This window comes from Pseudomonas sp. FP1740 (assembly GCF_030687165.1).
Lineage (GTDB): Bacteria > Pseudomonadota > Gammaproteobacteria > Pseudomonadales > Pseudomonadaceae > Aquipseudomonas.
Genome location: NZ_CP117461.1, coordinates 4,210,902 through 4,266,813, shown reverse-complemented (window position 1 = coordinate 4,266,813; position 55,912 = coordinate 4,210,902). Strand labels below are relative to the sequence as shown.

The following is a 55,912-nucleotide window of genomic DNA, read 5'->3' as shown; positions in this document are numbered from 1 at the left end:
TATCGGTTTTGGCCACGGGCGCCGATTGAACCGGGTGGTGATGGTGCCGACGGGTAATGCGCAAAACGCCCCACAACATGGCGGCGGCCACTGCCAGCCAACCGGAAATCAACATCACAATGGTCATTGTCAGGCTCATCAGTGCCTCCTCTTTGCCCTGCAGCGGGCGCACGCTCTTCCTTGGTAAGGGACAGTCTAGCCGTTGCTGTGTTTCAGGCTATTGACCAAAGGTCGCCTGTCATCAACCCGTTCGCTCTATCAAATGCAAACAACTGCCGGTTAAGGCTATACCGCTGTCGCGCGGCATCCTATGATCGACGGCCAAGCCGGCTGCGTGATCGCCTGGCGTCTGAACAAGAGAGTGATGATGGTGCGGGTATTTTCTCGAATTCGATCTTTGGCACTGATCGTTGCCTGCGTTGCGGGCCTGACTGGCTGCGCGGGGAGCGTAGCGCCTGAGATCAAGCGTCTGCCGGAGCGTGTCGAACTCAGCGGTACGTTCTACCGCGGGCAAAGTTATCAAAGCGGGCCTCAAGTGCTGGCCAGCCTGTTGTCCCAGCAAGGCATCGTGATGACACCGGGGCTGCTCGAAAAGCCCCTGAATTTACCGGGTGCCGAAGACCGGTTGCAGCAGAACATGCAAAACCTCGCCCGTGAATATGGAATGGTGGTCTATCCCCTCGACAGCCAATTGCCGGCGCTGCTGACCCAGGTCGCGGCCGGTTATCCGGTGATGGTGCGCATCACCGAAGGCTCGGCGTTCTGGGCCGGGCCGCGATACGCCATTCTTGCCGGTTACAACCGTCAGAAGCAGACCGTGTTGCTGCGCACCGGGATGGATCGTCGGTTGCTGATGGGGTTCAGCGCCTTTGAGTCGGCGCTCGAGAGTGCCGGCGGTTGGGCCGTTTTGATTCAGAAGCCGGACCAGATTCCGGCCAACGTCGATCAACAGCGCTGGCTGAAAGCGGCGAATGATCTTGCTCAGTCGGGTCAGGAGCAGGCGGCAGCCAGGGCGAAGAAGGCGCTGACCGCGCAGTAGGTTCCGCTCGTCATCTGCAAGGCACGACTCAGCGTTTTTGGTCTCTTATATAAAGGGCCCGGATTCTCGCCGGGTCGTGACCAGGAGGCGCCCATGGCTCATCCCAATACCCCCGACGGCCCGCACTCGTCCGAGCATTCGTCCGATAATGAGTTGGGGTTCGACCCCGATTCTCCGGACGTTGCTGATCCCCAGGTCGACCCCATCGGACCTGCCAGGGCGCCCAGGGACATAAAACCGGGTGAGGAGGGCAAGAAGAAGCCGGCCAAACCTTACGACCCGCTCGGTAATCTGAGACCCAAGTCTTAGTGAGAGGTGCATATGTCTACCGATTCGAGCTTTGACGACAAACATCCGGACCCTCCAGAAAGCGTTCCAACAACCCCCGAGTCGGACCTGGACCCGGTGATGGATCCGGACAGCCCGCTAAGGGATCCCTTGGCCAGGCCGACCGTGGTGCCGACGAAGCATCCACAGGGCTGGCGAGACCCGAGTACCGAGGATGGCATTCCGGATGACGATCAGATGCCGTTGCCCAATGATTGATCGCCGGACAAAAAAAAGCCCCGAATATTCGGGGCTTTTTATTTGCGGATGTTTCGACCTTATTTTGAGGCTTCAATCACACCGCTTTGGCGATGTTTGAGGTTCTTGTCGGACTTGTATTGCAGGGCGACGGACGGCACGTTGGTGCTCTTGCCGGTTTCAACCCAGCTGCGAATACGGGTCGCATCGGCAAAGTGCGTGTACTTGCCGAAGGCATCGAGAATCACCAGCGCAACCGGACGGTTGCCCATGCTGGTCACCAGCACCAGGCAGTGACCGGCCTGGTTGGTAAACCCGGTTTTCGTCAGCTTGATGTCCCAGTTCGGCTTGTTGACCAAATGGTCGGTGTTGCGGAAGCCAAGGCTGTAGTTGGGCTTACGGAACGAAACGGTTTTTTCCTTGGTGGTGCTCAGTTCGGTCAGCAGCGGGTACTTGTGCGCGGCGATCAGCAGTTTACTCAGGTCGCGGGCGGTGGACACGTTGCGTGGGGAGAGGCCCGTCGGTTCGACGAAGTGGGTGCTGGTCATGCCCAGCGCCTTGGCTTTGGCGTTCATGGCGGCAATGAACGCGACATAACCGCCCGGATAGTGATGCGCCAGCGTCGCAGCGGCACGGTTTTCCGATGACATCAGGGCAATCAGCAGCATCTCGCGGCGCGTCAATTCGCTTTTGAGTTTGACCCGGGAGAACACGCCTTTCATTTCCGGGGTGTCGCTGATGTTGACGGGAATGTATTCGTCCATGTTCTGTCGCGCTTCCACGACCACCAGGCCGGTCATCAGTTTGCTGACGGAGGCGATGGGTACGACGACATCAGGGTTGCTGGCATAAATGACTTTATTGGTTTGCAGATCCATCAGCAAAGCGCTGCCGGACGCGATCTTCAGTTGTGAATTGTCTCGTGGTGCCGCGGTGGTTTCAGCGGCGTTGACCGTTGGCGTGATGAAAGTCCCTGTAACTGCAAAAACTAGGCTCAGGATGGAAAGACGGATTTTCACGCTGGCAGACTCATAAAGGGTGGATATGCCGTTCTGTAACGGGCTGTTTCTTAAAAACGACGCATTTTAGGAGTATGTGCCAGGAAAGCCATAGGCGCCTGTAAGACAGGGGGTAAAAGTGAAGAATATTTAATGCTGTAACCCTTTCTTTACTATTTGGCTTTGCAGTTGTCCGACCTCTGCGATCGAGCTGTTTGCTACGGGCAAAAAGAACCCCGCGATGGGCGGGGTTCTTTTGGGTGCAGCATGGTGAGAGTGAACTCAGCTGTGCAGTGTTTCGGCGGCGTACAACGTGTTTTCCAGCAGGCAGGCGCGGGTCATCGGGCCGACGCCGCCCGGTACCGGAGTGATCCAGCCGGCACGGGCCAGGGCGGATTCGTAAGTCACGTCGCCGACCAGTTTGCCGTCCTCCTGACGGTTGATGCCGACGTCGATCACGATCGCGCCTTCCTTGATCCACTCACCTTTGACCAGGCCCGGCTTGCCGGCGGCAACCACTACCAGGTCGGCGCGACCGACGTGGCCGGCCAGATCCTTGGTGAAGCGGTGGGTGACAGTCACGGTGCAACCGGCCAGTAGCAGTTCCATCGCCATCGGACGACCAACAATGTTGGAAGCCCCGACAATGACCGCGTCCATCCCGTAAAGATTGACGCCAGTGCTTTCCAGTAGCGTCATGATGCCTTTGGGCGTGCACGGGCGCAGCAGCGGAATGCGCTGGGCCAGGCGACCGACGTTATAAGGGTGGAAACCGTCGACGTCCTTGTCGGGACGAATGCGCTCCAGCAATTTGGAGGCGTCCAGGTGTTCAGGTAGAGGCAGCTGAAGCAGAACGCCGTCGATTGCTGGGTCGTCGTTCAGGCGATCGATCAGATCGGTCAGCGCTGCTTGAGTGGTGTCGGCAGGCAGGTCATAGGCTTGGGATAGGAAGCCGACCTCTTCACAGTCTTTACGCTTGTGCGAGACATAAACCTGAGAGGCAGGATCGCTGCCGACCAGGATCACCGCGAGGCCTGGCGTGCGCAGGCCTTGCTGGCGACGCTCGGCAACTCGTTTGGCGATCTGCTGGCGCAGGCTGGCGGCGATCGATTTGCCGTCGATTAGTTGTGCAGTCATTGCGCGTGATTAACCATCGAGAGGGGAAAAAAAGAGAGTGCATTCTCGCATGTCACGAGGTGAGGGCAAAGGCGCTTGGTCTGCAAATTCCCCTAACTCCTTTAATTAAATGAATTTTTTTCAAAAAGGATTTGACGACCTTCAGGGGGCTCTATACTATTCGTCGCACTTGTCGGGCACAGCCTAGCACTGGTTAAGAAGGTCGAGCGGAGTTACGGTTTCGCAAGACTGAAAAGCATTTAGTTTGTAGTCCTTCAAGGGTACAGATTAACAAGGCGCCCGTAGCTCAGCTGGATAGAGCATCCGCCTTCTAAGCGGATGGTCGCAGGTTCGAGTCCTGCCGGGTGCGCCATTAGGCAGCATTGGCACAAGTAGCGCGATATGGTGGGCGTAGCTCAGTTGGTAGAGCACGGGATTGTGACTCCCGTTGTCGTGGGTTCGATCCCCATCGTCCACCCCATATTTCGAAAGGCGCCAGATTAATAGTCTGGCGCCTTTGCTTTAACAGCTTCAACCCGCGGATGTGGTGGAATTGGTAGACACACTGGATTTAGGTTCCAGCGCCGCGAGGCGTAAGAGTTCGAGTCTCTTCATCCGCACCAAATAAAGCTTCACTCATGCCGATTGGCATGATTGAGGTTCAACAAAGAAGTTGTTTGGCTTCTTTGTCACGCAATATGGTGGGCGTAGCTCAGTTGGTAGAGCACGGGATTGTGACTCCCGTTGTCGTGGGTTCGATCCCCATCGTCCACCCCATATTCCGAAAGGCGCCAGATTTAACAGTCTGGCGCCTTTTTTGTTTCAGTGGTTTGAGTGTCGGCGGCTGCAGGTTGTGGGCCGCAGGGGTAGGTCGCTTCGTCGTATTTATGTTTCTCGATGATGCCTGATTTGCCCGCCGATCCCCTCGCGGGGTTGGCTGTCAGGGACGGATTGCCGATTCCTTCTATATATAGGAAGGTGGGTGCAGAGCCCTGGCTTGATTGGCTGTATTTGCTAACAGGGCGAGGCACAACCGTTTGTCCCCGCCTATAAATTGCCTGCTGTTTTTTTACCCGTTTTCAGTAGGGTGACTTCTTGAGTTTGACCCACTAGAATGCATGCCCTTGATTCTGGGGTCGGAAACGGCCGGCTAACGTCTGTGCAACGAGGAATATCCATGCAAGTTTCTGTTGAAAATACTTCTGCTCTTGAGCGCCGCATGAGCATCACCGTGCCGGCTGAGCGCATCGAGACTCAGGTCAACAAGCGTCTGCAGCAGACTGCCCAAAAGGCCAAGATCGCTGGCTTCCGTCCAGGCAAAGTGCCAATGAGCGTGATCCGTCAGCGTTTCGGGGCTGATGCGCGTCAAGAAGCTGTGGGCGACGTGATCCAGTCTTCCTTCTACGAAGCTGTCGTCGAGCAGAAGCTGAATCCGGCTGGTTCGCCTTCGATCGAACCTAAAACCCTGGAAGCGGGCAAGGACCTGGAATACGTAGCCGTATTCGAAGTGTTCCCTGAGTTCACCGTTGCCGGTTTCGAAGGCATCACCGTCGAGCGCCTGAGCGCCGAAGTGGCTGACGCCGATCTGGACAAGATGCTGGAAGTCCTGCGCAAGCAGAACACCCGTTTTGAAGTGGCCGAACGCGCTGCCCAGAACGAAGACCAGCTGAACATCGATTTCGTCGGCAAGGTCGACGGTGAAGTGTTCGCAGGCGGTTCTGCCAAAGGTACTCAGCTGGTGCTGGGTTCCGGCCGCATGATCCCTGGTTTCGAAGACGGTCTGGTTGGCGCTAAAGCCGGCGAAGAGCGCGTTCTGAACCTGACCTTCCCAGAGGACTACCAGAACCTCGACCTGGCAGGCAAAACTGCTGAGTTCACCGTGACCGTGAACACCGTTTCCGAGCCTAAACTGCCAGAGCTGACCGAAGAGTTCTTCGCTCAATTCGGCATCAAGGAAACCGGTCTGGAAGGCTTCCGCACCGAAGTTCGCAAGAACATGGAGCGCGAACTGCGTCAGGCGATCAAATCCAAGGTCAAGAATCAGGTGATGGACGGTCTGCTGGCCACCAACCCGATCGAAGTGCCTAAGGCTCTGCTGTCCAACGAAGTCGACCGTCTGCGCGTGCAGGCTGTTCAGCAGTTCGGTGGCAACATCAAGCCTGACCAACTGCCGGCCGAGCTGTTCGAAGAGCAAGCCAAGCGCCGCGTCGTGCTGGGTCTGATCGTGGCTGAAGTAGTCAAGCAATTCGACCTCAAGCCTGACGAAGCCCGCGTTCGCGAGATGATTCAGGAAATGGCTTCGGCCTACCAAGAGCCTGAGCAGGTTGTGTCCTGGTACTACAAGAACGACCAGCAACTGAACGAAGTCCGTTCGGTTGTGCTGGAAGAGCAAGTTGTGGATACTGTTCTGCAGAAAGCTAGCGTGACCGACAAATCGGTCTCTTACGAAGAAGCGGTCAAGCCGGTAGAAGCTCCACAAGCCGACTGATTGGTTTTGCGGTAAGAAGTACACACCATAAGCCAGCCTTCGTGCTGGCTTATGCGTATTCAAGACATAACTATTTGGGAGTGACTGCGAGACATGTCCCGCAATTCTTATTATCAGAGCTCTGACATCCAGGCCGCAGGCGGTCTGGTCCCGATGGTTATCGAGCAGTCTGCCCGTGGCGAACGTGCCTATGACATCTACTCGCGCCTGTTGAAGGAGCGAGTGATCTTCCTGGTAGGTCCGGTAGAAGACTACATGGCCAACCTGGTTGCGGCGCAACTGCTGTTCCTTGAAGCGGAAAACCCGGACAAGGACATCCATCTTTACATCAACTCACCAGGCGGTTCGGTGACTGCGGGCATGTCGATCTACGACACCATGCAGTTCATCAAGCCAGACGTTTCCACCACCTGTATCGGTCAGGCCTGCAGCATGGGTGCCTTCCTGCTTGCCGGTGGTGCTGCCGGCAAGCGTTTCTGCCTGCCGAACTCGCGCATGATGATTCACCAGCCATTGGGCGGCTTCCAGGGTCAGGCGTCGGACATCGACATCCATGCCAAGGAAATCCTCCACATTCGTTCGCGTTTGAACCAGCTGTTGGCTCATCACACCGGTCAGAGCCTCGAAACCATCGAGCGCGATACCGAGCGCGACAACTTCATGAGCGCTGAGCGTGCGGCTGAATATGGCCTGATCGACTCCGTGATCGACAAGCGTAAAATGCCCGCCTAAGCAGCCCAAATGTAGGTGGTCGGGGTAACTGACCGCCTGCGGGCTTGAAAAAGCCTGCAATTGCCTTCATCTTGTGTTGCAAGCCTATCGGATTTGGATCGATCGAATGACTGACACCCGCAACGGCGAGGACAACGGCAAACTGCTCTATTGCTCCTTCTGTGGCAAAAGCCAGCATGAAGTACGCAAATTGATTGCCGGCCCCTCGGTCTTTATCTGCGACGAGTGCGTCGACCTGTGCAATGACATCATCCGTGAGGAGGTGCAGGAAGCCCAGGCCGAAAGCAGCGCGCATAAATTGCCTTCGCCTAAAGAAATCAGCGGCATCCTTGATCAGTACGTGATTGGTCAGGAACGTGCGAAAAAGGTTCTGGCCGTAGCGGTGTACAACCACTACAAGCGTCTGAACCAGCGCGACAAAAAGAATGACGACGTCGAACTCGGCAAAAGCAACATCTTGCTGATCGGCCCGACAGGCTCGGGTAAAACCCTGCTTGCCGAAACTCTGGCCCGCTTGCTGAACGTTCCGTTCACCATCGCCGACGCAACCACCCTCACCGAGGCGGGTTATGTGGGCGAAGATGTCGAGAACATCATTCAGAAGCTGCTGCAGAAGTGCGATTACGACGTAGAAAAGGCCCAGATGGGCATTGTCTACATCGATGAGATCGACAAGATCTCGCGCAAGTCTGACAACCCGTCGATCACTCGGGACGTTTCCGGTGAGGGCGTGCAGCAGGCCCTGCTCAAGTTGATCGAAGGCACGGTCGCTTCCGTTCCACCTCAAGGTGGTCGCAAGCATCCGCAGCAGGAATTCCTTCAGGTCGACACCCGTAACATCCTGTTCATCTGCGGTGGTGCGTTCTCCGGTCTGGAAAAGGTTATTCAAAACCGTTCCACCCGTGGCGGCATCGGCTTCAACGCAGAAGTGCGCAGCAAGGAAGAAGGCAAGAAAGTCGGTGAATCCCTGCGTGAAGTCGAGCCTGACGATCTGGTCAAGTTCGGTCTGATCCCGGAATTCGTCGGTCGTCTGCCGGTACTTGCCACGCTGGACGAGCTTGATGAGGCTGCGCTGATGCAGATTCTCACCGAGCCGAAAAATGCTCTGACCAAGCAGTATGCCAAGCTGTTCGAGATGGAAGGCGTGGACCTGGAATTCCGGGCCGACGCGCTGAAATCGGTCGCCAAACGTGCCCTGGAACGCAAAACCGGTGCCCGTGGCCTGCGCTCGATTCTCGAAGGTGTATTGCTCGACACTATGTATGAAATCCCCTCGCAGTCCGAGGTGAGTAAAGTAGTGATCGACGAAAGCGTTATAGAAGGCAAGTCCAAGCCTCTGTATCTCTATGAGAACAGTGAGCCGACTGCCAAGGCAGCGCCAGACGCTTAAGCGTCACACTGCTGGAATAAAGAAGGGGCCTTCGGGCCCCTTTGCTATTGTGGGAGAGGGGGCAGCTAACCTGATTTTCCGGATGCGCCGGGATAAATGCAGGCGCTACCGTAAGCTCTGATTTTTTAAGTGATTCTTTTATCCGCTTGTTTTTTTTGAAAACAGCCCCCATCTTGGTTTCAAGCTTACTTCCATCTGTTTACGGCCTTATGGCCGCCGTAGAGGCGAAATCATGAAGACGACCATCGAATTGCCTCTCCTGCCATTGCGTGATGTCGTGGTTTATCCGCACATGGTTATCCCGCTGTTCGTGGGGCGCGAGAAATCCATCGAAGCTCTCGAGGCAGCGATGACGGGCGACAAGCAGATCCTTCTGCTGGCTCAGCGGAATCCTGCTGACGACGATCCCGGTGAAGAAGCACTTTATCGCGTAGGCACCATTGCTACCGTTCTGCAGCTGCTCAAGCTGCCTGACGGCACCGTCAAGGTTCTTGTCGAAGGCGAGCAGCGGGGCGCCGTGGAGCGCTTCAGCGAAGTCGACGGCCACTGCCGTGCCGAAGTCTCGCTGATCGACGAAACCGAAGCGCCTGAGCGCGAATCGGAAGTGTTTGTCCGCAGCCTGCTGGCTCAGTTCGAACAATATGTGCAGCTGGGCAAGAAAGTCCCCGCTGAAGTCCTGTCGTCGCTCAACAGCATCGACGAGCCGGGTCGCCTGGTCGACACCATGGCCGCGCATATGGCCCTGAAGATCGAGCAGAAGCAGGAAATCCTCGAAATCATCGATTTGTCGGCCCGGGTCGAACACGTTCTGGCGTTGCTGGATGCCGAGATCGATCTGCTGCAAGTCGAAAAACGCATTCGCGGCCGCGTTAAGAAGCAAATGGAGCGCAGCCAGCGCGAGTACTACCTGAATGAGCAGATGAAGGCCATTCAGAAAGAGCTGGGCGACAGCGACGAAGGCCACAACGAAATCGAAGAGCTGAAAAAGCGCATCGATGCCGCCGGTCTGCCGAAAGATGCGTTGGCCAAGGCTCAGGCCGAACTGAACAAGCTGAAGCAAATGTCGCCAATGTCCGCGGAAGCGACCGTGGTGCGTTCGTACATCGACTGGCTGGTTCAAGTGCCATGGAAAGCCCAGAGCAAAGTGCGCCTGGACCTGGCCCGTGCCGAAGACATTCTCGACGCCGACCACTACGGTCTGGAAGAAGTCAAAGAGCGGATCCTCGAATACCTCGCCGTGCAGAAGCGCGTGAAGAAGATTCGCGGCCCGGTATTGTGCCTGGTCGGTCCTCCAGGGGTGGGTAAAACCTCTCTGGCGGAGTCGATTGCGCATGCCACCAACCGCAAATTCGTCCGCATGGCCCTCGGCGGCGTGCGCGATGAGGCGGAAATTCGTGGTCATCGCCGGACTTATATCGGTTCGATGCCGGGAAGATTGATTCAAAAGATGACAAAGGTGGGCGTCCGTAACCCGCTGTTCCTGCTCGATGAAATCGACAAAATGGGCAGCGACATGCGTGGCGATCCGGCGTCGGCGTTGCTGGAAGTGCTCGACCCCGAGCAAAACCACAACTTCAACGATCACTATCTGGAAGTCGACTACGACCTGTCCGATGTGATGTTCCTGTGCACCTCCAACTCGATGAATATTCCACCGGCGCTGCTGGACCGGATGGAAGTGATTCGTCTGCCGGGTTACACCGAAGACGAGAAGATCAACATCGCCGTCAAATACCTTTCGCCCAAGCAGATTGCTGCCAACGGACTGAAGAAAGGCGAGCTGGAATTCGACGCCGAAGCGATCCGCGACATCATCCGCTACTACACCCGCGAAGCCGGTGTACGTGGGCTGGAGCGCCAGATTGCCAAGGTTTGCCGCAAGGCGGTCAAAGAGCATGCTCTGGAAAAACGCTTCTCGGTGAAGGTGACTGCCGAGATGCTGGAACACTTCCTGGGCGTGCGTAAATTCCGTTACGGCCTGGCTGAGCAGCAGGATCAGATCGGTCAGGTCACCGGCCTGGCGTGGACCCAGGTGGGCGGCGAATTGCTGACCATCGAAGCCGCAGTCGTGCCGGGTAAAGGCCAATTGATCAAGACCGGTTCTCTGGGTGACGTGATGGTCGAATCGATCACCGCAGCCCTGACCGTTGTCCGCAGCCGTGCGAAGAGCCTGGGGATTCCCCTGGACTTCCACGAGAAGCGCGACACGCATATCCACATGCCTGAAGGGGCGACCCCGAAAGACGGCCCTAGCGCTGGTGTAGGCATGTGCACGGCCCTGGTGTCGGCATTGACTGGCATTCCTGTAAGAGCGGACGTCGCCATGACCGGCGAAATCACCTTGCGTGGTCAGGTGCTGGCGATCGGTGGCTTGAAGGAAAAACTGCTGGCTGCTCACCGTGGTGGAATCAAGACGGTGATCATTCCTGAAGAGAACGTACGCGATCTGAAGGAAATTCCTGACAACATCAAACAAGATCTACAGATTAAACCCGTTAAATGGATTGACGAGGTCCTGCAAATTGCGCTGCAATACGCGCCGGAACCCTTACCGGATGTGGTTCCGGAGATCGTTGCAAAGGATGACAAACGCGAGTCTGACTCTAAGGAAAGAATTAGCACGCATTAGTACGCATTTGCCTGGGGGGCTTCCTTGACAGTTTTTTAGAGCCCTTGTTATAAAGCGGCTCTTAAGTGTCTGTAGGCCATTCAGCACTCGTTTTTTTGCTTTCACCAAAAAACTTAGAATCAAACTCAAATAGATATAAGGGGACTTAGAGTGAACAAGTCGGAACTGATTGATGCTATCGCTGCATCCGCTGATATCCCGAAAGCTGCTGCTGGCCGTGCGCTGGACGCTGTAATCGAATCCGTCACTGGCGCTCTCAAGGCTGGTGATTCTGTTGTTCTGGTTGGTTTCGGTACTTTCTCCGTGACTGATCGTCCAGCTCGCATCGGTCGTAACCCACAGACCGGTAAGACGCTGGAAATCGCAGCAGCCAAAAAGCCAGGTTTCAAAGCCGGTAAAGCACTGAAAGAAGCTGTCAACTAAGTTCGATTCAGGTTTTTGCCTATCCGGGTCGGGGTCATTCCTGACTTGGCAGCGGAGCGGTAGTTCAGTCGGTTAGAATACCGGCCTGTCACGCCGGGGGTCGCGGGTTCGAGTCCCGTCCGCTCCGCCAGTTACGAGAAGGCGCATCCTCGGATGCGCCTTTCTTCTATCCGGATTCTACCCACGCTCCACGGTTGCCTAATTTTGAAGTTCAACCGTTTCTGGGGGACGCATGCTGCAGAATATCAGGGACAATTCACAAGGCTGGATTGCCAAGACCATTATCGGGGTCATCGTTGCACTGATGGCTTTGACCGGTTTCGACGCTATTTTCAAGGCCACGACGCACAAAAATGACGCGGCCAAGGTCAACGGCGAAGAAATCAGCCAGAACGAGCTGAGCCAGGCGGTCGATATGCAACGCCGTCAGCTCATGCAACAGCTGGGCAAGGATTTCGATGCTTCCTTGCTCGACGAAAAAATGCTGCGCGAATCGGCCCTCAAAGGCTTGATCGATCGCAAACTGCTGCTGCAAGGCGCAGAAAAATCGAAATTCGCTTTCTCCGAAGCCGCTTTGGATCAGGTGATCCTGCAAACGCCTGAATTCCAGGTGGACGGCAAGTTCAGCCCCGAGCGTTTCGACCAGGTGATCCGTCAACTGGGCTACAGCCGTCTGCAATTCCGTCAGATGCTGGCTCAGGAAATGCTGATCGGTCAGCTGCGCGCTGGCCTGGCCGGCAGCGGTTTCGTCACCGATGCACAGGTTCTGGCCTTCGCTCGTCTGGAAAAACAGACCCGCGATTTCGCCACCCTGAACATCAAGGCAGACCCGGCGGCAGTGACGCTGACCGACGATGAGGTCAAGGCCTACTACGACGAACATGCCAAGGAGTTCATGACGCCGGATCAGGTGGTCATCGATTACCTTGAATTGAAGAAGGCATCCTTCTTCGATCAGGTCAGCGTCAAGGACGAAGACTTGCAAGCGGCGTATCAGAAAGAAACCGCGAACCTGTCCGAGCAACGCCGGGCTGCGCACATTCTGATCGAAGTGAACGACAAGGTGACCGAGGCGCAAGCCAAGGCCAAGATCGAAGAAGTTCAGGCGCGCCTGGCCAAAGGCGAGAGTTTCGAGGCCCTGGCCAAGGAGTTCTCCCAGGATCCAGGTTCGGCGAACAACGGCGGTGACCTCGGTTTTGCAGGTCCTGGCGTCTACGATCCAGCGTTTGAAAAAGCCCTGTATTCGTTGGCCAAGGATCAGGTCTCGGAGCCGGTTCGCACTGACTTCGGTTTCCACCTGATCAAGCTGTTGGGTGTCGAAGCGCCTGAAGTGCCAACGTTCGCCAGCCTGAAAGACAAGCTGACCCGCGAGTTGAAAACCCAGCAAGTCGAGCAGCGTTTCGTCGAAGCGACCAAGCAATTGGAAGATTCCTCGTTCGAGTCCTCTGATCTGGCCCAGCCGGCACAAGACCTGAAGCTGACCGTTCACACGTCCGCGCCATTCGGCCGTGAAGGTGGCGAAGGCGTTGCAGCCAATCGTGCCGTGGTGACCGCTGCATTCAGTCCTGAAGTGCTGGATGAGGGTGCCAACAGCACCGCCATCGAGCTGGATCCGGAAACCGTGATCGTGCTGCGCGCCAAGGAGCACCGCAAGCCTGAGCAACTGCCGCTGGAAAGCGTGGCTGCCAGCATCCGCGTGCAATTGACCAAGGAGCACGCCAGTGCCGCCGCCAAGACCAAGGCCGATCAACTGATCGCCAGCTTGCGTGATGGCAAGACCGCACTGGACAAGGCGATCGATGGTCAGAACTGGAAAGTCACTGCAACCGCGACTCGCGCTCAGGAAGGGGTCGACCCAACCGTGCTGCAAGCGTTGTTCCGCATGCCCAAGCCAGTCTCCAAGGACAAGCCGACCTTCAGCAACGTGACCCTGGCCGATGGTAGCCTGGTGGTCGTGCGTCTGAACGGCGTGAATGAAGGCGCTGCGCCGACCGAAGAAGAGAAGGCTCAATACCGTCGCTTCCTCGCCTCGCGCATTGGCCAGCAAGACTTCGCGGCCTACCGCAAGCTGCTGGAGCGTGAAGCTGAGATCAAGCGTTTCTGATGCCTGACTGAGTGTTGCGCGACACAAAGGACCCCAGCCGAAAGGTTGGGGTTTTTTTATGGGGGAAACGAAAAGATCGCAGCCTGCGCTAGCGCTTTCAGTGGATCGCGGTCATCTTTAGGCGCTGCCGCAGGCTGCGATCTTTTGATTTTTGCTCCGGCGGGACTTTCTCCCGAGATGATGGTCAATGAATCTGTAGCCGTTTTAGACAATCGTTGCTCCGCTAAGCATCGATCTGTTGCACAATACGCCTCGAACCGTTTTCCTCAGGATGTTCAATGTTTAAATCAATTCCCATGCGTGTTGTAGGGCTGGCCTTGGTGCTGGCCGCCGCTGCCGGTTGTTCGTCGAAGAAGGCCGCCATCTATGAGCATGAGAACTTCGACGACTCGGGAACGTTTTCGCGCAGCTACCCGGTGACCGATGCGCAAACCTGCGAAGCCGCCCGTCGGGCCTTGCTTAGCCAGGGTTACATCATCACCAGCAGCGATCCGAAACTGGTCAGTGGGCATAAGAGCTTCCAGCAGACCGGCGAAACCCATATGGAGATCAGCTTCAACGTGGTTTGTGCCGATGACGGCAGCGAGGGGCACCATGCGACCATGTTCGCCAACGCCCTGCAGGACCGATATGCGCTGAAAAAGACCAATAACTCCGCCAGCCTCGGCGTCGGCGTATTGGGCTCGGTATCGATGCCGATCGGCTCGTCCGATGATTCGATGGTCAAGGTCGCCAGTGAAACGGTGTCCTCGGCCAAGTTCTACGAGCGTTTCTTTACCCTGGTCGAACTGTTCCTGCCGCCGGAAGCGAAGAAGGCCGCGCACATTATCGAGAAGCCGAAAACCGAACTGGGGATGCCTGAAGCCAAGGCTGCGCCGGCTCAGTTGGCGCCAACCCCGGCACCGGCGGCAGAACCTGCGCCTGCACCAGCGCCGGCAGCCGAGCCTGCACCTGCCGCCGCGCCTGCCACTTCGGAGCCCGTTGTGCCGCCTGCTGAAACAGCGCCGATTACTCCGGCCAAGAGCACCGAGCCGACGTCGTCCACGGAAACGGTCACTCCAGTCGCGGACTCGAGCACGCTGCCGCCGCCGACCGAGCCGATTTCGGCGATACCTGTCTCCGGCCAGTAATGGGCTTGCTTGTTATGGGGGCGGGTCAGACGATACCGCTCCCGTAACGTCTTTCAAGACTGATCCACATCAAGTCGGGCTGTATTCCTACAGCCCGTATCGAAAAATCCAGTGATAAATTCCTGACCACCTGCTACGTTTTATTCAGTAGCGACGCAGTGTCGTGTCCGCGTCATTTTTCTTTCATGCGGGCACTTTATGCTCAAGGCGTTAGTCATTTATTCAAGCGATTCTTTCAACAAACGATGGGGGTTTAATAATGGACGATTATCAAGAAGAACTGCTCGAGTATCAGGCCTTTGAACTGGACCCGCTGGAACCGGCCGAAGACGCTACCGAGCTGTAATTACGCTGACTACGGCGAAACTCGCCAGGCGTCTGGCCATTCCAGCGTTTGAAGGCGCGCTGAAAGGCTTCGGCTGAGGCAAACCCCAGAAGATAAGCGATTTCGCCGAACGCCAGTTCAGTGTCGCGGATGTAGGTCATGGCCAGGTCACGGCGTGTATCGTTGAGAATTGCACGAAATTGCGTGCCTTCCTCGGCGAGTTTGCGGCGCAAGGTCCAGGTTGGCAGCTTCAGGCGTGCCGCCACTTCTTCCAGGTCGGGTTCCCGGCCACCATTGAGCAACGGGCCCAGCAACTGAGTGATGCGTTCACGCAGGCTGCGGGTGCGTGTCAGTTGCTCAAGTTCCCGTTCACACAGTTGCAGCAGGTGCCGCCAGGTGCTCGGGCAGTGCTCCGGGTTGCGTTGGGCGAGGCTGTCCAGGCTCAGGCGCAGTTGATTCTGTTCGGCGCCAAACTGAATCGGACAGTCGCCGAGTACGGCATAGGCCTCACGGTAATCCGGTGCGTCAAATTCGATCTCGATTCGTTCGGCGCGCAGTGGGGCAGGGCTCACGCTGGACAATTGCTGCAACCAGCCAGCGATGATCGAATCCACCACGAAGCGGTTGTAGGCGTTGTAGGGGCTGATCGAATAGAACCGCAGCCAGGCGCCTTGGGCGTCTTCGTGAAAGCTCGACTGGCCGCGATAGTTGGAGCCGTACAGCGCTTCGAAACGAATCAGGCAGCGCGCCGCTTCGCGCACGGTGGGAGCCTGGGCGGCGGTGACGCCGGCGAGGCCAACCTGGCTCAGGCGACTGAGCTGGCCCATGCGCAAACCCAGCGCCGGGTCGTCGGTCAGTTGAATAGCGCCGTGGCCCAGGCGCATGTAGCGCGGGATCGACAGGCGGGCGCCGGCTTCGGCCAGTCTCGCGGCGTCTAGGCCGTACTGTTCCAGCAACGGTTGTGGGTCCAGGCCATGGCTGCGCACGGCGTCGGCCAGGCTATGGACGAAGCCCACCGACAGATCCCCGAGGCGCATCGGCTGCGGTTTCATCGCTTACAACCAGAGGTTCAGCAATTGCGCGCCGCGGGCATCGCCGTCGGCGAAATGCTGCCCGTTGCTGCTGAGGAAGCTTTGACCGGCGCTGCTCTTGTCCCAGAACTGACCGCGCAGGAACACGCTCATGCCGGCGATGCTCTGACTGGCCGGTGGTTGGGCGATCAGCGTCAGCCGCTGCCAGGCCTGACCTTCGCTGAGTTCGCCGGCCTTGAGGCTGACAGAGCCCGGCTCGGGCAGGCCTTTATAGCCACGCCATGGTTGATCCCAGGATCCACGCCCGACGACGAACGCCGGGACTGCCACCAGTTGCGCGCCTTGGTCGTCGAGTTTGCGGTAGTTATCGGGGTACCAGCTATCGCTGCCGATCAGCACGCCGAGGCGTCCGGCCGGGGTGTCGACGACGTTGACCGGATGATCGGAGTTGCCTTGGAGCGTGCCACGTCCAGCGAACGTCGGGTGCACTTGTCGCTGGGGCTGGCCGATTGGCAGACCGTCGCGACCGAACACCACGCTGCTGTTGTACAGCGCACCGTGGCCGATGTGCAGGGTGCCGTCGCTGACGCTCGGCTCGGGCAGCACGATGGAACCGGCCACCAGGGTCACGTGGAATTCTTTCGCCAGGCCACCGAACAGCGCCTGGTAATCCTTGGCCATGCGTTTGGCTTTCATCCGCAAGTGCGCGTCGTCGAGACGGTTGCTGCCTTCGGCGCTGATCAGGGCGCGGATGAACTGCAGCGGGTTGCTCGCCGCCAGCCAGTTCATGGCTTCCTTGAGAGTGGTGGCCTGGTACAGCTCGTCTTTCTCGCCGCTGACCATCAGCCAGGTGCCGACATGTTCAGGCAGTACGACGATGGTTTTTTCATTCAGCAGGCCCTGGTCCTGGGCCTTCTGCAAATAGGCCGCGAGCTTGCGGTGCAGGCGTTCAGGGCTTTGATAGTCGGTGGGGAACAGTTCGGGCTGGATGCCCAGCAGATTGCCACGATCGGCGGGTGTGCCCTGATCGACCGCGAGATTGATGCGCAGGTCCGACAGGTAATGACCCACCGGACGGTCCGCGGCCCACATCGCGTAGGTCGTCAGAACGGCGATCAACGCCATGGAGAGGGTCAGGTACAGAAGTTTGCGCATGGAAAACAGTCAGCGGCCGTGTGCAGGGTTCGCGACTAGGGTAGGGCCCATGCCTGCGCTTGCCAAGGGGCGCTGCGCATTTGGATCAATAAGTTGTCAGTTACGGTCATTGAGTGACAGCGGTGCGACTCTTAGTCTGTCGAACATGACCGACGGGAGCCGAAGAGCTCCTGCAAATTTTCCGTGATCGCTCGTTGTGGAGTTACCGATGGCCGCCGCTCATTACCCGCACCTGTTGGCCCCGCTGGACCTGGGTTTTACCACGTTGCGCAACCGTACCCTGATGGGTTCGATGCACACGGGCCTCGAGGAAAAGCCCGGCGGTTTCGAGCGCATGGCCGCGTACTTCGCCGAACGTGCCCGTGGCGGCGTAGGCTTGATGGTCACCGGCGGTATTGGCCCGAACGATGAGGGTGGGGTTTACTCGGGCGCGGCCAAGCTGACCACCGAGGAAGAAGCGCTCAAACACCGGATCGTCACCCGCGCGGTGCACGAGGCGGGCGGAAAGATCTGCATGCAGATCCTGCATGCCGGGCGTTATGCCTACAGCCCGAAACAGGTGGCGCCGAGCGCGATCCAGGCGCCGATCAACCCGTTCAAGCCTAAAGAGCTGGACGAGGAAGGCATCGAGAAGCAGATCAGCGATTTCGTTACCTGCTCGACCCTGGCGCAAAAAGCCGAGTACGACGGCGTCGAGATCATGGGTTCCGAAGGCTATTTCATTAACCAGTTCCTCGCGGCGCACACCAACCATCGCACTGACCGCTGGGGCGGCGCCTACGAAAACCGCATGCGCCTGCCAGTGGAAATCGTCCGTCGGGTGCGCGAAGCGGTCGGCCCGAACTTCATCATTATCTTCCGCCTGTCGATGCTCGACCTGGTGGAAGGCGGCAGCACCTGGGAAGAAATCGTGCAATTGGCCAAGGCCATCGAGCAGGCGGGCGCGACCATCATCAACACCGGCATCGGCTGGCACGAAGCGCGGATTCCGACCATTGCCACCAAAGTGCCGCGTGCAGCGTTCAGCAAGGTCACGGCGAAACTGCGTGGTTCGGTGAGCATTCCGCTGATCACCACCAACCGCATCAACACCCCTGAAGTCGCCGAGCAGATCCTGGCCGAAGGCGATGCCGACATGGTGTCGATGGCGCGGCCGTTCCTCGCCGACCCGGACTTCGTCAACAAGGCGGCGGCCGGCCGTGGCGATGAAATCAATACCTGCATCGGTTGCAACCAGGCTTGCCTGGATCACACGTTCGGCGGCAAGTTGACCAGTTGCCTGGTGAACCCGCGGGCCTGCCATGAAACCGAACTCAATTACCTGCCGGTGCAGCAGATCAAGAACATCGCCGTGGTTGGCGCCGGTCCTGCGGGGCTGTCCGCCGCCACCGTGGCCGCCGAACGCGGTCATCAGGTGACGCTGTTCGATTCTGCCAGTGAAATCGGCGGCCAGTTCAACATCGCCAAGCGTGTGCCGGGCAAGGAAGAGTTCTTCGAAACCCTGCGCTACTTCAATCGCAAGTTGCAGACCAGCAACGTCGAGCTGTGCCTGAACACCCGTGTGGACGTGGCGCAACTGGTCGAGGGCGGTTACGACGAAATCATCCTCGCCACCGGCATCGCGCCACGGGTGCCGGCGATCCCGGGTGTCGAGCACGCCAAGGTGCTGAGCTACCTGGACGTGATCCTCGAGCGTAAACCGGTGGGCAAACGCGTCGCGGTAATCGGCGCTGGCGGTATCGGTTTCGACGTGTCGGAGTTCCTCGTGCACGAAGGCGTGGCCACCAGTCAGGACCGCGAAGCGTTCTGGAAGGAGTGGGGCATCGATACGCACCTTGAAGCGCGTGGCGGTGTCGCGGGCATCAAGGCTGCGCCGCATGCGCCGGCTCGTGAAGTGTTCCTGCTGCAACGCAAGACCTCCAAGGTCGGCGATGGCCTGGGCAAGACCACTGGCTGGATTCACCGCACCGGTCTGAAGAACAAAAAGGTGCAAATGCTCAATAGCGTCGAGTACCTGAAGATCGACGACGAAGGCCTGCACATCCGCATCGGCGAATGTGGCGAACCGCAGGTGCTGCCGGTGGACAACATCGTGATCTGCGCCGGGCAGGATCCATTGCGTGAGTTGCACGACGGTCTGGTTGCGGCCGGGCAGAACGTGCACTTGATCGGCGGCGCGGACGTGGCGGCGGAGCTGGATGCCAAGCGTGCGATCAACCAGGGTTCGCGGTTGGCGGCTGAACTCTAACGTTCGCAGCTATCCCTTGTAGTAGCTGGCGCAGCCTGCGTTCGGCTGCGCAGCAGTCGCAAAATCAGCCATCGCGGTATTCCAGGTAAACCGAGGTGTCAGGATTGACGACTGCTTCGCAGCCGAACGCAGCCTTCGGCAGCTGCTACAGGGATCGTGCTGGCTGATAGACTCCTGTTTTTCGTCAGAACGTAACGCATCAATGCTTTTTCCTCCTGCCGACTGGCTCCCCCAAGCCCCCCTCAAACTCCTTCGCCTCGACTGGCTCACCACCGCCGGCATCGACGTCGCCATCCTGCGTCTGGACCAGATCGACCCGCTGATCAGCGGCAACAAGTGGTTCAAACTCATCGAACACCTGAAGGCCGCCGACCAGAACGGCGCCCAAGGCATCATCAGCCTGGGCGGTGCTCACTCCAACCATCTCCACGCATTGGCCGCCGCGGGCAAGCGCTTCGGTTTCACCACGGTCGGTTTGCTGCGCGGGCATCCGCAAGACACCCCGACAGTAAAGGACTTGCAGGCGTTCGGCATGCAGTTGCACTGGCTGGGTTATGGCGGCTATCGAGCGCGGCATGAGTCGGGTTTCTGGCAGCCGTGGCTGGCGCAGTATCCCGAGCTGCAACCGATGCCGGAAGGTGGTGGCGGCTTGCGTGGGGCGAAGGGCTGCATGCAGCTGGTGGCGCAGGCCCGCGAGCAACTGAGTGGTCTGGGCTGGAGCCATTACGACGGCTGGTGGCTGGCCTGCGGAACGGGCACGACCCTGGCCGGTCTGGTGCTGGCCGAGGCGGGTGAACACCCGGTGTATGGCGCGCTGGCGGTGCCCGATGATCATGGCGTGGCACAGCAGGTCGAGATGATTGGGCAGGAAGCCGGTTGGGTCGATCCCTTGTATGAACTACTGGACGCCAGCCGTGGCGGTTTTGCCAAAGTCGATCCGCAGCTGCTTGTATTCATCGAGCAGGCCGAACAGGCCAGCGGCATTCTTTTCGAGCCGCTGTACACCGGCAAAGCGCTCATGGCTCTCAAGCAACAGGTCGAAGCTGGTAAATTTCCCCAAGGCACGCGCCTGATCTTCATCCACACCGGCGGCTTGCAGGGCCGCCGGGGTTTCGAGCAAAGCGGTCGCGATTAACCGCGTTTGGGCATCATCCGCAGCAAGGTGTTATCGCGCACCACATAGTGGTGGTAAATCCCGGCCACCGCGTGCAACCCGATCAGCCAATAACCGATGGTGGCGCCGAGCTCATGCCAGCCTTGGAACTGCTTGGCCAGCGGTTTGTTTTCTTCGATCAGCAATGGCAAGTCGACGCCATAGAACATCACCCGATGCCCCTCGGCGCTGGTAATCAGCCAACCCAGAACCGGCACGGTGATCATGAAAATATACAGTGCCCAATGCATCAGCCTGGCAACCACGGTTTGCCAGCGAGGGGAGGCGGGGAATATCTGCGGTGCCGGCCCCAGGCTACGGGCGAACAGCCGCAACCAGACCAGCACGAACACGGTCAGGCCGAGCATGAAGTGCGCTTCCTTGATCAGCGTTCGGCCGCCACTGCCTTTGGGAAAGATCCCGCGAAATTCGATACAGGCGTAGACCAGTATTAACAGAACCAGCATCAACCAGTGCAGCGCGATCGATACGGTGCTGTAGCGTGATTCGGAATTCTTCCAGGGCATACGGTGTTTCCTCACAATTCTGGTCTGAAGTCACCGTTCTTGTTCGACGGCGTGCACTAACTGTAATCCTGTTTCGCAGGATTTGCCCGAGGCAAATGGGCCGTTCAATGCTCTAAATCAAGTGATCGACCACACAAAGGCGCCAGCTCCATCCAAGGAACTGGCGCTTTTTTATGAGGCGAGAGGTGCAATCAGTTGGTTTGCGGCATTTCGCCATTGGCCAGACGCTTGTTGATGTCGGCGATCACCTCGGGCAAGTCGCTGATGGTGTCGATCATGTAGTGCGGTCGCGAGCCTTCGAACAGGGCATGAATGCGCTGGCGTTCGCTGGCCAGTTTGTCGCTGCTTAGCGCGCGATAACCTTCGTAGTCCAGACCCAGCGCGTTACCGGAGCAGATCAACGCCACGGTCCACATGCCGGCACGGCGACCTTCGAGAATGCCCGGCACCGTGTCGTCGATCTTCACGCAGGCCGCGACGTCGTCGATGCCCAGCGCAATCACATTGGCCAGGGCCTGAGCGGGCCATGGGCGACCGTTGGGCACTTCGTCGGTGGCGACCACGTGATCGGCGACGTAGCCGTTGGTGGCGGCCAGTTCCACCACTTTGTCCATGACTTGTTTCGGGTAGCCGGAGCAGGAGCCGATCTTGATCCCTTGCTGACGCAGGTTGGCGATGGTGTCCAGGGCGCCCGGAATCAGTGCCGAGTGTTCGGCGATTTTTTCGATCTGCAGCGGCATGAAGCGTTGGTAGATGGCGGTGACGTCATCGTCGGTCGGCGTGCGGCCGAACACCTGGCGATAACGCTCGGCAACTGGTGGCTGATCGCACAGGGTGCGGATGTGGTCCCACTTGCCCATGCCCATCGGCCCACGGGCTTCTTCGATGGAAACCTGGACGTCGAACTCGGCGAAGGCTTCGACGAAAATCTGCGTGGGGGCGAAAGAGCCGAAGTCGACCACGGTGCCGGCCCAATCGAGGATGGCGGCTTGCAGGTTGGTTGGGTTGCTGTAGTTCATGGTGATCAAATCCTGTCTTGGGGAATGTGGATCAAATCTCTGACACTTCCATCTCGCGCAGCACCTCGGCCACGGCCGCCACCGCTGCGTGCATTTCGGCCTGGTTGACGTGGCCGATGCAGCCGACGCGGAAGGTTTCGACCTGGGTCAGTTTGCCGGGGTAGAGGATGAAACCCTTGGCCTTGACCCGTTCGTAGAATTCCTTGAACTGGTAGCGCGGGTCTTTCGGCGCGTGGAAGGTGACGATGATCGGCGCCTGGATCGCGGTGGGCAGGAAGCTGCGCAGGCCCAGTTTGGCCATGTCATCGAGCAACACCTGGCAGTTGTTGGCGTAGCGCTGATACCGGGCGGGCAAGCCACCTTCTTCGTGGTATTGCAGCAAGGCTTCGTGCAGCGCCGCGACCACGTGGGTCGGCGGGGTGAAACGCCATTGACCGGTCTTGGCCATGTAGCTGTGCTGATCGAACAAGTCCATCGCCAGCGAGTGCGAGTTGCCGGCGGCGTTCGCCAGCGCTTCTTTGCGAGCGAAGACGAAGCCCATCCCCGGCACGCCCTCCAGGCATTTACCCGAGGCGGCGATCAGGGCGTCGAAAGGCACCTGTTGCGCATCGATCGGCAGGGCGCCAAACGAGCTCATGGCGTCGATGATCAGGCGTTTGCCGTGCTGCTCGATGACGTGGGCGATTTCTGCCAGCGGGTTGAGGATGCCGGTGCTGGTTTCGCAGTGAATCAAGGCGACATGGGTGATGCTGGCGTCGGCCCGCAGCAAGCGGTCGACGTCGACGGCGGTGGTCGGTTCGTCTTCGGCGGTTTCGAAGGTGTTGAACGAGCGGCCGAGCACTTCGCAGATCTTCGCCAGGCGTTTGCCATAGGCGCCGTTGATCAGCACCAGGACTTTGCCGTCCCGGGGCACCAGCGTGCCGATCGCCGCTTCCACCGCGAACGTGCCGCTGCCTTGCAGGGGCACGCAGTAATGGCTGTCGCCGCCGTTGATGATCGCCAGCAATTGCTCGCACAGGCTGGCGGTCAATTGGTTGAAGCGACCATCCCATGAACCCCAGTCGACCATCATCGCCTGACGGGTACGTTGCGATGTGGTCAATGGGCCGGGGGTGAGCAGGATGGGCTCGGCAGTACGCATTCTTGTGTCCTTGCAAAAGCTCAGTGGGATGAAACTACGGGGCGTAAATTGCAATTCGGCGTGCTATCAATCAAATTGTTTGTTGTTATGCTAGCCATCAGTGAGAGTTATTCATGAATCTGTTCCAGCTGCGTGCCTTCGATGCCGTGGCCCGCGAGGGCAGTTTCACCCGTGCCGCAGCGCGCCTGTTCATCAGCCAACCGGCGGTCACCGGACACATCAAGGCGCTGGAGGAGCACTACCAGATCACCTTGCTGCGCCGCACCGCGCGGCGCGTCGAGCTGACGGAAGAGGGCACCAGGCTCGCGGCGATCACCCGGGCAATGTTCGGCCTGGCCGAAGAAGCGCAGGCGATGCTGGAGGCCAACCGGCAGCTACTCACCGGGCGCCTGGAAGTGGCGGCGGACGGCCCGCACTTGGTCATGCCGATGCTCGCCAGCCTGCGCGCGCGTTATCCGGGGATCAGCGTGAATTTACGGTTGGGCAATGCCCAGGAAACCCTTGCGGCGTTGCTGTCCGAGCATGTCGATGTGGCGGTGCTGACCGAAGTCGAGCCGCGCAAAGGGTTGCATCTGCAAGGGTTGAGCGAGTCGAGGATTTGCGCGTTGGTGCCTGCTGGTCATCTGTGGGCGCAGAAGTCGAAAGGGCTGCCGCTCAAGGCGCTGGACCAGGTGATCATGGTGTTGCGCGAGCCGAGTTCGATTACCCGACGCACGTTCGACGAGGCGTGCGTTCAAGCCGGGGTCAGTCCTCGGGTGTTGCTGGAACTGGACAGTCGCGAGGCCGTGACCGAGGCGGTGGCCGCCGAGCTGGGCGTGGGCGTGGTGTCGTCGGTGGAAGTCAGCCACGACCCGCGGGTGGCGGCGGTGCCGATCATTGGCGAGGGGCTGGTCAATCGGCACATGATCGGTTGTATGGAACGGCGGCGGGATTTGCGCTTGATACAGGCGTTTTTTGGGTTGGCGCCCGTCGGGTAGAGCGCGGCGCGGCTATCGCGGGCAAGCCACGCTCCCACAGGTTTTGCGTCGTACACAAGGTTGGCGGCCAGCATAAATTCCTGTGGGAGCGGCCCGGTAAAATCACGGCATGGGGTCCGAGCGATTGATCAGCCAGTCGAGCAGCAGATGCGCATCGCGGCGTGGCTCGGGAGCGGGCCGGGAAGGCTGGAGGTGGCCCATGCCGGCACACAACACCGGCCGGTCCGGGTCGCTGTCGAGAAAACTGACCAACACTTCGGTGCCGGCCATGGGCAGCCTGGACGGATCGATCCGACCGTCCGGTGCTGCGAGGGCGACCGGTAGCCAGAGTCCAACGGCCTCATCCGCCTCGAACCCCGGTTTCGGCCACAAGCAGACCTGTATTCGGCCTTGCTCATCGAGTGCCGCCGGTTGCCCGACGGGGCCCAGCACCCGGGCGGTCTGATAGCCCGGGATGCTCGGCCTGACCTGTTTGAGCGCCGGCCTGAATACCGTTGACCAGGGAATGGCGGTGAAACGATTGCTGTAGCGCCGGGCAATGCCGGGTTCGTCCTCGGCGAGAATCGACGGCTGCAGCCCCTGGTGCTGGATGTCGGTGAGTAGCCACTGATCGTTGAAGCTTGAGAGCGGGTGCTGCGCCACTTGTACGATTCGTCCACTGCGCAACTCGTTCAGGGTGCTTTGGCCGTGGATCTGCCGGTGCTGGCAACGCAGGCGTTCCAGTAAGCGGCGGCCCAGTTGTTCGCGATGAAGCTGTTCGGGCGCAGGTCTTGCCGTAACCGGGCCCATTCCGGCGAGCGGGTGGTTGGCCGCGCCGTCGCCAATCACGTGTGCGCCGCGGTTTCTGGCATCCCATTGTGCCGGGGCGGGGGCCGGGTCATGGCGCTGGAACAGTTCGCTGATCGCCGGCAAAAGCGGGTCGTTGAACACGTCGGCATGGAACGGCATCAGCAGCGGTTCCTGCGGGAAACTCAGGCTGTCATCGGCCAGGACCAGCACGTGCCCGTCGCGCTGATGTTCGAAGTGGAAGTGGATGCCTTCTTCTTCACACAGCCGCTGCATGAAGGCCAGATCGCTCTCATCGTACTGAATGCAAAAGGGCCGCAGCGGGTAGTGGCCGCAGGTCAGGTCGAAGCGATAGCTATGCTCGGGCAGCTGATGCTTTTCCAGCAACTGACGCATGATCGCCGGCACGCTGAGACGATGAAATACCCGACGCGAGCTGTGCAACTGAAGTCGTTGCAGATGGGGCACCAGCACCAGTGAGTAGCCGACTCGATACGGGCCGCGATGTTCGCGGCTGACGCTGTGGATTACGCCGTGAATGCCCTGATCAGCCGACAGCCTCAGGAACGCCGGTTGTTGCAGCAACCGATCCAGGTTCATCGCCGGTGCGAGGCCGATCACCTCGATGTCGAATCGATAGGGCTGGTTGAGGCCCTCGCGGCCATTGAACTGCAACACCTGCAAACTCAGGCCGCCTTCGAGGAGTGTCAGGGTGTAGGGGCTTTCCTTGTCGTTGTGCATCGAGCGCGCTTCTGCGATGGGAATGGGCGCAGAGGGTACGAAACCACAGCCCTGAAGCGTCACCGCAAATCGACTTTTCAGAATCGCCCTACAAACATTGGTAAAGATGTCGACCCGTCAGGGCTGAATATCTTGGAATTTTTGGTCGATTGGCATCTTTAGGCCGTATAAACTTGCGCTACGCGTCGGCCAATAGATGTCTCGGCGCCACAGATCAAGAGAGTGAGTAATGGGCGCACAGTGGAAGGTTAAACACAAAGAAGCGGCAGCCAACGCCAAGGGCAAGATCTTCGGCAAACTGGTGAAGGAAATCACCATTGCTGCGCGCAACGGTGCCGATACCGCCACCAACGCACACCTGCGTCTGGTGGTCGAACAGGCGAAAAAAGCCTCGATGCCTCGCGAAACCCTGGAACGCGCGATCAAGAAAGGCTCCGGCCAGCTCGGCGAAACCGTGCAATACCATCGCGTGACGTATGAAGGGTTCGCACCGCATCAGGTGCCGCTGATCGTTGAATGCGTGACTGACAACATCAACCGCACCGTCGCTGAAATCCGCGTCGCGTTCCGCAAGGGCCAGTTGGGCGCTTCCGGTTCGGTGGCCTGGGACTTCAACCACGTCGGCATGATCGAGGCGTCCCCGGACAGCCCTGACGCCGATCCGGAAATGGCCGCGATCGAAGCCGGCGCCCAGGATTTCGAGCCGGGCGAAGACGGCGCGACGCTGTTCCTGACCGACCCTGCGGACCTGGATGCGGTACAGAAAGCGCTGCCGGAGCAAGGCTTCACCGTGTTGTCGGCCAAGTTGGGTTATCAGCCGAAGAACCCGGTGAGCGGTCTGAGCGACGAGCAGATGGCAGAAGTCGAAGCGTTCCTCGAAGGCCTCGATAACCACGATGACGTGCAAGACATGTTTGTCGGGTTGGCGGGTTAAGCGGTTCTGACCGTTGTGATTTAACCTGTGGTGAGGGAGCTCCCTCGCCACAGGTTCTATATTTGCCGCTAGTTGAACGCGGCCATCTCCCGCACCACCTCACTGAACCCCGGCCGCGCCAACACATCCGGCTGACAGCAGCGCTGCTGTAAATCCTCTAACGCGACCCGCTGTTCAGCGCTCAACCCCGAGTCGATCCGCTCCAGCAATTCTCCCAGCAAAATCCCGAACGCCCGTACCTCGATCCGTTGCAGCGCGCGGCTTTCAAGGCTGTCCAAGGTGGCATGGAAAGATGCCGCGCCAAAGTCCCCCAGCAGGCAATCGCCATGCTCGTTCCACAGAATGTTGTGGCCATAGAGGTCGCCGTGGGTAATGCCTTGGTGGTGCAAGTGTTCGGCCACCGAGGCGATGCCACTGGCGATACGCATTGCCACGTCGGCGCTGAATCGGGTGTCGTCGGCGTAGACGTCGCGGGAGCAGGACGCCAGGCTCGGCAAGCTGGCCAGGTTACGGTAGCTCGGGTCGATCAGTTGCATCACCAGCCCGGCTTGCGCCTGCGGATGCCCGACGATCCGCCCTTCGACCCGGATCAGGTTCGGGTGGATACCGGCAGTGATACAGGCGTTCATTTCGTGCAACGGCGAGCCGTCGCTGGTCATTTCGCCCTTGTAGAGTTTTACCGCGACCTGTTTGGTCTGCTCCCACAACGCCTGATGAATGACTCCCGACGCGCCTTCGCCGAGTTTCTGCTCCAGGCTCAGCTCGGACCAGGGAATGCTCGTCGTGGCTTCAAGTGCCGCCGCATCGGCTTCGGTTTCCAATGGGTTACCGGCGTAGGCCAGCCAGGTCAAGCTCGAAAGGGTCAGTAGCCATTCGGGAAGCTCGGTGAGCTGATTGGCGGCAATGCGGATCAGCTCAAGTCGATGACACTGGCTCAGGCTCTCGGGCAAGCGCTGTAGCCGGTTGCCGGCGAGCATGAGTTTTTGCAGGTGCGGGCACTCGCCCAGTTCGGTTGGCAGATCCGTGATGCGGTTGTCGGTCAGGATCAGCCAGCGCAACAGCGGCGGCAGGGCGGCGGCCGGCACGTGTTCGATGGCGTTGGCCTTGAAACCGATCATCGTCAGGGCCGTACACTGGCCGAGGCAGGCGGGCAGTTCGGTGAACTGATTGTCCGAGCAGAACAGCACGCGCAAACGGGTCAGGCGGTGCAGATCGTCCGGCAGGCTGCGCAAGGCGTTGCCGCTGAGGTTGAGCACTTCCAGCGAGTCCGCCAGGTCGAAGATTTCCCGGGGGAATTCGGTCAGGCCACAGACCAGGTCCAGGCGGGTGATACCCGACAATTGGCCGGCGCGCAGTTGTGCGAGGGTGTGCATAGGCAGGTTCGCTATTGATCTGAAGGAAGGCGCGGGGGCCTGGAAATGGGCGACATGATAGCGGGAAAGTGGTGGTGGCTGTCAGGCGAGTTCCCTGACCTCCAGCAACTGCCCCAGCCGGCTGCGCGTGCGCGCCAGGTCGATGGCATCGCCATCCAGGCATTCGCGCAATGACTGGTGGCTGAGCAGAATCAGGTGTTTGTCCTGGTCGTACAAGACGTCGATCAGGTTAATGAAGCGTTGCTGGGCGGCGATTGAACAGTCGGCGAGGCTGGGCAGTTTGTCGATGATCCAGCGGTCGAAGCGCCGGCACAGTTCCAGGTAGTCCATGACGGCGGTGGGGTGTTCGCACAGGTCGGCGAAGGTGAAGCCGATGGTTCGCCCTTCGCAGTATCGGGCATGAAGGTGCCGTGTCCCGACGGGCAGCCGAATGGGTGGTGCGTCGTGTTCGAGCAGGTGCAGCGCCTGACGCTGGGTCACCGTGGCCGGCCAGACGTACTGACCCTGGGTAAACAGCTGCTGCGCATGGGTTCGCGCCTGACTGCGGTAATCATGGGGGCCGCCGACTTCCATCACCTGCATGCGCGTGTTGATCAGGTCGATCACCGGTTTGAAACGAGCGTGGTAGAGCGGGTTGGGCAGTAAACCTTCCGGCGGGTAGTTTGAGGTCACCAGCAGCAGAATCCCCCGGCGAAACAGCGCCTTGAACAGCCGGGTGATGAGCATCGCATCGCCGATGTCATGCACGTGGAATTCATCGAAACACAGCACCCGGCAGTCTTGCAGCAGTTCGTCGAGGGTGGTTGCCAGCGCATCGGGCTGATCGCGATGGCTGAACATGCCCTGGTGCAACTGCGCAAAAAACTCATGGAAGTGCAGGCGCTGTTTTGCCGTGACGGGGATGGCCTGGAAAAAACCGTCGAGCAGCCAGCTCTTGCCGCGCCCGACCGCACCATGGAGGTAAAGTCCGGGGAGTGGCGTCGATGACCCCGGCAGCGCCGACGCGTGCTGCGCCATGCAGTCGATCACGCGCAACTGGCTGTGGCTGAGGGTGTAGCCCTGAACATGGGCCTTGTGGCGGAAGTAGTCGTGGATCACCCGGCCTTGCGCGCTGCCACTGGTTGACGCCGCGAATGCCTTGCCGAAAAAACGGCGTAGCGCGGACCAGCGTGGTGTGAGTTGCGGACGGTTGGGCGGTCGTACGGCCACTGTGATGTCATCCCGTAATCTTCAGGCCGGCTCCCCCTGAGCCGCGGCGGCGTAGTTTAACCAAGTGGGTAATTTCCCTTCCACTGCTGCCGACGAAGCTTTTGTGGCGAGGGAGCAAGCTCCCTCGCCACAGGCAAGCTCCCGTGCCACAAAAGCCCTCTCACCTGATCTTCGAGGTTAGCGCTCGATACTGCGATTCCACCGGTCATTCCACGCCGGGCGCTGTTCGTTGACCTGATCCCAATCGATGGCAATCGCTGTCTCCAGATAGCGCTTCATCGCCTCGACCTGACCGCGGGTCTTGTCGGTGGTTGGCGTATTCGGGTTCGACGGAATCTGATCGCCGTCTTCAAGTGCCGCAGCCTGCGCGTCAGGTGTCAGCAAGAAGGCTGCGAGCTTCTGCGCCAATTCCGGCTGGGTGTTGTTGGCGATGGCGCATTCGGCCACGTTGAGCACCACCGAGCCTTCCTTCGGCTGCGCATATTCCACCGGCATGCCCTTGAGTTTCAGCGCGGTGACCTGGGTCGGGGTCAGCGGGAACAGCGCCGCTTCGTCGGTCTGGAGCATTTCGGAGATTTTCGCCGAGCTCGGAATGTACTCCAGCACGTTGCGCCCGACGGTGTTCGGCCAGGCCTTGAACCCCGGTTCGACGTTGGTCTCGCTGCCGCCCTGAATCCGGTTGAACATCAGGAAACCGTGCAGGCCGAAGGTCGAGGAGGCCATCGACTGGAACACCAGTTTGTCCTTGAACCGCGGGTCGGCCATGTCCATCCAGGAGGTCGGCGCGTTCCAGCCTTTTTCCTTGAACAGCCGCGTGTTGTACGCCAACCCGGTAACGCCGAGGCTGACCGCCACCGCTTGATCCTTGATGCGGCCCTTGGGCGGAATCTGCGCCAGGGTCGGGCTGTCTTCGAGTTTGTCGCACAAGCCCATGGCGATGGCGCGGTACATGATGCCGTCGTCGAGGAACATCACGTGCAATTGCGGGTTGCCTTTGCTGGCCTGGACCTTGGCCAGAATATCGGCCGAGGTTCCCGGCACGATCACCACTTTGACGTTATTGGCTTTCTCGAAAGCCGGCAGCACCTTGTCGGCGTAGAGCCGCTCCATGGTCCCGCCGTTCATGCCCAGATAAAGCGTCGGCTCGGCCTGGGCCTGGGTGACCGTGAGCAGGGCGCTCAGGCAGGACAAACCGAGCAGTGCAGTGCGTTTGAGGTTATTCATTGGCGCGACCTTCCTCTATCAAGCTACGGAGATGGAGTGAAACCGGGTGATGGAAAACGCATCCAGCGGCGTCTTTGACGCGCCGCTACAGATGATCTCGGTGAGCGCCTGGCCCACCGCAGGCCCGATCTGAAAGCCCGCGCCGGCAAAGCCGAATGCGTGCAACAGACCGGGTTGCGTGCTGCTGTGACCGATCACCGGTTGGCGGTCGGGTAAATAACCTTCGGTGCCGCTCCAGGTACGAATCGCCTGGGCGCCTTCAAGAAACGGGTAGAGCTCGACGGCCTGACGCAGGATCTCGATCACCGCGCTCTGACCAGGCCGGGCGCGGGCACCGTCGAGGGCAAAGCCCTGACCGCCGCCCAATACACAATTGCCCCGGGCGACCTGACGGGCATAGATGCCGCCGCCTTCGACGCCGGTGCTGGCATTCATCACCAGCGGCAACGGCTCGGTGACCAGCATCGCCGGGTGCCCGGCATGCATCGGCACCGCTTCACCGAATTGCGCGGCAAGGTTGCCGGCCCAGGCGCCGGCGCAGTTCAGCAGCCAGGGCGCGTGTAGCTCGAGGCCGGTTTGAGTGCTGACGCGAAAGCGCTGACCATCGTGCTCCACCGCCGTGACTGCGCATTGCTCATGCACCTGCGCGCCATGCCGACGTGCCGCTTGGGCAAACGCCGGAGACACCAGGCGCGGGTTGGCGTGGCCATCGTCCGGGCACAGCGAAGCACCGACCGCGACGTCTCCGACCCACGGAAAACGTGCGAGCAACTCACTGCGGTCGAACAGTTGCAAATCAAGGCCGAACCCCTGGCTGCTGGCGGCGTAATCCTGCAACGCTCGTAAATCGTTGAGACTGCGGGCGAGTTTCAGGTGACCGCTGCGCTGGTACTCGCCGTCGATGCCGATCAATTGCGGCAGCTGTCCCCAGATTTCGTGGGCCCGTTGCGACAACGGCAATTGCGACAGCGGCCGGCCCTGACGACGCACGCCGCCATAGTTCACGCCGCTGGAATGCGAACCGCAAAAATCCCGTTCCAGCAGCGCCACGCGTCGGCCAGCCTTGCTCAGAAACAGGGCGGCGGAGGCCCCGACAATGCCGCCGCCAATGATGACTGCCTCGACCTCGATCATGGCTCGACCTCCAGACCGAACGGCAAGGGTTTGATCGGTGCCTGAGCCCGCAACCGACCGATGTCGGCTACTGAACGCTGACTTTCGCAGGCAATGATTTCCGCGGCGGCGGCCCCGCACATTCGGCCCTGACAGCGCCCCATGCCGACCCGGCAATGGGCCTTGACCCGGTTGATCTCCCAGTGACCTTCGCGCACCACCTGGCGGATGTCGCCGGCGCGTACTTCTTCGCAGCGACAGATCATCAGGTCATCCGCAGCGTCGGCGGCCCAGCTTTCGGGGAAGGCAAAGGCACGTTCAAGACCCTGGCGGAATCTGCCGATTGCTTTCAGCGATTGTTCCAGCTGGGTGGTACGTTGCGGTGGGATCAGGTGACCGCTATCTTCGAGCAGGGCGAGGGCTGCCCGTTCACCGGCCATTTCCGCCGCGTCGGCACCCATGATGCCGGCGCCGTCACCCGCCAGGTACACCTCGGCGACACTGCTGCGCCCGGCGCTGTCGCGCTGTGGCAGCCAGGCGCGGTTGAGCGGGCTCCAGGTGAATTCGCAGCCCAGCAGATCGGCGAGTTGGGTTTCGCTGCGCAGGCCATGGGCGAAGGCGACGGCGTCGCAGTCGATTCGATGTTGGCCTTTTGCGTTGCGCCAGATCAGCGATTGCACACGCTGTTGGCCATCGATGCCTGACAGGCTGGCGCCCTGATGCACCGGGATGCCGTGGGCGGTCAGCCAGGTACGGTAATAGAGGCCTTTGGCGAGGGTAGCCGGTTGCGACAACAGACCGGGCAGGGCACGAGCCTGAGCGCTGAACGGCGAACTGTCGAGCACCGCGACCACGTTGGCACCGGCCTTGGCGTATTGATACGCCACCAGGTACAGCAACGGTCCGCTGCCGGCGAACACCACGCGTTCACCAATGGCACAGCCCTGAAACTTCAAGGCGATCTGCGCCGCGCCGAGGCTGTACACCCCCGGCAACGTCCAGCCTGGCACCGGCAGAATCCGGTCGGTGGCGCCCGTGGCGACAATCACCCGGGAGAACGCCACACGTATGGCGCGGCCCTCGTGCAAGGTGTCGAGCGCGTTGGCCTCGGCGTTCCATACCAGCGTGTCGGGACGGTAATCGAGTTGTTCACGCAGTGCGTCGATGGTTTGATGCAGCGCGTTGGCCTTGGGGGCTTCGAAGCCATACAACTTGATGGGCGAGCGCTTGAAGTTCGCCGGTTGCCGCCGATAAATCTGCCCGCCACCGCGTGCGGCTTCGTCCAGCAGAACCGGGCGCACGCCATGCGCCACCAGCGTCTGCGCCGCACGAATCCCGGCGGGGCCGGCGCCGATGATCACCACAGCGTTCATACCGAGCGCCCCGGTTCGCGGCTGACCTGCTGGCCGGCTTCAAGCAGCGTCGAGCAGGCCCGCACCCGGCGGCCATCGCTCAGGCGTACCCAGCAGTCCTGGCAGGCGCCCATCAGGCAGAAGCCGGCGCGGGGTTCGGCGCTGAAGTCGCTGCCGCGCAGGTGTTTGCTGCAGGTCAGCACGGCGGTCAGCAGGGTGTCGCCGAGCAAGCCGCTGGCAGGCACGCCGTCGAGGGTAAAGTCCAGGGCCGGGCGGTCGCCTTCGGCCAGTCGTTTCAGCAGAGCCATGGCGCCCTCATTGTTTACCCACCAGAACCCGATCCAGGCCATAGACCCGATCGAGCAGAATCATCGTCAGCGCGGTCAGCGCGATCACCAGGGCCGACACCGCCGCCATCATCGGATCGATGGATTCGGTGGCGTACACGTACATGCGCACCGGCAACGTTTGCGTGGCCGGCGAGGTGACGAAGATCGACAACGTGACCTCGTCAAAACTGTTGATGAACGCCAGCAGCCAGCCACCGGCGACCCCTGGCAGAATCATCGGCAAGGTGATTTGCCGGAACAGCGTGAAGCGTCCGGCACCCAAGGATTGCGCGGCGTGTTCGGCGCTGCGGTCCAGGCCGATGGCCGACGCCAATACCAGCCGCAACACATACGGCGTGATCACCAGCACATGGGCGAAGATCAGCCAGGCAAAGCTGCCGTTGACGCCCATCAGTGCGAACAGGCGCAGCAACGCCACCCCCAGCACCAGGTGTGGAATGATGATCGGCGACAGGAACAGGGCGTTGAAAAAGTCCCGTCCGGGGAACTCGAAGCGGGTGATCGCCAGCGCCGCCGGCACCGCAATCAGCGTCGCCAGACTGGCCGCGCTGAAGGCCAGGATCAGGCTGTTGTAGAACGCATCGACAAAGTCCGCGCGTTCGAACACGGCGCGGAACCAGCGCAGGGAGAAATCCGTGGTCGGCAGGCTCAGGGTGTTTTCCGGGGTGAAGGCGACGAGGCACACCACCACCAGCGGCGCGAGCATGAACAGCACCACCAGGGCATGGAACAGCAGGGCGAAAGGACCGTTTCTGGACATGACGAATTATCCCAATGACTTCTTGTAGCGGCCTTCGATCATCCGGTTCCACGACAGCATGATCAGCAGGTTGAGCAACAGCAGGGCTACGGCAATCGCGGCGCCCATCGGCCAGTTCAGCTCCGACAGGTACTGGTCGTAGATCAGCGTGGCGACCATCTTCAGCCGGCGTCCGCCGAGCAGGCCGGGAATGGCGAAGGAACTGGCCGCGAGGCCGAACACGATCAAGGTGCCGGAGAGCACGCCGGGCATGACCTGTGGCAACACCACTTTGCGTATCACCGTGAAGTGGCTGGCGCCCAGTGACAGCGCAGCCTGCTCGGCGGCCGGGTCGAGTTTTTGCAGCGAGGTCCAGACCGGAATGATCATGAACGGCAGCATCACGTGGACCAGCGCGATCACCACTGCGAACGGCGTGTAGAGCAGCTTCATCGGCGAGCCACCGAAGGCTTGTAAGGTCTGGTTGACCAGCCCGTCGGCGCCCAGCAACAGGCTCCAGCCGAACGCCCGCACCACCACCGAAATCAGCAGCGGCGTGAGGATCAGAATCAGGAAAATCGAACGCCACGGTGCGCCCATGCGACTGAGGATGTAGGCCTCGGGCACGCCGATCAGCACGCAGAGCAGGGTGGTCAGGGCGCTGATCCACATCGTGCGCAGAAAGATCTCGTAGAAGTACCGGTCGCCCAGCAGGCTGCTGTAGTGGGCGAAGGTGTAGGCGTCGCTGTTGATCCCCGAGCTGTAGTCGAAGACGTTCAACGACAACACCAGCGTCAGCAGCAGCGGGATCGCCAGCAGGCCGACGTACAACGCCAGGGCCGGCGCCGACAACACATACCCTTGGCGTCCCTGGCGGATGGCGGCGAGCGTATTCATGCCGACACCTCGTCGACACTGAGCACCCGCAGCAGTGCCGCGTCCCAGTCGAGGCCGACTGCCGTGCCTTCGGCCAGTGGCGCCGAGCCGTCGTTGCGGCGCACCACGCAGAGTTCGCCCAGGGTTGTCGTTACGCCGTACAACCATTGGCTGCCGAGGAAGAAGCGGCTGGCGATCTTGCCTTGCAGACGACCATGGCCTTTTTCCCGCAGATCAATTTTCTCCGGGCGCAGGCTTAACGTCAGTTCGCCGTTGCCGGTGTTGCACACCTGAACCACACCGGCGCCATCTCGCTCACCGGGCAGCAGATTGGCTTTGCCGACGAACCCGGAAATGAACTCGGTGCGCGGGTGCTCGTAGAGGGTGTAAGGGGCGTCGATCTGGGTGATGCGCCCGGCCTGCATCACCACCACCCGATCGCTGATCGACAGCGCTTCGGACTGGTCGTGGGTGACCATCAGCGTGGTGATCCCGACTTCGCGCTGGATGCGGCGGATTTCGAACTGCATCTCTTCGCGCAAATTGGCGTCGAGGTTGGACAGCGGTTCGTCGAGCAGCAACACCGGCGGCTCGATCACCAACGCCCGGGCCAGTGCCACACGCTGGCGTTGGCCGCCGGAAAGCTCCCGTGGATAACGCTCGGCGTGCTGGTGCAGGCGAACCAGTTTCAGCACCCGGTCCACCCGTTGCTGCAACTCACCGTTGGGCACTTTGCGCATGCGCAGGCCGAAGGCGACGTTGTCTTGCACGGTCATGTGCGGGAACAGCGCGTAACTCTGGAACACCACGCCCAGGCCACGGCTGGCGGGTTTGGCGTGGGTGATGTCGCGACCGTCCAGCACAATGCGTCCGCTGCTGACTTCGACGAAGCCGGCGATCATTTGCAGGGTGGTGGTTTTGCCGCAGCCGGAGGGGCCGAGCAGTGAGACGAACTCGCCTTTTTCCACCGACAGGTTGGTGGCGACGACTGCGTCGATCTCGCCATATCGTTTGCCGAGGTTTTCAAGCTGCACAAAAGCCATGACTGCGCTCCACCTGAGATTGTTATGCGTCGCCAACGGCGCGCTTTTTTGTATGGGCAGATACGAAAAGATGTTGCGGGGTGCGTTGGCGCGCGACGTGTGTCGGCTGCCGTTGTTGTTCGAATCGCCCCTGTATGGACGCAGAGTAGGACGAAGAATAGGATGGGCTCAATAACCTATTTCACTGAAGCGATGACTATTTTCAGTTTTATTCAGTGAGTAAATTTATTGATGAGAAATCAAATGTCAGATTCCACTGATCGGAATGAAAACAAAAATGAAGTCGGTGTCGGTGCGGTCTCAAGACTGTTTGCGGTGCTGCGCAGCCTGGGTGACACCGTCGAGGGCAGCGAGCGCGTGACGCAACTGGCGCAGCGCATCGGTTTGTCGCAACCGACCACCCACCGCTTGCTGCGCAGCCTGATGGACGAGGGCATGGTCGAGCAGGACGCCCGCAGCAAACGCTATCGCCTGAGCCTGGAGTTTTTTGCCTTGGCGGCCCGCGCCGGCAATACCAACAACCTGCGCGAACTGGCGCGGCCGGCATTGCTGCGGTTATCGGCATCGTTGGGCGATTCGCTGTTTTTGCTGGCGCGCAGTGGCTTCGATGCGATCTGTCTGGACCGCAGTGAAGGGCCGTTTCCGATCCGCACATTTACCGGCGATATCGGTGGGCGGGTGGCGCTCGGTGTGGGGCAGGGCAGCCTGGCGATTCTGGCATTCCTGCCGCAAGAGGAACGCGACACGGTGATTCACTACAACTTGCCGCGGCTCAAGGATTTTCACCTATATGACGAAGTGTTCCTGCGCTCGGAAGTCGAGAATGTGCGCGCGCTGGGGTACGCCGGGCGCAACACCGGCGTGTTGCAAGGCATGGCCGGCGTGGCGGTGCCGATCCTCGATCGCGACGGCCGGGCGGTGGCGGCGTTGAGCGTGGCCACGATCAGTGATCGCCTGGGGCCGGATCGTTTGCCGACCGTGGTGGAAATGCTCAAGCGCGAAGCGGCGTTGATCGGGCCGCGGATCAACCCGTTCGACCCGCTGTTGCGCAGGCCTTCGCAGGTGTTTGGGCAGGGGTGACCACAACCCGGATCAGAACTTCAGCGTCTGCTTGAGCATCTGCGCCGCCGGTGTGTCACTCGGGCTGACCATCGCATAGTTGTACCCGGCATCCGACCAATACTCGGCCTGCAGTTCGCCGTCGCTGCGGCTGCCGCGGGGCAGGAGGAAATTTTTCGGTCCCGGCGGACGGACGTAAAAGCTGACTTTGTGGCCGCCCTGATCTTCGTAAACCACCATCGCTGCCGGCCCTTGTTCGGTACTGAGCAAACGGCCGCTGACCGGTTTGTAGCCAGCCCCCGCCAAGTTCGGCAGGCGATGGGCCTGGCTGAAATAGCGGTCGAGCCAGCCTTGCATATCGCCATCGTCGCTGACTTGGTAATCCGCCGGCAGGATGCCTTGCTGGGCAATCAGTCGGTAGGCCTGCATCGCATCGGCCATCGGCAGTGGGGGGCTGACCAGAGTCATCTCCCGCGCGTGCCAACCGCCCAATCCGCCGACGCTGACCGCAATCAACAACACCGCGGCACTGGCCAGATGACGGCGGGACTTTCGTTTGAGACGCTGGCGAATCAGCGCCGGGTCAAGTTGCGGGTTGGCCGGTTGCTGCAAGGCGCCGCTCAGGGCTGCGCGCAATTGCTGGGCGTCCTGCTGCCAGGCGCGCACTTGCGCGGCAACTTTGGCATTGCTGGCCAGATAAGTGTCCACCTGATGTCGGTCGGCATCGCTGAGTTGGTGATCGACGTAGGCGTGCAGGTCACGCTCGCTGGGCGGCATGCTGATCATTTGAGTCTCCGCAGGGAAGGGCGGGTGATTTCGCCGTCGCTGAGCTGGCGCAAGGCCTGGCGCGCGCGGGACAGGCGCGACATTACGGTGCCGGTGGGGACGTCGAGAATCTCGGCGACCTCCTTGTAACTCAAGCCTTCCACCGACACCCAGAGCAGCAGCGCGCGCTGTTCGGTGCTGAGCTGATCGAAGGCTTGCAGGGTCGACTGGGCGATTACCTCGCGCTCTACCGAAGGCTGCGCATCGTCGCGCCCGGTAAAGAATTCGAGCATCCGCGCATACCGCCGGGAGCGGCGGTGGGCGTCGAGAAACTGCCGATAAAGAATCGAAAACAACCAGGCCCGCAGGTCGCCCTCCGGACGTTTAGTGCTCCAATTCGACAGCGCTCGTTCCAGGCTTGCCTGCACCAGATCGTCGGCGCTGCTGGGGTTGCGCGTCAGCGACACGGCGAAGCGCCGCAGCCTGGGAATGATTTCACGCAATTGTCCGTCGATGTTGTTCATGGAAATGGCGTGTTCTCTGGCTGTGATGAATGGCACTGACAAGAAGGACGCCGGCCACTGTGGTTTATTCCTTCGTCGGGGAAAACCATTACTTATTTGTGTAGGAGATTTCTGAGGGGTTTGTAATCCATGTAATGGCATCGAACTTCGCGGCTCAACCCATGCAGCAAGCTCAGGCAGTCAGCCCAGCCTCTCACCAGGCTGCGCAGAACCACCCGTGCTTGAACGTAAATATTGAGCCTGAAGAGAATTTTTAACATGCAAGAGTGCAAAATTTCCCTTGAGTCGGCATCGATGTGTTCGCTGCTTCCGGACAACAACACCCATGACGTGTGGCCGCAGTTCGGTCGTGGGCCGACGGTTGAGCCTGAGTATCTTCTGATCCATCACGCCATCGAGGCGCAAGCCGCCGCCAGACCTCAGGACATTGCCGCCCATTGTGAGGGCGAAGCCATCACCTACGGTGAACTGAACCGGCAGGCCAACCGACTGGCCACGCTGTTGCGTCAGCAGGGCGTCGCCCCGGGCGATCACGTGGCCTTGTTTGTGGAGCGTTCGATCCCGATGCTGGCGGGAATGTTGGCCGCATTGAAAGTGGGTGCTGCCTACATCCCTCAGCACGTAGGGATTACTCCCACCGCGCAATTGCGCCACATCATGGACGTGGCCTCGACGCGGGTGGTGCTGACACTGTCGAGCCTCGAGTCGCGAATTCCCCTGACGTCGCAGCAACACTGCATTTGCCTCGATGAGTTCATGGAGGTTGCGTCAACACCCGCTGATGACCTGAATGTGGCCTGTTCGCTGTCATCGACCCCGGACCGGTTGTGTTTCGTGCTGTTTACCTCCGGCACCACCGGCCTGCCCAATGGGGTTCGGGTGACCCACCGCAATGTGTGCAATATTTTGCTGACAGCCCCTGGCAATCTCGGCATGCGGCCTGGGCTCAAGGTCGGACAGATACTTAACATCGCCTTTGACATGGCGGCCTGGGAAATACTCGGGTGTCTGGCTCATGGTGCGACCTTGATGATCCGTGGCAAGGACATCGCCCAGACGGCCGAACAATGCGACGTGCTGATCGCTACACCTTCGATACTCGGCACACTCGATCCATTGCGTTGTCAGCAAGTCAAGGTCGTGGCCCTTGCCGGGGAGCCTTGCCCTCAGCCCCTGGCTGATCGCTGGTCCTCGTTCTGCACTTTTTACAATGCCTGCGGCCCGACCGAAACCACGATCGTCAACACCATGCAGCATTACAGGGGCGCAGGTGCATTGACGATCGGCAAACCCACGCCCAACAACACGGTGTACGTGCTGGATGAGGCGGGCCAGCTCTGTCAGGTGGGTGAGCAAGGTGAGATGTGGGCTGGCGGCGACTGTGTGACCGCCGGTTATTTGAGTAACCCGACGCTGACCGCCGAACGCTATCGGCCCGATCCGTTTCTGGGGCAGGGCCGGATGATGTTTCGCACACGTGATCTGGGGCGCTGGACAGCGAACGGCGAACTTGAACACCTGGGACGTGTCGATGATCAGGTCAAGGTCAGAGGGTTTCGGGTGGAGCTCGACTCTGTTTCTGCGGCTCTGGAGTCATCTGATCGCTGCGAGCGGGCGGTCACGTTGAAACTCGACAGTCGCCATCTGGTGGCCTTCGTCTATCCCGTTACCACGGACATCGATGATGCAAGACGGCGCTGTGAAGAGCGGCTTGCCTACTATTGCGTCCCTTCGCTGATTCTCGCTGTGGAGCACATTCCGCTGACCTCACGCGGCAAGGTCGACAAACGCTTGCTGCTGGAGTGGGCGATGACGCACCAGGCCGACGCGACGACCCGGCAAGGGGTGGGCGCATGAAGGGGGGGAATCCGGATACCGCGCTGCCGGTCAAGCGCGTGCTGTGGCGGCGATTGGGGACGTTGCCGATATTCTCGCATTACAACCGCCTCGTAGCGCTGGTGCTTGCACTCAATATCGCGGCACTGGCGCATGGGTTGACCGCCGGGCAGTGGTGGACATCCACGGGGATAGTCCTTGAGGCGCTGTCGGGATTGGTGGTGGCGAATCTGTCGCTGGCGATTTTGATTCGCCAGCAATACATCATCAATCTGCTGTTCTGGCTGGCAACCCGGGCGCCCACTTCCTGGCCGCTTGCGATACGCCGCTCACTGGCCAAGGTTTACCACTTCGGCGGCTTGCACAGTGGCGGGGCGCTGGCGGCGATTGGCTGGTTCGCGGTGTTGATCGGCTCCCTGGCCTGGCATTGGACTGAAAGCTTGGGCGGCGTTTCCCTGGCGCTGCTCGGGGTGAGCACCGGGTTGCTGGGGATCTTGCTGCTGGTGGCCGTCATGGCTCACCCGCGGATTCGCGGGCGTTTTCACAACGGCTTCGAGCGAATGCACCGCTTTGGTGGGTGGACCGCACTTGCCCTGTTCTGGGTATGGAGCGTTCTATTTACCCGGGACCAGAACCCGCAGGCCTCCGTGAGCGAGGCGCTGTCGACGTCGGTGGCATTCTGGATGTTGATTGTGCTGACGTTCAGCATCGCCTTGCCATGGTTTCGTCTGCGCAAAGTGCCGGTGCAACTGATCAGGCCTTCTTCTCATGCGGTAATAGCCCGTTTTGGCCATGTCACGCCGTTTGCCGGCTCCTCCAACGCCATCAGTCTCAACCCGCTGATGGAGTGGCATTCCTTTGCCAATATTCCCGCACCGGGTGAAGCGGGTTTTCGCCTGATCATTTCCCGGGCAGGTGACTGGACCGGCGAGTTCATCGAGCAAATGCCGACGCATGTCTGGGTCAAAGGCATTACCACCGCTGGCGTGGCGCACATCGAAACTCTGTTCAAATCGGTGGTGTACATCGCCACGGGCAGCGGCATCGGCCCGGTGTTGCCCCATTTGTTGGCCAGGCAAGTACCGATACGGCTGGTCTGGTCGACCCGCAGCCCGCGAAAAACCTACGGTGACGAACTGGTGGAAGAGATCCTGCGGGCCAATCCTGATGCCTTGATCTGGGACACCGATGTGCTCGGCAAGCCAGACCTTGTGCAACTGGCTTATGACGCGGTTCGCTCGTTCGGTGCCGAGGCGGTGATCTGCATTTCGAACCAGACGCTCACCCAGCGAGTGGTTGAGGAAATGGAAGGGCGAGGCATTCCGGCGTATGGCGCAATCTGGGATTCCTGAAGTGTGCCAAGAGCGTTTTTCATTCAAACATTTCACACTATTTAATGAGATCACCATGCACACATTGATCGAACGTCATGATCGAGTCGTATTGATTCGTCTTAATCGGCCGCAGGCCAGGAATGCTTTGAGTTCGGCCTTGATGCGCGAACTGCTGGACACCTTGCAACGGCTGGACCGTGACCCCGGAGTCGGCTGTTTCGTGATCACCGGGACAGCGGATTTTTTTGCGGCTGGCGCCGACATCAAGGAGATGTACGGAAAATCTTACCTGGACATGGTCCATGAGGATTATTTCGCCGATTGGGAAGCCTTTGCCGCGCTGCGTACGCCCAAGCTGGCCGCTGTTGCCGGTTATGCATACGGTGGCGGCTGTGAGTTGGCCATGATGTGCGATCTGATCTTTGCTGCGGATAACGCTCGTTTTGGCCAACCGGAAATCAGGTTGGGGGTGATGCCTGGAATGGGCGGGACCCAACGTCTCACGCGCCTGATCGGCAAGTCGAAGGCCATGGACATGATTTTGACCGGACGCTCGATGTCGGCCGAAGAGGCCGAGCGGGCAGGATTGGTGTCGCGGGTCATCGTTGCCAGCGATCTGCTGGAGCAATCCTTGGCCGCAGCGCAGATCATTGCCGGTTTCGCCAAAACCGCCACACTCGCTGCGCGAGAAGCAGTGGACCAGGCAGTAGAGTCAGGATTGCGCGATGGCCTTCTTTTCGAGCGAAGAGTGTTTCATGGTTTGTTTGCCACGCAGGGGCAACAGGAAGGTATGCAAGCTTTTTTGCAGAAGCGTGAGCCGAGTTTTAACCCGGTTTGACCAACTTTGAGGATTCGTCGCTAGCGGTGCTTTGAAAGAAACTACAGTTCAGGGGGAATAATCCTACGTGACGTTCGTCTCATAGCTCTTTCCCCCTGTGGCCTACGGCCCCGGAGACTTTCATGGTTGATCGCTCATCTACAACAGGGCCGTCTCGGCCGCCCCTGAGCACCGCGAGCCTGACGTTGCGCCTGACCGGCATTGCCGTGGTGGTCGCCGCGCTGGCCGGGGCTTTTGCCTACGTCAACGGCACACTCGACCCACAGCGCCTGACGCCGAAAGCGTTGATCAATGTGCTGGAGAAAAACAACGGCGTGCACCCGGGGTCCCGTCGTAACCACGCCAAAGGGGTGTGCGTGATCGGGCATTTCGAGAGCAGCGGCCAGGCGCGCGAGTATTCCAGCGCCCAAGTGTTCAATGAAGCGCGGACCCCGGTGGTCGGGCGTTTCGCGCTGCCTGCCGGCAACCCTTACGCGCCGGACAACAGCGTGCCGATCCGCAGCCTGGCGTTGCGCTTTACCCAGGCCAACGGTCAGCAGTGGCGCACCGGGATGAACAGCATGCCGGTGTTCCCGGTGGGCACGCCCGAGGCGTTCTATCAGCTGCAACAAGCGCAGTCACCGGACCCGGCCACCGGCAAACCGAATCCTGCGGCGGTGCCGGCGTTCTTCGGTTCTCACCCGGAAGCCGCGCCGTTTCTTGCCTGGATCAAGACCGCCAAACCTTCTGCCAGTTATGCGACCGAGACGTATAACAGCGTCAATGCGTTTTACCTGGTGAGCGCAGCGGGGCAGCGGCAAGCGGTGCGTTGGAGCATGACCCCGGTTGCTCAGGATGCGGCGGGCGCGACGGCACCGGAGGGCGCTGACTTTCTGGAGAAGGATCTGGTTCAGCGTTTGTCCGCCGGACCGCTACGTTGGCAGTTGAACATCACCCTGGCGAACCCTGGGGACCCGGTCAACGACGCGAGCAAGGCCTGGCCCGGCGACCGAAAAGTTGTGAACGCCGGCACTCTGGTGCTCGAAAGCACCCAGCCACAACTCAATGGCGAGTGCCGTGACATCAACTACGACCCACTGGTATTGCCCAGCGGTATCGAAGGCTCCGACGACCCGCTGCTCGCCGCTCGTTCAGCGGGCTATGCCAATTCCTATCTGCGTCGCACCAGCGAAGTGAATCAGTTGCCCAACGCCAAGCAGGAGGCTCATCAATGAGCGCTCAACCGAACCATTTCGCTCCCCTGGCGCGGCTGCTGCATTGGCTGATGGCGCTGATGATCATCGCGATGCTGTTCATCGGCGCCGGCATGGTGGCCTCGGTGTCCGAGCGCCATGAGTGGCTGATCCACCTGCACAAACCGTTGGGCATCGCCATTCTGCTGTTGGTGGTCGTGCGTCTGGCCGTGCGTTTTTCGACCCGGCAACCACCGCTGCCGGCGGACTTGCCGGGTTGGCAAGTGCTCGCGGCGAAGGCTTCGCATGTCTTGCTGTACGCCTTGATGCTGATTTTGCCGCTGCTGGGCTGGGCGATGATTTCGGCGGCGGGTGATCCGGTGATGCTCAGCAGCTCGTTGCAACTGCCGTCGATCCTGCCGGCGAATGCGCAGGTGTTTGCATTCCTGCGCAAGGCACATAGGTATCTGGCGTATCTACTGTTCCTGACCGTGCTGCTGCACCTGGCGGCGGCGTTGTTTCACGGTTGGGTGCGCCGCGATGAGGTGCTGGACAGCATGTTGCGGGGCAGGGACCGTGGGTGAGTCGGGCGACTGCCGATAACTGTGGCGAGGGGGCTTGCCCCCGTTGGGCTGCAACGCAGCCCCAAATGCGGTTGGTCAGACGCTCCTGCGTCTGATCGATTTACGCCTGCTGCGCAGCCGAGCGGGAGCAAGCTCCCTCGCCACAGGTGTTGGGTGTTTTGGTGGCCAGCGTCAGCCACCAATAGATCAACGCTACGGCGTTGATGCCCGCACCCAGCCAGCTCACCGCTATCCAGCCGCCCCAGGCATACATCGCCGTCGAACCGATAGAGCCCAAGGCGCTGCCGATCGAATAGAACAGCATGTAGCCGGCGGTGAGTCGGCTTTGCGCTTCGGGGCGCACGCTGTAGATCATGCTCTGGCTGGTGACATGGACGGCCTGCAAACCCAGATCCAGCGTAATCACCCCGAGCAGCAGCGCCCACAGCGAGGATTGAGTGAGGGCGATGGGCAGCCATGAGGCGAGCATCAGCAACAACGACAGTCCGCTGGTCCATTGACCCAGGCCACGATCGGCCAGATGCCCGGCGCGAGCAGCGGCCAGTGCGCCGGCAGCCCCGGCCAGCCCGAACAGTCCGATTTCGGTGTGGGACAGTGAAAGCGGCGGGGCGCTCAACGGCAATACCAAAGGGGTCCACAGCACCATGGCACTGGCGAACGTCAGCAGGGCAAGGATGGCCCGTTGACGCAACACCGGTTCTTCCTTGAACAACGTGAAGACAGAGCCGATCAACGCGCCGTAAGCGCTATCCGGTCGCGCGTCTTCGTGCCTGGGCAGCACACGAAACAACAGCAGCGCCATCACCAGGGTCAACCCGGCGGACAGCAGATAAATCGAACGCCAACCAGCCAGGTCGGCCATGCCGCCGGCCACCGTTCGTGCCAATAGAATGCCGACGACAATGCCGCTGGTGATCACGCCTACCACACGTCCACGTTGCGCCGGGATGGCCAGCGTCGCGGCGTAGGCCACCAGGACTTGCGTCACGACCGCCAGTAATCCGGTCAGCGCCATGCCGAGCAACAACCAGGTGCTGCTCGGCGCTAACGCTATCATCAACAAGGCCAGTGCCGACAACAGGGTTTGCAAGACGATCAATCGGCGACGGTTGAGCAGGTCTCCCAGAGGGACTAGCAACAACAGGCCCACGCCATAACCGATCTGAGTGAGGGTGATGACGATACCGATGGTTGCCGGGTGCATGGCGAAGGCTTCGGCCATGGCATCGAGCAATGGTTGTGCGTAATACACATTGCCGACGGCCAGGCCGCAGGCGACGGCAAACAGCAGCACCACGGCGCCGCTTAACGGATGGTCAGGTTTCATCACAGGCTTCCTTGTGTGGTTTCAAATAAAACCAGTTGTACGGTAGGGAGTCTGGTTTTATATTGCAACCACATTGGTTGCCGGCGGACGTGGTCATGGTTAAACGTACAAGCATGGAAGGCGCCGAATGCCCGGTCGCCCGTTCACTGGATGCGATTGGGGATTGGTGGTCGCTATTGATTGTGCGCGATGCGTTCGATGGACTGCGACGCTTCGGTGAGTTCCAGCGCAATCTGGGCATGGCCAAGAACATTCTTTCGGCACGCCTGCGCACATTAGTGGCCCACGGGATTTTCGATCTGGTGCCGGCGTCGGATGGCAGCGCGTATCAGGAATATGTGCTGACGGAGAAGGGCCAAGGCTTGTTCCCGTTAATCATCGGGTTGCGGCAGTGGGGCGAAGCGTTTTTTTATGAGGCGGGGGAGGCGCATTCGCAGGTTGTCGATCGTGAGAACGGTCGACCGGTGCGGCCGCTGGAATTGCGCGCCGAGGATGGGCGGCTGTTGGGGCCCCAGGATTGTGTGCGGATCCCGGCTGAGTAAAACATCAAAAAATCGCAGCCTTGCAGGAGCTGCGAAGGCTGCGATCTTTTGTCCAAGGGGGATCAGCGCAAGGTATCGACCATATCCGCAATGGTCGTCAGCACATCCTTGCCCAACTGCTTCGAACGCTTGCCAGACCAGCCAGTCAGCGCATTCGGCGCGTCGTTGTTGTCCTTGAAGGGCATTTCGATGGTAAAGGACAGGCAATCGAACTTCTGACCGACGCTGTTGCAGGCCAGGGTCATGTTGGCTTTGCCCGGTTCGTCGCGGGTGTAGCCGTGTTTGGTCTGGAAGTCTTTGGTCAGGTGCTTCAGATGGCTGCGGAAGCGCTCTTCGAGTTTTTCGATCCGCGGTGTATAGCCGGGGTTGCCTTCGCAACCGGCGGTGAACACGTAGGGAATTTCTTCATCGCCATGGATGTCGAGGAACAGGTCGACGCCATACTTTTCCATTTGCTGCTGAACGAACAGCACTTCCGGGCTGATTTCCTGGCTGGCGTTCTGCCAGGCGCGATTCAGGTCCTGGCCCATGGCATTGGTGCGCAAATGACCGTGGAAGGCGCCGTCCGGGTTCATGTTCGGCACCAGGTACAGGTCGGCGCTGGCCAGGAGCTTATTCAGCACCGGGTCGTCGTGTTTCTCCAGACGCTCGATCACGCCTTCCATGAACCATTCGGCCATGTGTTCGCCGGGGTGTTGCTGGGCGATGATCCAGACCTTGCGCTGGCCTTCGGCGCCAGTCCCTTTGCGCAGCAGCTGGATGTCACGACCCTCAACGCTCTTGCCGGTGGCCAACAGTTCGGTGCCGGCCTTGGTCAGCGCCTGTTCGATCAGCCAGTCGTGACGGCCACGGCTGTAGGGTTCGAAATAGGCGAACCAGGCATGGGTGGCAGTGGCTTCAAGGCTGAAACGCAGACAGTCGCCTTCGAAGATGGTCGGCACCCGGAACCAGTTGACGTGGTCGTAGGACGCCACCGCCTGATAACCATCCCAGGCCTTGTTGTATGAGGATTTGCTGGCGTTGTTCAGACGAAACCAATGCTCCTGACCCACATGCAGGCCGCTGGCCTTGAAATGGAACCACTGGAAATGCTGGCTGCGAGTGTCTGGCCTGATGGCCAGCAATGCTTGCAGAGGATTGCTGATGTCCAGCACATCAATGTTGCCGCTGTCGAAGTTAGCGCTGATGTCGAAAGAAGATTTAGCCCCGGCCATAATCAATTCCTGAATACGATTTTTATGGCTGCTACTTTACACGCAAGAGGGGGAGAAACCGGGGGGAAATTACGGGGGGGTAAAAGGGGGGGCGTCCTCCTTGACGCCGATGCAGCTTAGAGACTGCATGATTGATTCTCAAGTGCTATTTTCGTTAGTTTGGCCCAGCGCTGCCGGGCTTCTCTTGGCAGTAGATATTCTTTTGATATCATCCGTGCCAATCGAATTTTGCAGCACCTACAGACTTCATTAGCCTGAAGCCAAAGCCAGCCTGACTGGCAAAAAAAAGACCCGGCAAAAAGCCGGGTCAAAAACCGTGATTAGCCTGATGAGGAGATAGTCCAGGAGTCCGACCTAAGGTCTCTTGGTCTATCGACTGATCTCGCGATCAGTTGATGCAATAATAATCATTATCATTTGCAAGTCAAATGTTTCTACCTGTGCGATTGGAAAATTTTTCCTGTCCTCCTCCAATACGCTCCCGCCTCAATTGTTCTGATTGCCCTCCAGGGCCCGGTTGACCATCGCCTTGGCCATGTCGATCATGTGCACCGTCGAAAACGCCAGATCCCGGCTTGCGCCCTGCAGCTGATTGGCTGACTCATGCGCGGTGGCGACGGCACACCGCAGCAGATCTGAAGCATGGACCAGCGCCTCTTCGCTGCTGATGTTACGGTTCACATCAAAGAAACGTTCTTCGCTGGCTACTTCTGACACAGCTGGTTTCAAGTAATAGTCCAGTGCCCGCTGCGCCGCGGCAGAGCCTTTTGGCGAGGTGAGGCTGGTGTCGATTTGCATATCGGGCAAGGTATTGCTGGGGATGGTCATGGCGATGGCGAGCTCCGTGAAAGATTCAAATCCGTGAGCCCAGCTTAGTACGTACTGTATTTGTGTCTTTAATTTAAATACTACAATTTGTGTTTTGATGGTCGGAGTCCCCCACGTATCGTGCCGCACATGGATAAATGGATCGAATTGGTCAAGGCCAAAATGAGTGAACTCAAAGTCACTCAAGAAATACTCGCCGAGCGCATCGGGATGTCCCAGGGTGGCGTCGGCCACTGGCTCAATAAACGTCGTCAGCCCGGCATCGGAGAGATGAATCGCGTCTTGCGGGCGCTCGGCATGGACTATCTGGAAGTGGCGATGGTGATCAGGGAGCCGCTGCCCTCAGAGGATGAGGAGATCTCCCTGGCGCAAAAGTACAACCCGTACTTTCGCTACCCGGTCAGTGACTGGCGAGAAACCGGGGTGGTGCGCGACGGCGAGCTATCGACCTACGGCACCTCGCTGGCTGTCAGCAAGCCACGCTTCGAGCTGTCCGATTACCATGCACAGGGCGCGGCGTTCTGGCTGGTGGTGGTCGGCGATGCGATGACGGCACCGACGGGGCCGAGCATTGCCGAGGGCATGCTGATTCTGGTCGACCCGGCGATCGTGCCGGAGCCTGGCAAACTGGTGATCGCCCAATGGCCCGGTAGCGCCGAGGCGGTCTTTCGCAAACTGATCGAAGAGGGCGGGCAGCGTTATCTGGTCCCGCTCAATCCAACGTATCCGAAAGCCCTTTACACCGAAGAATGCCGAATCATCGGCGTGGTGGTTCAGGCGACTGCCAAATTCTAATCAGATCGGTCCTCGCAGGGCGTAGGACCGATCTTCATTTCACGCTTGTTCCAACTCCACCAAGGCACTGCCTTCGCTGACCATTTCGCCTTCCTGGCAATACAGCGTCTTGATCACCCCGGCGTGGGGCGCGCGAATGCTGTGCTCCATTTTCATCGCTTCCAGCACCACCAGTTGCGCCCCGGCTTCGACCGTTTGCCCGGCCTCCACCAACACCCGCACGATGCTGCCGTTCATGGGCGCGGTAAGCCCGCCCTGATGGCTGTGACTGGCTTCGACGGCACCGATCGGATCATACGACTCGATGCGGCGCAGCTCGCCGTCCCATTGCAGATACAGCGCATCGTCACGGCGGATGGCCCGGTGCTGGCGGCGCAAACCGCTGTGCTCGGTCAGCAGGTATTCACCTTTGAGCCGTGCGGTATGCATGTCGGCATTGCCCAGGGTCAGCGCCCGGTCTTGCCCTTCGCAACTCAAGTGCAGGGTGATTTCTGTCGGCAGCCCGGCACGGAAACCATTGTTGAAGGCCCACGGCGAACTCGGATCATCGGCGCGCAAAACAGCCGGCTGACTTTGCGCAAACGCCTGGGCCGCCGCTTGCCAGAACTCATCACTGAGCGGCGAAGGTGCTGGCAGCAGTTGCTCCTGATAACGCGGAATGAACCCGGTATCCAGTTCGGCGGCGGCAAACGCCGGGTGGCCGATGATCCGGTGCAGGAAGTTGATGTTGGTCTTCAGCCCGCCAATGGCAAACTCATCGAGCATGCTCAGCAATCGCAGCCGCGCCTGTTCACGGTCTTCACCCCAGGCAATCAGCTTGCCGAGCATCGGGTCGTAGAAGGGCGAAATCTCATCGCCTTCTTCGACGCCGCTGTCTACGCGACGCCCCGGCCCTTCGGCGGATTCGCGGTACAACGCCAGGCGCCCGGTGGCCGGCAGAAAATCGTTGCCCGGATCTTCGGCATACAACCGTACTTCGATCGCATGGCCGATCAGCGGCACCTGATCCTGTGTCATCGGTAGCGCTTCGCCGCGGGCTACACGAATCTGCCAGGCCACCAGATCGAGACCGGTGATCGCTTCGGTCACCGGGTGTTCGACTTGCAGGCGCGTGTTCATCTCCATGAAGAAGAACTCTCCGCGCACATCCAGCAAAAACTCCACGGTGCCGGCCCCGACGTAACCGATCGCCTGAGCCGAACGCACGGCGGCTTCACCCATGGCCCGACGCAGTTCCGGGCTCAGGCCTGGAGCGGGTGCTTCTTCGACGACTTTCTGATGCCGACGCTGAATCGAGCAGTCACGCTCGTTGAGGTACAGACAGTTGCCGTGCTGGTCGGCGAATACCTGGATTTCCACATGACGTGGCTTGAGCAGGTATTTCTCGACCAACATCCGCGAATCGCCGAACGACGATTGTGCTTCACGCTGCGCCGAGGCCAGGGCTTCGGCCAGTTGGCTGACGTCCTCGACCACTTTCATGCCTTTGCCGCCGCCGCCCGCGGTGGCCTTGAGCAGCACCGGATAACCGATGCGTTCGCAGGCGTCGCGGAAGGTGTCGAGGTCCTGGGCTTCGCCGTGGTAACCGGGCACCAGCGGCACACCGGCGGTTTCCATCAAGGCTTTGGCGGCGGACTTGCTGCCCATGGCGTCGATGGCCGAGGCGGGCGGGCCGAGGAAGATCAGGCCAGCCGCCTCGATCGCCCGGGCGAACCCGGCGTTTTCCGAGAGAAAACCATAACCGGGATGAATCGCCTGAGCACCGCTGGCCTTGGCGGCGGCGATCAGTTTGTCGATTTGCAGGTAGCTGTCGGCGGCTTTGCTGCCGCCCAGGTCGACGCGGATATCCGCTTCGCGGCTGTGTCGGGCGTCACGGTCGGTGGCGCTGTGCACGGCCACGGTGGTCAGGCCCAGAGCCTTGGCGGTGCGCATCACCCGGCAGGCGATTTCGCCACGGTTGGCCACCAGCAGGGTGGTGAGAACAGGTGCGCTCATCAACGCGGCTCCTTGAGAGTGGTTTCGGCTTGCCAGGTGGGCGAGCGTTTTTGCAGGAAGGCGCGCAAGCCTTCCTGGCCTTCGGGGCTGACGCGGATTCGGGCGATGGCGTTCTCGGTGTAGCGCCGCAGCGCCGGGGTCAGCGCGCCGTTGCCGACTTCGCGCAGCAGATCCTTGCTGGCGCGCATGGCTGCCGGGCTATTGAGCAGCAAATTGTCGATCCACTGATCGACTTTCTGCTCCAGCTCAGCCATCGGATAGCTCTCCGACAACAAGCCGATTTCCCGCGCCCGTTGCCCGCCGAAACGTTCGGCAGTCAAGGCATAACGCCGCGCCGCGCGCTCGCCGATGGCTTGCACCACGAACGGGCTGATCACTGCCGGTGCCAGGCCGATGCGCACTTCCGACAGGCAGAACTGTGCATCATCGGCGCCAATCGCCATGTCGCAGCAACTGATCAGGCCCAGCGCGCCGCCGAATGCCGCGCCTTGCACCACGGCCAGTGTCGGGACTTTCAGCTTGGCGAGGTTGTACATCAGCTCCGCCAGTTCCCGGGCGTCATCAAGGTTGGTGTGGTAATCGAGTTCGGCCGATTGCTGCATCCAGGCCAGATCGGCACCGGCGCTGAAATGCTTGCCGCGCCCACGGATCAGCAGAAAACGCAGGCTGGCATCGCCCGATACTTTGTCCAGCGCGAGGATCAGTTCGCGGATCATTTCGGCGTTGAACGCGTTGTTCTTTTCTTCTCGGCTGAGCCACAGGGTGGCAAAACCACGGGGATCGGTCTGCAGCTCGAGGGTGTTGAAGTCGCTCATGGTTTTCTCCAGATCACATCCGGAACACGCCGAAGCGGCTCGGTTCGATGGGTGCGTTCAGCGACGCCGACAAGGCCAGGGCCAACACGTCGCGGGTCTGCGCCGGGTCAATGACACCGTCGTCCCATAGCCGGGCGCTGGAGTAGTAGGGGTGACCCTGTTCTTCGTACTGATCGAGGATCGGTTGCTTGATCTCGGCTTCCTGCTCGGCGCTGAAACGATGCCCGCTGCGCTCGGTTTGCTCGCGCTTGACCTGCACCAGCACACCCGCCGCCTGTTCGGCGCCCATCACGCCGATTCGCGCGTTCGGCCACATCCACAGGAAGCGTGGATCGTAGGCCCGGCCACACATGCCGTAGTTACCGGCCCCGAAGCTGCCGCCGATGATCACGGTGAATTTCGGCACCTTGGCACACGCCACGGCGGTCACCAATTTCGCGCCGTGCTTGGCGATGCCGCCGGCCTCGTATTTCTGGCCGACCATGAACCCGGTGATGTTCTGCAGGAACAGCAACGGAATGCCGCGCTGGCAGGCCAGTTCGATAAAGTGCGCGCCTTTCTGTGCGGCTTCGGCGAAGAGGATGCCGTTGTTGGCGAGGATCGCAATCGGGTAGCCGTGCAGGTGGGCGAAGCCGCACACCAAAGTCGTCCCGAACAGCGCCTTGAACTCATCGAACACCGAGCCGTCCACCAGTCGTGAGATCACTTCGCGCACATCGAACGGTTGCTTGGCGTCGGCCGAGACCACGCCGTACAACTCGTCGCTGCCATACAGCGGCGCGATCGGCGTACGTTGTTGCAGTTCGCCGAGCTTGCGCCAGTTGAGGTTGGCCACGCTGCGCCGGGCCAATGCCAGGGCATGTTCATCACTTTCGGCGTAGTGGTCGGCGACCCCGGAAATCTTGCAGTGCACATCGGCCCCGCCGAGGTCTTCGGCGCTGACCACTTCACCAGTCGCGGCTTTCACCAGCGGTGGGCCGGCGAGGAAAATCGTGGCCTGCTGACGCACCATGATCGCCTCGTCGGCCATCGCCGGAACGTAGGCGCCCCCGGCGGTGCAAGAGCCCATGACCACCGCAATTTGCGGAATGCCCATGGCACTCATGTTGGCCTGGTTGAAGAAGATCCGCCCGAAGTGTTCGCGGTCCGGGAACACTTCATCCTGGCGCGGCAGGTTGGCGCCACCGGAGTCCACCAGATAAATGCACGGCAGGCGATTCTGCTGGGCGATGGTTTGCGCACGCAGGTGTTTTTTAACGGTCAGCGGGTAGTACGAGCCACCTTTCACGGTGGCATCGTTGGCGACGATCATGCATTCGACGCCTTCCACCCGGCCGATCCCGGCAATCACGCCAGCGGCGGGAACGTCTTCGCCATAGACCGCGTAGGCTGCCAGTTGGCTGATCTCGAGAAACGGCGATCCCGGATCGAGCAGGCGATTGATCCGCTCACGGGGCAGCAGTTTGCCCCGCGATGTGTGACGTTCTTGCGCCTTCGGGCCACCACCTTGCTGCACTTGCGCGAGCAGGCTGTGCAGGGCGTCGACCTGTTTGAGCATCGCCGCGCTGTTAGCCGCGAACTCCGCTGAACGGGGGTTGAGCTGGGTATGCAGGATAGCCATGGACAGCTCCGTTTAGCGGGTTTCGTTGAACAGTTCGCGACCGATCAGCATGCGACGGATCTCACTGGTGCCGGCGCCGATTTCGTACAGCTTGGCGTCACGCAGCAGACGACCGGCCGGGAATTCGTTGATGTAGCCGTTGCCGCCAAGAATCTGGATCGCGTCGAGGGCCATTTGCGTGGCGCGCTCGGCACTATAGAGGATCACCCCGGCAGCGTCCTTGCGAGTGGTTTCGCCACGTTCGCAGGCCTGGGCCACGGCATACAGGTAGGCGCGGCTGGCGTTGAGTTGGGTGTACATGTCGGCGACTTTGCCCTGGATCAGCTGGAATTCGCCGATGCTCTGGCCGAACTGTTTGCGGTCATGGATGTACGGCACGATCAGGTCCATGCAGGCCTGCATGATCCCGGTCGGGCCGCCGGAAAGCACCACGCGCTCGTAGTCGAGGCCGCTCATCAGCACTTTCACCCCGCCGTTGAGCACGCCGAGGATGTTTTCTTCCGGCACTTCGACGTCATCGAAGAACAGCTCGCAGGTGTTCGAGCCGCGCATGCCGAGCTTGTCGAATTTGTTGCTGCGGCTGAAGCCTTTCCAGTCTCGTTCGACGATGAATGCGGTGATGCCGTGGGGGCCTTTTTCCAGATCGGTCTTGGCGTAGATCACGTAGGTGTTGGCGTCAGGACCGTTGGTGATCCAGGTCTTGCTGCCGTTGAGTACGTAGTGATCGCCGCGTTTGTCGGCGCGCAGCTTCATCGAGACCACGTCGGAACCGGCGTTCGGCTCGCTCATGGCCAGGGCGCCGATGTGCTCGCCGCTGATCAGTTTCGGCAGGTATTTGCTTTTCTGTTCGTGAGTGCCGTTGCGGTTGATCTGGTTGACGCAGAGGTTGGAGTGCGCACCGTAGGACAGGGCGACCGACGCCGAACCACGGCTGATTTCTTCCATGGCGACCACGTGCGCCAGATAACCCAGGCCGGCGCCGCCGTACTCTTCCGGCACGGTGATGCCCAGCAGGCCCATGTCGCCGAATTTACGCCACAGGTCGGCCGGGAACAGGTTGTCGATGTCGATCTGAGCGGCGCGCGGGGCGATCTCTTTGGCGACGAAGGACTGAACCTGATCGCGCAGCATGTCGATGGTTTCACCGAGGGCAAAGTTCAGGGATGGGTAGCTCATGGGGCACCTTTTGGCTTTTTTGTAGGGTGGGGAGGGCAGTGATTCAGCTCTCACCTTTACGTTAACGTAAGCCTGTGACGAATGGCTGTCAATCACCCTTTACGTTAACGTCAACTTGAGCGAGAGTAGAGCCAGTTCTGAAAGACTGTGGCGAGGGGGCTTGCCCCCGTTCGAGTGCGCAGCGCTCGCAGATCTTGGGTCCGCTGCGCGGCCCAACGGGGGCAGCCCCCTCGCCACACAAGCCGGCTCTAAAGGTCGCCGGTACAGCCCATTAATAAAGACAATAGGGGTCGTCATGGATCAACCCAGTGCAAGCCCGCAGCGCAGCTATACCCGTGGTTCCCAGGACAAAACCTTGCTGGCGATGACCATCGGCCAGGCGTTTGATAACACCGTCGCGCAATACCCGAACGGGGAGGCGCTGGTCGTGCGCCACCAACAGCTGCGTTACACCTGGCAGCAGCTGTCGGATGCTGTTGATCTACACGCCAGAGCATTCCTGGCGCTGGGTTTGCAAACCGGTGACCGGCTCGGCATCTGGGCCCCGAACTGCGCCCAGTGGTGCATCAGCCAGTTCGCCAGTGCGAAAATCGGCGTGATCCTGGTCAACATCAACCCGGCTTATCGCAGTTCGGAACTCGAATACGTATTGAAGCAATCCGGCTGCCAATGGCTGGTTTGCGCCGGGGCCTTCAAGACCTCCGACTATCACGGCATGCTGCAAGGGTTGGTGCCGGAATTGGCGGAGCAATCCATCGGCCGCTTGCAGAGCGAACGCCTGCCGGAACTGCGTGGGGTCATCAGCCTGGATGCGCAGCCACCCTCGGGTTTCCTGCCGTGGTCGCAATTGGCCGATCTGGCGGCCAGTGTGTCGATCGAGCCATTGCACGAACGCCAGGACAGCCTGCATTTCGACCAGGCAGTGAACATCCAGTACACCTCCGGCACCACCGGTTTCCCCAAGGGCGCGACCCTCAGCCACTACAACATCCTCAACAACGGTTACATGGTCGGCGAAAGCCTCGGCCTGACCGCCGATGATCGGCTGGTGATTCCGGTGCCGCTGTATCACTGCTTCGGCATGGTCATGGGCAACCTCGGCTGCGTCACCCACGGCAGCACCATGATTTACCCCAACGATGCCTTCGATCCGCTGTTGACCCTGACCACCGTCGCCGAAGAAAAAGCCACCGCGCTTTATGGCGTGCCGACCATGTTCATCGCCCTGCTCGATCAGCCCAAACGCGCCGAATTTGATTTGTCGAGCCTGCGCACCGGGATCATGGCCGGGGCGACGTGTCCGATCGAGGTGATGCGTCGGGTTATCAGCGAAATGCACATGAGCGAAGTGCAGATTGCCTACGGCATGACGGAAACCAGCCCCGTGTCTTTGCAGACCGGTCCGTCGGACGACCTGGAATTGCGCGTCACCACGGTCGGCCGCACCCAGCCGCAACTGGAAAGCAAGATCATCGACGAGGCGGGCAATCTGGTGCCACGCGGCACCATTGGCGAACTGTGCACTCGGGGTTACAGCGTAATGCTCGGCTACTGGAATAACCCGCAAGCCACCGCCGAGGCTATCGATGACGCTGAC

50 protein-coding genes and 5 tRNA genes (2 of these 55 only partly in view) are annotated in these 55,912 nt (G+C 60.3%); 28 read left to right on the top strand and 27 right to left on the bottom strand.

Annotated features, from left to right (window positions below):
- Window positions 1-139 carry the 5' portion of a hypothetical protein gene (locus tag PSH69_RS19100; RefSeq protein ID WP_305409441.1) on the bottom strand. 32 nt of this gene lie to the left of the window's left edge, so only the first 139 of its 171 coding nucleotides appear in the window; its start codon is at window positions 137-139; its stop codon lies off the left edge, out of view.
- Window positions 140-310: 171 nt separating this feature from the next.
- On the opposite strand from PSH69_RS19100, the gene PSH69_RS19095 reads away from it, so the two are divergent.
- The 3 genes from PSH69_RS19095 (at window position 311) to PSH69_RS19085 (ending at window position 1,585) form a co-directional block, all read left to right on the top strand.
- Window positions 311-1,039 (top strand): peptidase C39 family protein, encoded by a 729-nt coding sequence (locus PSH69_RS19095; RefSeq protein WP_305409440.1) that lies wholly within the window; start codon window positions 311-313, stop codon window positions 1,037-1,039.
- A gap of 93 nt (window positions 1,040-1,132) precedes the next feature.
- A complete protein-coding gene (locus PSH69_RS19090; RefSeq protein WP_019580004.1) occupies window positions 1,133-1,348 on the top strand; it encodes a DUF6021 family protein in 216 nt (71 codons plus the stop codon).
- Window positions 1,349-1,360: 12 nt separating this feature from the next.
- Complete coding sequence (locus PSH69_RS19085; RefSeq protein ID WP_305409439.1) at window positions 1,361-1,585, top strand: hypothetical protein; 225 nt, start codon at window positions 1,361-1,363, stop codon at window positions 1,583-1,585.
- 59 nt (window positions 1,586-1,644) lie between these two features.
- On the opposite strand, the gene pbpG is transcribed toward PSH69_RS19085, so the two are convergent.
- Both pbpG and folD read right to left on the bottom strand, forming a co-directional pair.
- The gene (gene pbpG / locus PSH69_RS19080; protein ID WP_305409438.1) at window positions 1,645-2,583 is read right to left on the bottom strand and encodes a D-alanyl-D-alanine endopeptidase; all 939 of its coding nucleotides are present in this window, start codon (window positions 2,581-2,583) and stop codon (window positions 1,645-1,647) included.
- 261 nt (window positions 2,584-2,844) lie between these two features.
- Window positions 2,845-3,699, bottom strand: coding sequence for a bifunctional methylenetetrahydrofolate dehydrogenase/methenyltetrahydrofolate cyclohydrolase FolD (gene folD / locus PSH69_RS19075; protein ID WP_019648405.1), 855 nt, complete (start codon window positions 3,697-3,699; stop codon window positions 2,845-2,847).
- Between the two features lie 275 nt (window positions 3,700-3,974).
- Here folD and PSH69_RS19070 point away from each other — a divergent pair.
- The 12 genes from PSH69_RS19070 to PSH69_RS19015 all read left to right on the top strand — a co-directional run bounded on the left by PSH69_RS19070 (window position 3,975) and on the right by PSH69_RS19015 (window position 14,574).
- A tRNA-Arg gene (locus PSH69_RS19070) sits at window positions 3,975-4,051 on the top strand.
- 32 nt (window positions 4,052-4,083) lie between these two features.
- Window positions 4,084-4,159: transfer RNA gene (locus tag PSH69_RS19065), tRNA-His, on the top strand.
- 57 nt (window positions 4,160-4,216) lie between these two features.
- Window positions 4,217-4,301, top strand: a tRNA-Leu gene (locus PSH69_RS19060).
- Window positions 4,302-4,379: 78 nt separating this feature from the next.
- Window positions 4,380-4,455, top strand: a tRNA-His gene (locus PSH69_RS19055).
- 400 nt (window positions 4,456-4,855) lie between these two features.
- Window positions 4,856-6,166: a trigger factor gene (gene tig / locus PSH69_RS19050; protein WP_026286355.1), complete on the top strand. Its 1,311-nt coding sequence runs from the start codon at window positions 4,856-4,858 to the stop codon at window positions 6,164-6,166.
- Between the two features lie 93 nt (window positions 6,167-6,259).
- The gene (clpP, locus tag PSH69_RS19045) at window positions 6,260-6,898 is read left to right on the top strand and encodes an ATP-dependent Clp endopeptidase proteolytic subunit ClpP (RefSeq protein ID WP_018925423.1); all 639 of its coding nucleotides are present in this window, start codon (window positions 6,260-6,262) and stop codon (window positions 6,896-6,898) included.
- A gap of 106 nt (window positions 6,899-7,004) precedes the next feature.
- Window positions 7,005-8,288 carry an ATP-dependent Clp protease ATP-binding subunit ClpX gene (gene clpX, locus PSH69_RS19040; protein ID WP_018925424.1) on the top strand — a complete coding sequence of 428 codons (1,284 nt, stop codon included), beginning with the start codon at window positions 7,005-7,007 and terminating at the stop codon, window positions 8,286-8,288.
- A 232-nt stretch (window positions 8,289-8,520) separates the two neighbouring features.
- Complete coding sequence (gene lon / locus PSH69_RS19035; RefSeq protein ID WP_007940400.1) at window positions 8,521-10,917, top strand: endopeptidase La; 2,397 nt, start codon at window positions 8,521-8,523, stop codon at window positions 10,915-10,917.
- A gap of 150 nt (window positions 10,918-11,067) precedes the next feature.
- Complete coding sequence (locus PSH69_RS19030) at window positions 11,068-11,340, top strand: HU family DNA-binding protein (RefSeq protein ID WP_002552737.1); 273 nt, start codon at window positions 11,068-11,070, stop codon at window positions 11,338-11,340.
- Between the two features lie 53 nt (window positions 11,341-11,393).
- A tRNA-Asp gene (locus PSH69_RS19025) sits at window positions 11,394-11,470 on the top strand.
- Between the two features lie 102 nt (window positions 11,471-11,572).
- On the top strand, window positions 11,573-13,444 hold the full coding sequence (locus PSH69_RS19020) for a SurA N-terminal domain-containing protein (protein WP_305409437.1): 1,872 nt from the start codon (window positions 11,573-11,575) through the stop codon (window positions 13,442-13,444).
- A gap of 278 nt (window positions 13,445-13,722) precedes the next feature.
- A complete protein-coding gene (locus tag PSH69_RS19015; RefSeq protein WP_305409436.1) occupies window positions 13,723-14,574 on the top strand; it encodes a DUF2242 domain-containing protein in 852 nt (283 codons plus the stop codon).
- A 291-nt stretch (window positions 14,575-14,865) separates the two neighbouring features.
- Here the strand turns inward: PSH69_RS19015 and PSH69_RS19010 are convergent, their stop codons facing one another.
- Together PSH69_RS19010 and PSH69_RS19005 are read right to left on the bottom strand one after the other, a co-directional pair.
- Window positions 14,866-15,951: an AraC family transcriptional regulator gene (locus PSH69_RS19010; protein WP_305409435.1), complete on the bottom strand. Its 1,086-nt coding sequence runs from the start codon at window positions 15,949-15,951 to the stop codon at window positions 14,866-14,868.
- 3 nt (window positions 15,952-15,954) lie between these two features.
- Window positions 15,955-17,085: a carbon-nitrogen hydrolase family protein gene (locus tag PSH69_RS19005; protein WP_305409434.1), complete on the bottom strand. Its 1,131-nt coding sequence runs from the start codon at window positions 17,083-17,085 to the stop codon at window positions 15,955-15,957.
- Window positions 17,086-17,293: 208 nt separating this feature from the next.
- Between PSH69_RS19005 and PSH69_RS19000 the strand changes: the two genes are divergently transcribed.
- Window positions 17,294-19,333, top strand: coding sequence for an FAD-dependent oxidoreductase (locus PSH69_RS19000; RefSeq protein WP_305409433.1), 2,040 nt, complete (start codon window positions 17,294-17,296; stop codon window positions 19,331-19,333).
- A 202-nt stretch (window positions 19,334-19,535) separates the two neighbouring features.
- Window positions 19,536-20,468, top strand: a complete 933-nt coding sequence (locus tag PSH69_RS18995; RefSeq protein ID WP_305409432.1) for a 1-aminocyclopropane-1-carboxylate deaminase/D-cysteine desulfhydrase — start codon at window positions 19,536-19,538, stop codon at window positions 20,466-20,468.
- Here the strand turns inward: PSH69_RS18995 and PSH69_RS18990 are convergent.
- The 3 genes from PSH69_RS18990 to PSH69_RS18980 all read right to left on the bottom strand — a co-directional run bounded on the left by PSH69_RS18990 (window position 20,465) and on the right by PSH69_RS18980 (window position 23,173).
- Window positions 20,465-21,013 (bottom strand): cytochrome b, encoded by a 549-nt coding sequence (locus tag PSH69_RS18990; RefSeq protein ID WP_019580015.1) that lies wholly within the window; start codon window positions 21,011-21,013, stop codon window positions 20,465-20,467. The two genes, PSH69_RS18995 and PSH69_RS18990, sit on opposite strands and share 4 nt — an antisense overlap.
- A 191-nt stretch (window positions 21,014-21,204) precedes the next feature.
- Window positions 21,205-22,032 carry a phosphonoacetaldehyde hydrolase gene (gene phnX, locus PSH69_RS18985; protein ID WP_305409431.1) on the bottom strand — a complete coding sequence of 276 codons (828 nt, stop codon included), beginning with the start codon at window positions 22,030-22,032 and terminating at the stop codon, window positions 21,205-21,207.
- Window positions 22,033-22,063: 31 nt separating this feature from the next.
- Window positions 22,064-23,173, bottom strand: a complete 1,110-nt coding sequence (locus tag PSH69_RS18980) for a 2-aminoethylphosphonate--pyruvate transaminase (protein ID WP_305409430.1) — start codon at window positions 23,171-23,173, stop codon at window positions 22,064-22,066.
- A gap of 113 nt (window positions 23,174-23,286) precedes the next feature.
- On the opposite strand from PSH69_RS18980, the gene PSH69_RS18975 reads away from it, so the two are divergent.
- Window positions 23,287-24,150, top strand: a complete 864-nt coding sequence (locus PSH69_RS18975) for a LysR substrate-binding domain-containing protein (protein WP_305409429.1) — start codon at window positions 23,287-23,289, stop codon at window positions 24,148-24,150.
- 102 nt (window positions 24,151-24,252) lie between these two features.
- Here the strand turns inward: PSH69_RS18975 and PSH69_RS18970 are convergent, their stop codons facing one another.
- Complete coding sequence (locus tag PSH69_RS18970; RefSeq protein WP_305409428.1) at window positions 24,253-25,677, bottom strand: type VI secretion system Vgr family protein; 1,425 nt, start codon at window positions 25,675-25,677, stop codon at window positions 24,253-24,255.
- Window positions 25,678-25,906: 229 nt separating this feature from the next.
- On the opposite strand from PSH69_RS18970, the gene PSH69_RS18965 reads away from it, so the two are divergent.
- On the top strand, window positions 25,907-26,611 hold the full coding sequence (locus tag PSH69_RS18965; RefSeq protein WP_007940960.1) for a YebC/PmpR family DNA-binding transcriptional regulator: 705 nt from the start codon (window positions 25,907-25,909) through the stop codon (window positions 26,609-26,611).
- Window positions 26,612-26,679: 68 nt separating this feature from the next.
- Here PSH69_RS18965 and PSH69_RS18960 read toward each other — a convergent pair whose 3' ends face one another.
- The 9 genes from PSH69_RS18960 to PSH69_RS18920 all read right to left on the bottom strand — a co-directional run bounded on the left by PSH69_RS18960 (window position 26,680) and on the right by PSH69_RS18920 (window position 35,890).
- Window positions 26,680-27,984, bottom strand: coding sequence for a leucine-rich repeat-containing protein kinase family protein (locus tag PSH69_RS18960; RefSeq protein WP_305409427.1), 1,305 nt, complete (start codon window positions 27,982-27,984; stop codon window positions 26,680-26,682).
- A gap of 81 nt (window positions 27,985-28,065) precedes the next feature.
- Window positions 28,066-29,193 (bottom strand): cell division protein ZapE, encoded by a 1,128-nt coding sequence (zapE, locus tag PSH69_RS18955; protein WP_305409426.1) that lies wholly within the window; start codon window positions 29,191-29,193, stop codon window positions 28,066-28,068.
- 177 nt (window positions 29,194-29,370) lie between these two features.
- Window positions 29,371-30,417 (bottom strand): ABC transporter substrate-binding protein, encoded by a 1,047-nt coding sequence (locus tag PSH69_RS18950; protein WP_305409425.1) that lies wholly within the window; start codon window positions 30,415-30,417, stop codon window positions 29,371-29,373.
- Between the two features lie 18 nt (window positions 30,418-30,435).
- Window positions 30,436-31,551 carry an FAD-binding oxidoreductase gene (locus PSH69_RS18945; RefSeq protein ID WP_305409424.1) on the bottom strand — a complete coding sequence of 372 codons (1,116 nt, stop codon included), beginning with the start codon at window positions 31,549-31,551 and terminating at the stop codon, window positions 30,436-30,438.
- Entirely contained in the window at window positions 31,548-32,903 is a 1,356-nt protein-coding gene (locus tag PSH69_RS18940; RefSeq protein ID WP_305409423.1) for an NAD(P)/FAD-dependent oxidoreductase, read from the bottom strand. Before PSH69_RS18940 ends, PSH69_RS18945 begins: the two co-directional genes overlap by 4 nt.
- The gene (locus PSH69_RS18935; protein WP_305409422.1) at window positions 32,900-33,190 is read right to left on the bottom strand and encodes a (2Fe-2S)-binding protein; all 291 of its coding nucleotides are present in this window, start codon (window positions 33,188-33,190) and stop codon (window positions 32,900-32,902) included. Before PSH69_RS18935 ends, PSH69_RS18940 begins: the two co-directional genes overlap by 4 nt.
- Window positions 33,191-33,197: 7 nt before the next feature.
- Window positions 33,198-33,992, bottom strand: a complete 795-nt coding sequence (locus tag PSH69_RS18930; protein WP_019580025.1) for an ABC transporter permease — start codon at window positions 33,990-33,992, stop codon at window positions 33,198-33,200.
- A 6-nt stretch (window positions 33,993-33,998) separates the two neighbouring features.
- Window positions 33,999-34,868, bottom strand: a complete 870-nt coding sequence (locus PSH69_RS18925; RefSeq protein WP_018925443.1) for an ABC transporter permease — start codon at window positions 34,866-34,868, stop codon at window positions 33,999-34,001.
- Window positions 34,865-35,890 carry an ABC transporter ATP-binding protein gene (locus PSH69_RS18920; RefSeq protein WP_064618870.1) on the bottom strand — a complete coding sequence of 342 codons (1,026 nt, stop codon included), beginning with the start codon at window positions 35,888-35,890 and terminating at the stop codon, window positions 34,865-34,867. The genes PSH69_RS18925 and PSH69_RS18920 overlap by 4 nt, the downstream gene beginning before the upstream one ends.
- A gap of 243 nt (window positions 35,891-36,133) precedes the next feature.
- On the opposite strand from PSH69_RS18920, the gene PSH69_RS18915 reads away from it, so the two are divergent.
- The gene (locus PSH69_RS18915) at window positions 36,134-36,970 is read left to right on the top strand and encodes an IclR family transcriptional regulator (RefSeq protein ID WP_305409421.1); all 837 of its coding nucleotides are present in this window, start codon (window positions 36,134-36,136) and stop codon (window positions 36,968-36,970) included.
- Window positions 36,971-36,982: 12 nt separating this feature from the next.
- On the opposite strand, the gene PSH69_RS18910 is transcribed toward PSH69_RS18915, so the two are convergent.
- Entirely contained in the window at window positions 36,983-37,735 is a 753-nt protein-coding gene (locus tag PSH69_RS18910) for an anti-sigma factor (protein ID WP_305409420.1), read from the bottom strand.
- Window positions 37,732-38,238, bottom strand: coding sequence for an RNA polymerase sigma factor (locus tag PSH69_RS18905; protein WP_019580029.1), 507 nt, complete (start codon window positions 38,236-38,238; stop codon window positions 37,732-37,734). The genes PSH69_RS18910 and PSH69_RS18905 overlap by 4 nt, the downstream gene beginning before the upstream one ends.
- Before the next feature lie 294 nt (window positions 38,239-38,532).
- On the opposite strand from PSH69_RS18905, the gene PSH69_RS18900 reads away from it, so the two are divergent.
- The 5 genes from PSH69_RS18900 to PSH69_RS18880 all read left to right on the top strand — a co-directional run bounded on the left by PSH69_RS18900 (window position 38,533) and on the right by PSH69_RS18880 (window position 44,002).
- On the top strand, window positions 38,533-40,095 hold the full coding sequence (locus PSH69_RS18900; protein ID WP_305412853.1) for an amino acid adenylation domain-containing protein: 1,563 nt from the start codon (window positions 38,533-38,535) through the stop codon (window positions 40,093-40,095).
- A complete protein-coding gene (locus PSH69_RS18895) occupies window positions 40,092-41,426 on the top strand; it encodes a membrane protein (RefSeq protein WP_019648431.1) in 1,335 nt (444 codons plus the stop codon). Before PSH69_RS18900 ends, PSH69_RS18895 begins: the two co-directional genes overlap by 4 nt.
- A 55-nt stretch (window positions 41,427-41,481) precedes the next feature.
- Entirely contained in the window at window positions 41,482-42,246 is a 765-nt protein-coding gene (locus PSH69_RS18890) for an enoyl-CoA hydratase-related protein (RefSeq protein WP_305409419.1), read from the top strand.
- A 122-nt stretch (window positions 42,247-42,368) separates the two neighbouring features.
- Entirely contained in the window at window positions 42,369-43,460 is a 1,092-nt protein-coding gene (locus PSH69_RS18885; protein WP_305409418.1) for a catalase family peroxidase, read from the top strand.
- Window positions 43,457-44,002 carry a cytochrome b gene (locus PSH69_RS18880; protein WP_018925452.1) on the top strand — a complete coding sequence of 182 codons (546 nt, stop codon included), beginning with the start codon at window positions 43,457-43,459 and terminating at the stop codon, window positions 44,000-44,002. The genes PSH69_RS18885 and PSH69_RS18880 overlap by 4 nt, the downstream gene beginning before the upstream one ends.
- Before the next feature lie 100 nt (window positions 44,003-44,102).
- On the opposite strand, the gene PSH69_RS18875 is transcribed toward PSH69_RS18880, so the two are convergent.
- The gene (locus tag PSH69_RS18875; RefSeq protein WP_305409417.1) at window positions 44,103-45,329 is read right to left on the bottom strand and encodes an MFS transporter; all 1,227 of its coding nucleotides are present in this window, start codon (window positions 45,327-45,329) and stop codon (window positions 44,103-44,105) included.
- Between the two features lie 95 nt (window positions 45,330-45,424).
- On the opposite strand from PSH69_RS18875, the gene PSH69_RS18870 reads away from it, so the two are divergent.
- Window positions 45,425-45,871: a helix-turn-helix domain-containing protein gene (locus PSH69_RS18870; RefSeq protein WP_026286359.1), complete on the top strand. Its 447-nt coding sequence runs from the start codon at window positions 45,425-45,427 to the stop codon at window positions 45,869-45,871.
- 62 nt (window positions 45,872-45,933) lie between these two features.
- On the opposite strand, the gene PSH69_RS18865 is transcribed toward PSH69_RS18870, so the two are convergent.
- The gene (locus tag PSH69_RS18865) at window positions 45,934-47,085 is read right to left on the bottom strand and encodes a M14-type cytosolic carboxypeptidase (RefSeq protein WP_028941233.1); all 1,152 of its coding nucleotides are present in this window, start codon (window positions 47,083-47,085) and stop codon (window positions 45,934-45,936) included.
- 486 nt (window positions 47,086-47,571) lie between these two features.
- The gene (locus PSH69_RS18860; protein ID WP_305409416.1) at window positions 47,572-47,913 is read right to left on the bottom strand and encodes a DUF3077 domain-containing protein; all 342 of its coding nucleotides are present in this window, start codon (window positions 47,911-47,913) and stop codon (window positions 47,572-47,574) included.
- A gap of 129 nt (window positions 47,914-48,042) precedes the next feature.
- Here PSH69_RS18860 and PSH69_RS18855 point away from each other — a divergent pair, with 129 nt between their 5' ends.
- Window positions 48,043-48,708 carry a LexA family transcriptional regulator gene (locus tag PSH69_RS18855; RefSeq protein WP_305409415.1) on the top strand — a complete coding sequence of 222 codons (666 nt, stop codon included), beginning with the start codon at window positions 48,043-48,045 and terminating at the stop codon, window positions 48,706-48,708.
- A gap of 39 nt (window positions 48,709-48,747) precedes the next feature.
- Here the strand turns inward: PSH69_RS18855 and PSH69_RS18850 are convergent, their stop codons facing one another.
- From PSH69_RS18850 to PSH69_RS18835, 4 genes are read right to left on the bottom strand one after another with little or no spacing between them, the layout of a single operon-like run.
- Window positions 48,748-50,703, bottom strand: a complete 1,956-nt coding sequence (locus PSH69_RS18850; protein ID WP_305409414.1) for an acetyl/propionyl/methylcrotonyl-CoA carboxylase subunit alpha — start codon at window positions 50,701-50,703, stop codon at window positions 48,748-48,750.
- A complete protein-coding gene (locus PSH69_RS18845; protein WP_305409413.1) occupies window positions 50,703-51,518 on the bottom strand; it encodes a gamma-carboxygeranoyl-CoA hydratase in 816 nt (271 codons plus the stop codon). Before PSH69_RS18845 ends, PSH69_RS18850 begins: the two co-directional genes overlap by 1 nt.
- A gap of 13 nt (window positions 51,519-51,531) precedes the next feature.
- Complete coding sequence (locus PSH69_RS18840; protein WP_305409412.1) at window positions 51,532-53,139, bottom strand: carboxyl transferase domain-containing protein; 1,608 nt, start codon at window positions 53,137-53,139, stop codon at window positions 51,532-51,534.
- A 12-nt stretch (window positions 53,140-53,151) separates the two neighbouring features.
- Window positions 53,152-54,315: an isovaleryl-CoA dehydrogenase gene (locus tag PSH69_RS18835; protein WP_007940933.1), complete on the bottom strand. Its 1,164-nt coding sequence runs from the start codon at window positions 54,313-54,315 to the stop codon at window positions 53,152-53,154.
- 295 nt (window positions 54,316-54,610) lie between these two features.
- On the opposite strand from PSH69_RS18835, the gene PSH69_RS18830 reads away from it, so the two are divergent.
- Window positions 54,611-55,912: the 5' portion of an AMP-binding protein gene (locus tag PSH69_RS18830; protein ID WP_305409411.1), read on the top strand. Its footprint extends 396 nt past the window's final position; only the first 1,302 of its 1,698 coding nucleotides appear in the window; it begins with the start codon at window positions 54,611-54,613; its stop codon lies off the right edge, out of view.

What these genes read in the sequence shown, in the direction of transcription:
- PSH69_RS19095 (WP_305409440.1), top strand. Translation starts at nt 311, where the DNA reads ATGATCGACGGCCAAGCCGGCTGCGTGATCGCCTGGCGTCTGAACAAG.
- PSH69_RS19090 (WP_019580004.1), top strand. Translation starts at nt 1,133, where the DNA reads ATGGCTCATCCCAATACCCCCGACGGCCCGCACTCGTCCGAGCATTCG.
- PSH69_RS19085 (WP_305409439.1), top strand. Translation starts at nt 1,361, where the DNA reads ATGTCTACCGATTCGAGCTTTGACGACAAACATCCGGACCCTCCAGAA.
- folD (WP_019648405.1), bottom strand. Translation starts at nt 3,699, where the DNA reads ATGACTGCACAACTAATCGACGGCAAATCGATCGCCGCCAGCCTGCGC.
- tig (WP_026286355.1), top strand. Translation starts at nt 4,856, where the DNA reads ATGCAAGTTTCTGTTGAAAATACTTCTGCTCTTGAGCGCCGCATGAGC.
- clpP (WP_018925423.1), top strand. Translation starts at nt 6,260, where the DNA reads ATGTCCCGCAATTCTTATTATCAGAGCTCTGACATCCAGGCCGCAGGC.
- clpX (WP_018925424.1), top strand. Translation starts at nt 7,005, where the DNA reads ATGACTGACACCCGCAACGGCGAGGACAACGGCAAACTGCTCTATTGC.
- lon (WP_007940400.1), top strand. Translation starts at nt 8,521, where the DNA reads ATGAAGACGACCATCGAATTGCCTCTCCTGCCATTGCGTGATGTCGTG.
- PSH69_RS19020 (WP_305409437.1), top strand. Translation starts at nt 11,573, where the DNA reads ATGCTGCAGAATATCAGGGACAATTCACAAGGCTGGATTGCCAAGACC.
- PSH69_RS19015 (WP_305409436.1), top strand. Translation starts at nt 13,723, where the DNA reads ATGTTTAAATCAATTCCCATGCGTGTTGTAGGGCTGGCCTTGGTGCTG.
- PSH69_RS19010 (WP_305409435.1), bottom strand. Translation starts at nt 15,951, where the DNA reads ATGAAACCGCAGCCGATGCGCCTCGGGGATCTGTCGGTGGGCTTCGTC.
- PSH69_RS19005 (WP_305409434.1), bottom strand. Translation starts at nt 17,085, where the DNA reads ATGCGCAAACTTCTGTACCTGACCCTCTCCATGGCGTTGATCGCCGTT.
- PSH69_RS19000 (WP_305409433.1), top strand. Translation starts at nt 17,294, where the DNA reads ATGGCCGCCGCTCATTACCCGCACCTGTTGGCCCCGCTGGACCTGGGT.
- PSH69_RS18995 (WP_305409432.1), top strand. Translation starts at nt 19,536, where the DNA reads ATGCTTTTTCCTCCTGCCGACTGGCTCCCCCAAGCCCCCCTCAAACTC.
- PSH69_RS18990 (WP_019580015.1), bottom strand. Translation starts at nt 21,013, where the DNA reads ATGCCCTGGAAGAATTCCGAATCACGCTACAGCACCGTATCGATCGCG.
- phnX (WP_305409431.1), bottom strand. Translation starts at nt 22,032, where the DNA reads ATGAACTACAGCAACCCAACCAACCTGCAAGCCGCCATCCTCGATTGG.
- PSH69_RS18980 (WP_305409430.1), bottom strand. Translation starts at nt 23,173, where the DNA reads ATGCGTACTGCCGAGCCCATCCTGCTCACCCCCGGCCCATTGACCACA.
- PSH69_RS18975 (WP_305409429.1), top strand. Translation starts at nt 23,287, where the DNA reads ATGAATCTGTTCCAGCTGCGTGCCTTCGATGCCGTGGCCCGCGAGGGC.
- PSH69_RS18970 (WP_305409428.1), bottom strand. Translation starts at nt 25,677, where the DNA reads ATGCACAACGACAAGGAAAGCCCCTACACCCTGACACTCCTCGAAGGC.
- PSH69_RS18965 (WP_007940960.1), top strand. Translation starts at nt 25,907, where the DNA reads ATGGGCGCACAGTGGAAGGTTAAACACAAAGAAGCGGCAGCCAACGCC.
- PSH69_RS18960 (WP_305409427.1), bottom strand. Translation starts at nt 27,984, where the DNA reads ATGCACACCCTCGCACAACTGCGCGCCGGCCAATTGTCGGGTATCACC.
- PSH69_RS18950 (WP_305409425.1), bottom strand. Translation starts at nt 30,417, where the DNA reads ATGAATAACCTCAAACGCACTGCACTGCTCGGTTTGTCCTGCCTGAGC.
- PSH69_RS18945 (WP_305409424.1), bottom strand. Translation starts at nt 31,551, where the DNA reads ATGATCGAGGTCGAGGCAGTCATCATTGGCGGCGGCATTGTCGGGGCC.
- PSH69_RS18940 (WP_305409423.1), bottom strand. Translation starts at nt 32,903, where the DNA reads ATGAACGCTGTGGTGATCATCGGCGCCGGCCCCGCCGGGATTCGTGCG.
- PSH69_RS18935 (WP_305409422.1), bottom strand. Translation starts at nt 33,190, where the DNA reads ATGGCTCTGCTGAAACGACTGGCCGAAGGCGACCGCCCGGCCCTGGAC.
- PSH69_RS18930 (WP_019580025.1), bottom strand. Translation starts at nt 33,992, where the DNA reads ATGTCCAGAAACGGTCCTTTCGCCCTGCTGTTCCATGCCCTGGTGGTG.
- PSH69_RS18925 (WP_018925443.1), bottom strand. Translation starts at nt 34,868, where the DNA reads ATGAATACGCTCGCCGCCATCCGCCAGGGACGCCAAGGGTATGTGTTG.
- PSH69_RS18920 (WP_064618870.1), bottom strand. Translation starts at nt 35,890, where the DNA reads ATGGCTTTTGTGCAGCTTGAAAACCTCGGCAAACGATATGGCGAGATC.
- PSH69_RS18915 (WP_305409421.1), top strand. Translation starts at nt 36,134, where the DNA reads ATGTCAGATTCCACTGATCGGAATGAAAACAAAAATGAAGTCGGTGTC.
- PSH69_RS18910 (WP_305409420.1), bottom strand. Translation starts at nt 37,735, where the DNA reads ATGATCAGCATGCCGCCCAGCGAGCGTGACCTGCACGCCTACGTCGAT.
- PSH69_RS18905 (WP_019580029.1), bottom strand. Translation starts at nt 38,238, where the DNA reads ATGAACAACATCGACGGACAATTGCGTGAAATCATTCCCAGGCTGCGG.
- PSH69_RS18900 (WP_305412853.1), top strand. Translation starts at nt 38,533, where the DNA reads ATGTGTTCGCTGCTTCCGGACAACAACACCCATGACGTGTGGCCGCAG.
- PSH69_RS18895 (WP_019648431.1), top strand. Translation starts at nt 40,092, where the DNA reads ATGAAGGGGGGGAATCCGGATACCGCGCTGCCGGTCAAGCGCGTGCTG.
- PSH69_RS18890 (WP_305409419.1), top strand. Translation starts at nt 41,482, where the DNA reads ATGCACACATTGATCGAACGTCATGATCGAGTCGTATTGATTCGTCTT.
- PSH69_RS18885 (WP_305409418.1), top strand. Translation starts at nt 42,369, where the DNA reads ATGGTTGATCGCTCATCTACAACAGGGCCGTCTCGGCCGCCCCTGAGC.
- PSH69_RS18880 (WP_018925452.1), top strand. Translation starts at nt 43,457, where the DNA reads ATGAGCGCTCAACCGAACCATTTCGCTCCCCTGGCGCGGCTGCTGCAT.
- PSH69_RS18875 (WP_305409417.1), bottom strand. Translation starts at nt 45,329, where the DNA reads ATGAAACCTGACCATCCGTTAAGCGGCGCCGTGGTGCTGCTGTTTGCC.
- PSH69_RS18870 (WP_026286359.1), top strand. Translation starts at nt 45,425, where the DNA reads ATGGTTAAACGTACAAGCATGGAAGGCGCCGAATGCCCGGTCGCCCGT.
- PSH69_RS18865 (WP_028941233.1), bottom strand. Translation starts at nt 47,085, where the DNA reads ATGGCCGGGGCTAAATCTTCTTTCGACATCAGCGCTAACTTCGACAGC.
- PSH69_RS18860 (WP_305409416.1), bottom strand. Translation starts at nt 47,913, where the DNA reads ATGACCATCCCCAGCAATACCTTGCCCGATATGCAAATCGACACCAGC.
- PSH69_RS18855 (WP_305409415.1), top strand. Translation starts at nt 48,043, where the DNA reads ATGGATAAATGGATCGAATTGGTCAAGGCCAAAATGAGTGAACTCAAA.
- PSH69_RS18850 (WP_305409414.1), bottom strand. Translation starts at nt 50,703, where the DNA reads ATGAGCGCACCTGTTCTCACCACCCTGCTGGTGGCCAACCGTGGCGAA.
- PSH69_RS18845 (WP_305409413.1), bottom strand. Translation starts at nt 51,518, where the DNA reads ATGAGCGACTTCAACACCCTCGAGCTGCAGACCGATCCCCGTGGTTTT.
- PSH69_RS18840 (WP_305409412.1), bottom strand. Translation starts at nt 53,139, where the DNA reads ATGGCTATCCTGCATACCCAGCTCAACCCCCGTTCAGCGGAGTTCGCG.
- PSH69_RS18835 (WP_007940933.1), bottom strand. Translation starts at nt 54,315, where the DNA reads ATGAGCTACCCATCCCTGAACTTTGCCCTCGGTGAAACCATCGACATG.